Source organism: Nocardia sp. NPDC056611 (assembly GCF_042792755.1).
Taxonomy (GTDB): domain Bacteria; phylum Actinomycetota; class Actinomycetes; order Mycobacteriales; family Mycobacteriaceae; genus Nocardia.
Map to the genome: position 1 here is coordinate 664,335 of NZ_JBHTVV010000001.1, position 54,301 is coordinate 718,635.

A 54,301-nucleotide genomic window follows, 5' to 3' on the forward strand; every position below is an offset into this window, starting at 1 on the left:
AAGATGATCCCGAACCGCGCCTCCGACAGGCAGCCCAGTGGCGCCGCCAGGCCCCGCGCCTCGGGCAGCTGGGCGTCGGCGGGCAGCCGGACGCCGTCGAGAGCGAGTTCCGCGGTGATCGAAGCCCGCAGGGACAGTTTGTGTTTCATCTCCCGGGCGCTGAATCCCGGTGTGTCCGTGGGCACCACGAAGCCGCGGATCACATCCCGCTCGCCCTCGCGCGACTGCGCCCACACGATGGCGATATCGGCCACCGACCCGTTGGTGATCCACATCTTCGAGCCGTCGAGGATCCAGTCGTCCCCGTCGCGTCGCGCCCGCGTCCGCATGCCGCCCGGATTGGATCCGAAGTCGGGTTCGGTGAGCCCGAAGCAGCCGATCACCCGCCCGGCCGCCATCTCCGGCAGCCACCGCAGCTTCTGCTCCTCGGACCCGTACTTGTGGATGGCGGTCATGGCCAGCGACCCCTGCACCGACACCATGCTGCGCACCCCGGAGTCGACGGCCTCCAACTCCAGGCAGGCCAGCCCGTACGCCGTCGCCGAGGTGCCGGCGCACCCGTACCCCTCCAGATGCATCCCCAGCAGCCCCAGCTTGCCGAGTTCCGGAGCCAGCTCCCGCGCCGGGAAGGTCCCCTCCTCGAACCATTCGGTCACCCGTGGCCGCAACCGTTCCGCCGCGAACGCGCGCACCGTCTCGCGGATGGCGCGTTCCTCGTCACTGAGCAGGGAGTCGATGGCGAACAGCTCGTCTACGGTGACCATGCGCCCACGATAGGACCGCCCGCGCGACGCCCACAACGCCGCGCCGATACCGACCCGGGGGCGGGGCGGACCGGCCGCGTCCTTAGGCTGTTCGCATGAGCGATCAGCTGGGTTTCTCCACACGGGCGGTGCACGCCGGGTTCGATCCGGACCCTCAGACCGGTGCGGTGAACGTGCCGATCTACGCGAGTTCGACCTTCGCCCAGGACGGGGTCGGCGGCATGCGCGGCGGCTACGAGTACGCGCGCACCGGCAACCCGACCCGGACCGCGCTGGAGGCCAACCTGGCCGCGCTCGAATCCGGCTCCTACGGGCGGGCTTTCGCCTCCGGTATGGCGGCCACCGACTGCGCGATCCGGGCCAACCTGCGCCCCGGCGACCACATGGTGATCCCGAACGACGCCTACGGCGGCACCTTCCGGCTCATCGACAAGGTGTTCACCCAGTGGGGCATCGAGTACTCGGTCGCGCCGATCTCGGACGTGGACGCGGTGGCCGCGGCCATGCGCCCCAACACCAAGCTGGTGTGGGTGGAGACCCCCACCAACCCGCTGCTGAACGTCGGTGACATCGCGGCGCTGGCCGAGGTCGCCCACACGGGCGGCGCGAAACTGGTCGTGGACAACACCTTCGCCTCCCCGTACCTGCAGCAGCCGCTGCTGCTGGGCGCGGACATCGTGCTGCACTCGACCACCAAGTACCTCGGCGGTCACTCCGACGTGGTCGGCGGCGCGCTCATCACCAACGACCAGGAGCTGGACACCAAGTTCGCGTTCCTGCAGAACGGCGCGGGCGCGGTCCCCGGCCCGATGGACGCCTTCCTCACCCTGCGCGGCATCAAGACCCTGGCCCTGCGCATGGACCGGCACTGCGACAACGCCGAGACCATCGCCGAGTTCCTGGCCAACCACCCCAAGATCGCCCAGGTCATCTACCCCGGCCTGCCCGAGCACCCGGGCCACACGGTGGCGCAGAAGCAGATGCGCCGCTTCGGCGGCATGATCTCGGTGCGCGTGCACGGCGGCAAGGAAGCGGCGCTGGACTTCTGCTCCAAGACCAAGATCTTCACGCTGGCCGAGTCCCTCGGCGGCGTGGAATCGCTGATCGAGCACCCGGGGGCGATGACCCACGCCTCGACCGAGGGCTCCGCCCTCGAGGTCCCCGCCGACCTGGTCCGCCTCTCGGTCGGCATCGAGGACATCAGCGACCTCCTCTCCGACATCGAGCAGGCGCTGGCCTGACTCTCGGGGGCTCTCAGGGGCTTCGCCCCCGAACTCCCACCAGCACAAAGAAGCGCCGCACCGGATTCCGGTGCGGCGCTTCTCGTGCATTTCGGCCGATACAGCGTTCGTCAGCTGTGGTACGGCTCCGCGGAGACCAGGGTCACCTTCATGGTCTTGCCGTTGGGCAGGGTGTATTCGCGGGTGTCGCCGACCTTGGCGTCGATGAGGGCGCCGCCCAACGGGGAGTTGGGGGAGTAGGTCTCGAGGTCGGCGCTGCCGAGGCCCTCTTCGCGGGTGGCGATGAGGAAGGTCTCGGTGTCGGACTCGTCGCCGTCGTAGTAGACCTTGACGACCGAGCCGGGCAGGGCGACGCCGGACTTGGTGGGCGCGACGCCGACCTTGGCGTTGTTCAGCAGTTCCTGCAGCTGGCGGATACGCGCCTCCTGCTGGCCCTGCTCTTCACGCGCCGCGTGGTAACCGCCGTTCTCCTTGAGGTCGCCCTCTTCACGGCGCTCGTTGATTTCGGCCGCGATGACGGGACGGTTGGCGATGAGCGCGCCGAGTTCGCTCGTGAGCCTCTCGTGCGACTCCGGGGTCAGCCAAGTCACGGTCTCAGTCATCTCGATCACTCCCTAGTAGTTGTCCCCGGCAAGCCGGGATTCCCTGATGCCCGCTGCTGAAACCCATCCGGAGATGGGCACACAGCAGCCCTGGACAGCCAGAGCGATCCCTGGGGAGAGTCCCGACAGCGCCGGCCGTCAATGCAGCAAACACGGCTCCGAACGCCGGAACCGTGTATCGCGTCATTTTAGCACGATTTGAAAATGCGCAGGTAGAAGCGTCAATGCGGGTCGCATACCCGACTTTTCACCCGGCGCGCAGGTAGGCCGGCACATGCTCGGTGCAGCCGTACACATTGGCCGCGCCGGCCCGGCGGGCGGTCTTGATCGTGGTGTCCATGCGGACGGTGCCGGCGTCGGAGCCGGGAACCAGGATCTCGCGGCGGCCGACCTCGTCGGTGTCGCCGTCCATGGCGCGCACGATGCAGGCGACCGCGGTGCCGGGATCCTTGCGAGTCACCTTGAAGTCGATGGTGACGGTGGAGTCGTCGACGACGGTGTAGCCGAGGCGTTCCGGTTCGATGTCCTGCGGCCCGTAGGTGCGGAAGCCCAGGTAGGCGACCACGAGTCCGCCGACGAGGACGATCGGTCCGAGGGCCCAGGGCAGCCAGCGGCGGTTCTTCCGCGGCTTTATCCCGTACCTGTCGGCCGGTCTTTCGCTCATGTCGGGGACGCTCCCGGGGGGTAGGTCGGAACAAACAACGATCGGATGGAACTATAGGGAATGGATATCCGATGCCTGTGTCCGGACTCGGCACGTGCCAGTTGACGCAGCGCGACGCTACGAGGTGAAAACGTGATCGGTGAGGTGAACGAGAAGTGAGTGGTCTTCGCCTCATGGCGGTGCACGCCCATCCCGACGACGAATCCAGCAAGGGCGCGGCCACCACCGCGCGCTATGCCGCCGAAGGCAACGAGGTGCTGGTCGTCACCCTCACCGGCGGGGAGCGCGGCGACATTCTGAACCCCGCCATGGACACCCCCGGCATCAAGGACCGCATCACCGAGGTCCGCCGCGAGGAGATGGCCGCCGCCGCCGAGGCGCTGGGCGTCCGCCAGACCTGGCTGGGTTTCGTGGATTCTGGTCTGCCGGAAGGTGATCCGCTGCCGCCGCTGCCCGAGGGCTGCTTCGCGCTGGTGCCGCTGGCGGAGGCCGCCGAGGCGCTGGTGCGGGTGGTGCGCGAGTTCCGGCCGCACGTCATCACCACCTATGACGAGATGGGCGGCTACCCGCACCCGGACCACATCATGTGCCACCAGGTGTCGGTCGCGGCCTTCGAGGCCGCCGGCGATCCGGAGCGGTTCCCCGACGCGGGTGAGCCCTGGACGCCGCTGAAGCTGTACTACGACCACGGCTTCAGCCTGGCCCGGCTCGAGGTCTTCGCCGCCGAGTACGAGCGCATCGGCGAACCGTTCCCCATGCAGGAGTGGATGGACCGGATGCGCAAGTACGCCGCCGAGCGCGGCGACATCATGGCCCGGGTGACCACCCAGGTCGAGTGCGCCAAGTACTTCCCGGCGCGGGACGACGCGCTGCGCGCCCACGCCACCCAGATCGACCCCAATGGCGCCTTCTTCGCGGTGCCGACGGAGATGCAGCAGCGGCTGTGGCCGACCGAGGAGTTCGAGCTGGCCAAGACCCGCGTCAAGACCGCGATCCCGGAGACCGACCTGTTCGCGGGCATCGACGACGCCGACACCGAGGACGCCGCCCGATGATGCTCACCCTGCTCGCCCAGACCAACAATTCGCCCACCGGCCCGGAGTTCGGCAAGGCGTCTCCGCTGGGTCTGGTGATCGTGCTGGTGTTGCTGGCGGGCACCATCCTGCTCATCCGGAACATGAACAAGCACATCAAGAATCTGCCCGCCGAGTTCTCCCCGGAGCACCCGGAGGCGGATCAGGAAGCCGACGAGGGCACCGAGCACGGGATCGCCGCGCAGGAGGACGACGACGCGTCGCCGCGCAGCGAGTCCAAGCCGGAAGCCACCAACGGCACGGCCTGATCCGACGATGTGCAGCGCCCCCGGTCGATGGACCGGGGGCGTTGTCGTTTCCCGGCGCCCGGAACAATTCCGGTCACGCTGCCGTTTCCGCTCCGGAGAGCGAAAAAGCCGGAGTGGAAAGGGAAATCGCGATGCCGAGCCCGGAGATGCACGAGTTCATCGAACAGTTCGAGCAGCGCCGGGCAGCCCGGCCCGACACCCCGCCGTCCCTGGCGGAACTCCGGGCCGGTTTCCTGCCCGCGGGCCGGAAGTACGCGGTTCCCGATGATGTTCGGGTGAGCGCGGTGTCGGCGGCGGGCGTCCCCGCGTACTGGCTGGACGCGCCGGGCACCTCGCCGGACCGGGTGCTGGTGTACGTGCACGGTGGCGGTTTCACGCTGGGCTCGCTCGACAGTCACGGCGAGCTGGCGGCGCGGCTGGGCCGGGCGGCCGGGGCGCGGGTGCTGTTCCCGGAATACCGGTTGACGCCCGAGCACCCGTATCCGGCGCCGGTCGAGGACATTCGCGCGCTGTGGCGCTGGTTGCGGGAGGACCAGGGCGTCGCCGCGAGTTCCATTGCGCTGGCGGGTGATTCGTCGGGTGGCAATCTGGTGGCGGCGCTGCTGCTGGAGTTGCGCGATGCCGGGGCGGAGCTGCCCGCGGCGGCGGTGCTGCTCTCGCCCGCGTTGGATATGAGCGGGTCCGGGGTCTCCATGACCGAGCGTGACGGGCAGGACGCGATCTTCACGCCGGGCATGCTGCGCGGGATCTTCGCGACCTATCTGGACGGCGCGGATCCGCGGATTCCTTCGGCCTCACCGCTTTTCGGGGATCTGACCGGGTTGCCTCCGTTGCTGATCCAGGCGGGGACGGCCGAACTGCTGCTCAGTGATGCCGAGGGCATCGCGGCCGCCGCGCGTGAGGCGGGGGTGGAGGTGGCGTTGACGTTGGGGGAGGGTCTCCCGCACGTCTACGTGATCATGCGGGACACCCCGGAAGCGGCCGCGGCCACCGAGGAGATCGCGGCCTTCGTGCGCAAGCGCCTGGGCTGAGCCGGTCCCGGTCCGGAGTCGCCGGGTTTTACTCCAGGGTCGGCTGGTCGTAGCGGGTGAATCCGCCCTTGCCGTCGGTGTCCACGCCGAGGAATCGCCCGGCGTGGAAGGGATTGTTGGCGAGCAGTCGGACCACCGTGTTGTCGGGGTCGAAGAGGTCGAGGACCGCGCCGTAATCGCCGCGGTCGAAGACCTCGCCGCGGGTGTAGTCGAGTTCGTCGGCGCGGGCGGCGAACGCGTGCAGGTCGTCGACGGAGTCGACTTCCAGCGCGAAGGCGTCGAAGCCGCCGAGATCCGGTTGCCCGGCGCAGTATTCGCGTTCACGCAGCGCGATGCCGAATCCGCTGGGGTGCATGAGCTGCGCGCCGCGCAGTTCGCCCTCTTCGCGTAATTCCCCGGCCAGGCGCAGGTCGAGTAGGTCGGTGTACCAGGCGACGCTGCGCGCCAGATCGCTGACCGGCAGCTTGACGTGGCGGATGCGGACGAGTCCGGCCATGGGTGGCTCCTGATTCGGTGCGCGCGGTGTCGTCGGGCGGGAACCCCGCAAGGATGCCACTTCCCGGCCGCCGTGGCGTGTAATGGCGCCGGACCGGCGGAATGATGGCCGTTACGCCGCCGGGTCAGACCGCCGGGTCGGCGGTGAGGTGGAGGTAGGCGGTGTCGAGGGGGATGTCGACGGCGAACCAGGCGGCCGGGCGGTCGTCGTCGCGCGGGCACCAGGCGGTCGCCACGCACAGGCGGGCGGCCTCGTCGGTGGCCAGGCCGGGCAGGTGCCATTCGATCCGGGCCGGATCCCGGTAGCGGACACCGTATTCGGTGTCGTGGTCGTCGGCGTGGATCTGGTGCGCCCAGCTGCCGGGCATGAGGCGCGCGTCCTCGGCCTGCAGGGCCAGCAGTTCCGAGTCCGGGCCGCCGATGCACACCATGAAGTGGTCGTTCTCGATGCTCACCGCCGCGAGGCACTCACCGGTGTCCGGGCCGCTGGTGGTCCCGGCGGGCAGATCGGTCAATTCGGCCGTGAACACTAGTCCCGGCACCGCGCTGTGCGCCTTCACCTGCCAGATCCCGGCCCACAGCGCGACCGGTGCGCCCCCGTCCCAGGCGGGCATCTCGATACTCCCGACCAACAGGTCGACGGTGGCGTCCCGATGCCGCCACCGGTGCAGATGCGACCCGTTCGGCAAGCGCCACAGCGTGTTCGGGCCGGCGGGCAGCAGCTCCGACCCGACGGTGACGCCGAACCCCACGATTCCGAGCGGGGTATCGATCACGGCGGGACGGCGGTCTACCTGAGCGAGGCGGTCGGTGGGGAGCATGAACCCATCATGCAGGGTGCGTATCGGAGCCCGCTGACCGGTTGCACCCGTTAGTTTTTCGTAAAGGAAATTTCCGGGTGCCCGGCGCGGGATTAGCGTTTGTGCTGTCGAACAGCTGCGGTTCCGGGGGGTGGGGTTGATGGCGGCGGATGTGATCGGCAAGTTCGCGCGGGTGACGGCCGCGATCACCCCAGGCCACCTCGGGGAGGTGTTGATCGAGGTGCGGGCCGGGTCCGAACGGTTCCTGGCGCGCGCCGCCGACAGCGAGTCGACGATTCCCAAGCACGCTCAGGTGCTCGTGGTCGGCAGTCTGGGTGGCCGGACCGTCGAAGTCGTTCCCGTGAAATGAAGGTGCATCGTGGACATCCTGGTCATTGGTGTGGTCGGGTTGGTGTTCGTTGTTCTGCTGGCCGGAATCGGGGTGCTGCGGCTCGCGTGGCGCGTCGCCGAACCCGATGAGGCGCTGATCATCTCGGGCTTCCGGGCCGGATCGGGGCCGGGCGGGTCGGGGGAGAGCATGGGGTTCCGGATCGTCACCGGGCGTGGGTGCCTGGTCGCTCCGGGATTGACCAAGGTGCGGCGAATCTCGCTGGAGGCGCACGAATCCCAGATCGTGGTGCCGTGCGTGAGCCGGCAGAAGATCGGTCTGCATCTCACCGGTGTGGTCATGTACAAGGTCGGCGACGACTACACCTCGATCGCCAACGCGGCGCGGCGGTTCCTGGACCGGCCCACCGACGAGCTCGAGACCAAGGTGCAGAACGTGTTCATCGGTCATCTGCGCGCCATCGCGGGCTCGATGACCGTGCAGGACATGATCAGCGATCAGGACAAGTTCTCCGAGCAGGTGCGGGACCGCTGCTCGCACGAGATGGAGTCCTTCGGCCTGGTGATCGACTCGTTCCAGATCCAGTCCATCGCCAGCGAGTCGAATTACATCGCGAACCTGGCCGTTCCGCATCAGGCGGAGGTGGAGCAGTACGCGCGCATCGCGCGCGCCAATGCCGAACGCGAGGCGATCGCGCAGGAGCAGGCCGCGCAGGCGCAGGTCGCGCTGTCGGTGCGTGACACCCAGATCAAGAAGGCCGGATATCAGGCCGAGGTGGACCGGGCCACGAAGGACGCGCAGCAGCAGGGTCCGCTGGCCGAGGCGACCGCCCGTCAGGCGGTCGTGGAGGTCGAGACCAAGGTGGCGCAGCTGGAGGCGCAGCAGAAGGAGCAGCAGCTCCAGGTGGAGATCCGCAAGCCGGCCGACGCCGAGGCGTACCGGCAGACCACTCTCGCCACCGCGGCCCGTGACGCCCGCATCAGTCAGGCCGAGGCCGACGCCCAGGAAACCCGGTTGCGCGCGGAAGCCGCTGCGGCGCAGACGAAGTTGCAGGCCCTCGCCGAAGCCGAATCGATCAAGGCGCGGGCGGCCGCGCAGGCCGAGGCGACCCGGCTCAACGGTCAGGCGGAGGCGGATGCGATCAAGGCGCGCGGTCTCGCCGAAGCCGACGCGGTGCGCGCCCGGATGGCGGCCGAGGCGGCGGGCATTCAGCAGCGCGCCGAGGCGATGAGCCAGAACCAGGAGGCGGTGATCGCCCAGCAGATCGCCGAGCACCTGCCGGAGATCGTGGCCGCCGCGGCGAAGCCGTTCGAACACGTCGGGCAGTTCACGGTGCTCAACGGAGCCCAGGGCGTGACCTCCGCATTGGCCGAGATCATCCAGCAGGCAGGGACTCTCACCTCCATGGCGCGGGAATCGCTGATGCCGGTCCTCGAGCCGGACACCACGCCCAACGGCGAGGTCACCCTCAGCGCCAACGGTCACTGATCAGCCGGGCCGGTGGTCCGCGCGGATCACCGGCCCGTCGGCCTCAGCCGTGCGCCATGGAGTCGACGAGCGGGCTCACGATCAGGCCGTACATCAGCCCCAGGAAGATCGTGTGGGTCACGCAGAAGAACGCGAAGCGGCCGCGGGCGGCGTTCGAATCGAAATGCTCACGCAGCTTGGCCCGGAGCTGTGCGGGGGAACGTACGTCCCAGCTGTCCAATCGCAGGTACCGGCCGAGATAGATGCCTATCGAGGCGGTGAGGCGGAAGTTCCAGGCCATCGGCCGGTAAACCGGTACTCGATAGATCCGCGAGCGCATGTAGATGAGTAGCAGCGCATATGTGTTGAGTCCCAGGACGCAGAGCAGAAGTAGTACGCCAGGCCTCATATCGGCAACCTATCGCTAAAGGGGCAAATAGTTGGCAATGGCCCGGTGGGAAGAATTCCCACCGGGCCGTTCGCGGTTCGTGCGCTGGTATTCCGCGATCATGCGCCAGCCGGGACCTCCGCGCCGCGCCGGGCCGGAGACCGGAAGGTCACCAGGGCGAGCGCCGCCGCGCCGACGGCGATGATCCCGGCCGTCACGAACGCGGCCGAGAAGCCATCGGTGAGCGCGCCGGCGTCACCGAGCTGGTCGGCCCCCGCGTTCGCGGCGATGGCGGTGACCGCGGCCAGGCCCAGCGCCGAGCCGATCTGGTAGCCGGTGTTCACGATGCCCGAGGCGAGGCCGCCCTCCTGCGGCGGCGCGGCCGAAATCGCCGTCTGCAGAGTGGGAATGAAGGCCAGCGACATGCCCAGCGCCGCCACCAGTGAACCGGGCAGCACGTCGATCCAGAAGTTGCCGTCGGGACGGATGAACGACAGCCACGCCAGTCCGGCGGCCAGGATGACCAGGCCCGCGACCGTCATGGTGCGAGCGCCGAAGCGCGCGAACAGTTTCGGCGAGATCGCGATCATGCCGATCATGATGAGCGCGGTCATGGGCAGCAGCGCCGCACCCGACGGGAACGCCGAATAGCCGAGGACCTGCTGCAGATACAGGTTCAGGAAGAACCACATCGGCACCCATGCCGCGCCCAGCAGCACCTGGGCGAGGTTGGCCGCGCCGAGGTCGGGTGCGCGGAAGATGCTCAGCGGCATGAGCGGTTCGCGGCGGCGAGCCTGGATCGCGATGAACGCGCCGAGCAGGGCGACGGCCGCCGCCAGCACCACCCAGGTGGAGGTGGCGGACCAGTCCCCGCGCACCACGGCGAAGACCGCCGCGCCGAGGCCGAGGGTGGCGGTCGCCGCGCCGAGCAGATCGACGGACGCGTGCGGGGCCATCGCGCCATCGGGCACCAGAGCCGGAGCGGCCAGCAGCGCTACCAGCGCGATCGGGATATTGATGTAGAAAACCCAAGGCCACGAGGCATATTGGGTGATCAGGCCGCCGAGGAACACCCCGGCCGTGCCGCCTGCCGGTGCGGCCGCTCCGTACACGGCGAACGCCTTGGTCAGTTCGCCGGGATTGCCGCCGAACAGCATCATCAGCAAGGTCAGAGCCGAGGGTGCGATGAGGGCCGCGCCCGCGCCCTGGACGCCGCGTCCGATCAGTTCGACCGCGGCGTTTCCGGCGAGCCCGGCGACCAGCGAGCCGACCGCGAGGACGCCCCATCCGGTCTGGAAGATCCGCCGTGCGCCGACGATGTCGGACAGTTTGCCGCCGAGCAGCAGCAGGCCGCCGAACACGACCACGTAGGCATTGAAGACCCAGGACAGGTTCTCCTGCGAGAACCCCAGCGCGTCCTGCATTTCCGGCAGTGCGACGCCGATGATCGAGGTGTCCATGATGACGATGAACTGGGCGAGGGCGATGAGCCCCAAGGCGATCCAGCGCCGCGACGGGGGCGGCGCGGAGGTGTGGGTGGACATAGGAATCACTCCCTGGCAGAGGTTTCGGGGCCGGGGTGGCCACGGGCAGTTCCAACCCGTCCATTGGTACCCCCATGGGGTATTAGAAAACAGCCCGGAGCACTGTGACACTTCTCATACCTATTGGGGGTATAGGTATCCGCAGGGGTTCTGTCCTGCGCGAAAACGTCCTTGGCTCCGAAACTTTCGCGAGATTCGAACGGGGACACGCCCCGGACATGGTTGACATCGACCCGGTGTCGGCTGTGAGGATTGGCCGATGATGAAACGAACGATCAATAGCTTGACCGCCGTTGCCATCCTCGGAGCGGGCGTCGCCGTCGCCGCACCGGCCGGCGCCGAACCCAACGGCAGCCCCTGTCAGCTGGGCTGGTCGAACACCGAACCGCGCTCCTGCGCGCAGAGCAGCTTCAATATGAGCCCGGTCTTCACCCTCGGCAACGGGGTGTGCGCGGGCATGTTCTCCACCGGCGGTACGGCTTTCGACGGACCGCTCTACCAGTACTCCGAAGCGCCCGGCGCCTCGCACTCGGTGATCCTGCGCATCAGCCAGGGCTTCTCACCGCTGGGTAACTGGGCCGCGCAGCTGCTGGCCTGCGATGTCAACGCCATCATCGACTGGAACAACGCCGACACCGGCCAGCAGGGCAGCGTCACCCGCTTCATCGCCGCGGGGCAGAGCAGCACCTATCCGGCCATCTTCCCGGTCGAAACAGGCGCCGGCCGGGTGCACCTGACCATCCGCACCGACCGCGCCAACATCCCGGCGAATATCGACGTCGTCGTGCCGTAGGACCCTCCGGGCTCACGAACAGGCTCCCATCCGAATATCGGATTCGGATGGGAGCCTTCGTCATCGGGGCCGTCGGGCGGCCGAATATCCGCTCAGCGAGTCGGGGCCGGGGCGGGTGCGGACAGGAACTGGCGCAGGCCCTCGGCGACGGCGGCGTCGCCCCGCACGGTCGGGTGGCCGGGCTGTCCGTACCAGTCGGGGCCCGGGGTGAAGATCCCGTTCAGCCAGGGGTCGGGGGAGCACAGGCCGTGGCCCGCGGTGACCGCGGCGGCGTCGAAGTACTCCACGCCGAGCGCGGCCGCGGCGTCGCGCGGGGCCTCGCGGAGGCTGTCGAAGACATCGGTGACCGCACCCGCGTGCGGCAAGCCGACCGGGACGCCCAGCACGCCCATGCAGATCGCGTCGCTGCCGGGGGTGTGCAGTTCCTGGTAGCCGACCAGGACGATGCGCGCGTTCGGCGCGTAGTAGCGGATGTAGGTGATGATGTCGCGCAGGTGGTCGACGTAGTCCTGACCGGTGAGCAGCGCGGGCGGATTCGCGTTGGTGGCCGCGTCGGCCGTGCTGCACCCGCGCAGCACGTCGAGCAGGCAGGGCACCAGCTCGTTCTGGGCCACGTGGTCGGAACCCCAGGCGTCGTTCAAACCGAACTGGAGCAGCACCGCCTTGGTCCGCGGCCCGAACGCACCGTTCGTGGCCGCCTGCCGCGCCTCGGTCAGCGCCGTCCAGAACCGGTCTTCACCGTGCCGCCACATGTACGCGCCGACGCAGGAGACGTCCTCGACATCCTTGGTCGCCGACAACCCCATCCGGTCCGCCAGCTGGGTCGGCCAGGAGGTGGGCAGATGCGGGCACGCCACCCCGGTGGGCTGGGGCTGCATCGTGGACCAGGTGGCATTGGCGGTGTTCGAATCGCCCATGACCACCAGCGACTTGCCTTGCGCCTGAGCCGGATCGGCGTCCGCCCCGGCGACCGGCGCGGTGAGGCCGCTCAATAACGCCGCCCCTCCGAAGACCATTGCGACGGCGGAAAGGAAGCGGCTCATGGTCCTCGGCATTTCGTACGGTCAGGGTGCTATGTCCGGTATGGGGTCGCCAGATCCTAGCGTGTCGGTCGCGGGGGTCACGGTCAAACCGAGCATCCGGAGTAGATACGCGCAGTCCTCGGCGTCGAGCGAGTGGCCCGCGACGGTGTGGGCGGCCAGGGCGTTCCGCTCCTCTTCGGCGGCCCGCTCCGCCTCCCGCGCGGCGCTGAAGCCGCTCTGCTCATGCTGGAGGGTGGTCTGTCGTGCAGGGCCCATCGGAATACATCCCGCCATTGGCGCCGGGTCACCGAATCCGACTGACCCGGGCCGACAACTACTCACCCCACCCTACGGGCTACCGCTGCTCGCCCGGTCCGCTCGCGCCGAAATGCTCGATGAGCAGCCGGGTCACCGATTCGGGCGCTTCGTCGGGGATCCAATGCGATACGTGCGGCAGCACTTCGACTCGGAACGGGCCGTCGGCGAATCGATCCGTCAGTTTGATGCCGCTGTCGAGCACCGCGGTGTCGCCGTCGCTCCACACCTGGAGCGTCGGGACGTCGACCCGGCCGCGCAGGAAGCGTGGCGAGGAGAACGGCGCGCCGCGGTACCAGTGCAGCCCGCCGCGGGCGATCGCGCGGTCGCGCAGCCGCGCGGCGTCGCGCTCGCTGACCTGCGCGGTCTGGCCTGTTCGCCGCAGCAACGTCCGGAAGAGCCCGGTACGAAGCAGTATTTCGGGAATCACCGGCAACTGGAAGAAGTACATGTACCAGGACGCCGGCCCTTGGCGGGTGGTGAGGATGGCGCGGGCGAACGCGCCCGGATGCGGTACCGACAACGCGGTCAGCGACCGCAGCCGCTCGGACCCCGAGATCGCCGCGGCCCAGGCCGCGGCTGCTCCCCAATCGTGCCCGACGACGTGCACCGGACGCCCGATCTGGTCGATCATCGACAGCACGTCCGCGGCCAGCTCGTCGAGCCGATACTGCCAGCGCCAGCGCGGGGCCGCGGTGCGGCTCGCGCCGCGCAGGTCCGGCGCGAAGGTCCGGAAGCCGGCCTGATTGAGCAGCTCCGCCACCTCATGCCAGCTGCGCGAGTCCTGCGGCCAGCCGTGCAGCAGCAGGACCGGGTCGCCGGTGATCGGCCCGGAATCGATCACCGGGAACACCAGGCCGTCACGTCGAAAAGCGGTGAATCGCCCCGCGGATCCATCGGTCGCCATTGACCTGCACCTTTCGTCGTCGCTGCGTTGCAGAACAGCGTGTCACAGCTCCAATGTTTACGCTACTGGCAGTTACATATAAATGCGGTCGCATCCCGGGGAGAGCGATGCTCGCCCCGGGATGGGAAATGCCCGCTAGTCGGGGGTGACGATGGCGAAATCGGGGTTGGGCTCGTCGAACAGGGCCGTCAGCTTGACGAAGCTCTGGGCATCGCCGTCGATGGTGATGGCGCCGGACTGCAGCGCGGCGTTCAGATCCTGACCCGCGAGCAGGACGCCGATCAGGGTGGCGCGGGTGAGGGTGAAGGTGACATCGGCGGGCGGCAGCTTATCGCCGTCGCGGCGGTCGAAGTGGATGAGGACCCCATTGCGCAGTTCGAGGCGGTGGGTGCGCTTCTCATCGGTGAAAACCCAATCGCTGATCGCCTTTTCGTGCCAGGCCTTCGGACCGTCCAGGCGCAGCGACAGGGCGTCGAAGACCTGGTCGATGGTGAGGGCCGACATCATGGACGGGGAGTTCGCCTGGGTGGGCGTGCCGACATTCCCGTTGCGCAGCTCGTAGGCGCCCATCAGGAAGAAGTTGCGCCAGGTGGCGTTCTCCGCGCCGTAGCCGAGCTGCTCGTAGGTGCCGGCCAGCAGCGTCTTCGCCGCCTCGTTGGACGGGTCGGCGAAGATGACGTAGTTGACCACCTGCGCGACCCAGCGGTAGTCGCCGTTGTCGAAGGCCACCCGCGCCTTGCGCAGCGCCTCGTCCGCGCCGCCCATGAATTCCACGTGCCGGGTGGCGGATTCGACCGGCGGGTACTCCCACAGGTGTGCCGGATTGCCGTCGAACCAGCCCATGTAGCGCTGGTAGATGGCCTTCACATTGTGGCTGACCGAGCCGTAGTAGCCGTGCGAGTGCCAGGCCCCGGCGATGGCGGGCGGCAGTTCGATGGTCTCGGCGATCTCACTGCCCACGTAGCCCTGGTTCAACCGGCGCAGGGTCTGGTCGTGCAGGTAGGCGTACAGGTCCCGTTGCTGCGCAAGGTATTCCACCAGGCGCTCGGTGCCCCAGGTCGGCCAGTGGTGGGAGGCGAACACGACGTCGGAGTCGTAGCCGAACAGGTTGATCGACTCGGTCAGGTACTGCGACCACACGTGCGGGTCGCGCACCAGCGCGCCGCGCAGGGTCAGCAGGTTGTGCAGCGTGTGGGTCGCGTTCTCCGCCATGCACAGCGCGCGGTGGTCGGGGAAGTAGAAGTTCATCTCCGACGGCGCCTCGGTGCCGGGCGTGATCTGGAAGACGATGCGCACCCCGTCGACGGTCATTTCCTGACCGGTCTCGGTGATGTCGTGGGTCGGCGCGATGAGGGTGACGGTGCCGGTCGAGGTCGTCTGCCCGAGACCCGCGCCCACCTGGCCCTTCGGGCCGCGGGGCAGGGCCGCGCCGTACATGTAGGCGGCTCGGCGGGCCATGGCGGTTCCGGCGTAGACGTTCTCGGCGACGGCGTGTTCGAGGAATCCGGCGGGCGCGATGACCGGGCAGCGGCCCTTGTCCACATCTTCCTGGGTGGTCACGCCCATCGCGCCGCCGAAGTGGTCGACGTGGGAGTGGGTGTAGATCAGCCCGGTCACCGGCTTGTCGCCGCGGTGGGCGCGGTACAGCTCGAGGCCGGCCTTCGCGGTCTCGGCGGAGATGAGCGGGTCGATCACGATCACGCCCGTCTTGCCTTCGATCAGGGTCATATTGGACAGGTCGAGGCCCCGGATCTGATAGATCCCCTCGGTCACCTCGTACAGACCCTGCCGGATGTTCAGCCCGGACTGCCGCCACAGGCTGGGGTGCACCGACGCTGGGCATGCCCCGTTCAGGAACCCGTAGGAGTCGTTGTCCCAGACCACATTTCCGTCGGCGTCCTTGACCACACCGGGTTCGAGCGCGGTGATGAACCCGCGGTCCGCGTCCTGCTGGTCGGTGGTGTCACCGAAGGGCAGCTCGGCGGCGGCCCGCTGTTGCTGATCGAGAACGTACTGACTGGGGTCGGACTGCGTGCTCACTCCATGCCTCCTGTTCCACCGGGGGTTCCGGCGATCGACATTTCTCCGCTGGGAGACCGGGTCGGTCGGACCCATAGCCAGGTGACGGCGAGCATGACCACCAGCGCCGGTTTGCCCAGCACCAGCGCCACCGTGCCCAGCAGCACCACCTTGTTCGCGAGATACAGCGGCACCATGATCAGCAGGTGCGCCGCCCAGAAGCCGAACCAGGCCAGTGACACCTTGTGGTGCAAGCGAATCCGCGCTTCGGGATCGGCCGCGTACGTGCGTTCCAGGCCGAGTTTGCGGCAGGCCCAATGGCTGAGCGGGCGGCCGCTGAGCAAGGTGATCCCGAAAGCCGCCGTGCACACCGCGCAGATGATGAGGTCCGGCAGATAGAACCCGCGTCCCTCACCGGTGATGCCCACGAACAGCGAGAACACCACGACCGCGGCCAGTGAAGCCGACACCACCTTCACCGAATCGCCCTTCATCAAGCGATACAGCGAGATCAGTCCGGCGACCCCGAGCGCGACCAGCACCCCGATCTTGGCGTTCACCACGGTGTACCCGGCGAGGAACCCGATCGCGGGGGCCGCTCCGTCGAGCAGATGTTGCGGTCCGCCCAGCGCCCGGAACTTTGCCCACATCTCGGCCGCGGTGGACCGGCTATTGGCGGGATCCCGCACGTCCACTCCCGTCACCAGTGTCATGGCTATCTCCCAGCTACTAGAGGCTTTCATGGATCGAGCCGCGGATGTGGACGGCTCGCGATATCGATTCGGCTTACATCGAGCCCCAGGACTGCAGGAGGTAGGTGGCGTTCGCCGCCAGCTGGGTGACCTCGGTGGCGAGATCCAGCGTCGCGGAGCCGAGGTTGATGATCGGGAAATTCATGGTCAGAGCCTTCCGTCGGATGCTTATTGCAGTCTGACTGTAATAAGCGCGACCGGTGGCGGGCAATGCTTCTATGACCAGGCAGATCGGCCGCCGCGATTGCGACCCGCGTCACTTTCCCGCGGGCCGAGCCCATCCACCGGGGTTAAGGCACACTGGGACCGCTGTGAATGCCCTTGCGGCCGAGACCAGGAGGACTCGCGATGCAACCCGGACTCGATGCATGGATCGCCGGTGGAATCAGCGGTCACGACATCTTCCACCGGCAGGACGGACCCGTTGACGGCCGTCCGGTGACCCTGCTGCACGGCTTCCCGACCTCGTCACACGACTGGGCCCCGATCGTGCCCCGGCTGGTCGAATCCGGTTGCCGGGTCACCACACTCGACCTGCTCGGGTTCGGGGCCAGCGCGAAACCGGCGCGGCACGATTACCGGATCACCGAGCAGGCGTCGATCGTGGAGGCGCTGTGGCAGCGGCTCGGGATCGGGTCGACCGCGCTGGTGGCGCACGATTACGGGGTATCGGTCGCGCAGGAACTGCTGCACCGCGACGCGAGCCGGATCACCGCGGCCGCCTTCCTCAACGGAGGGCTGTATCCGGATCTGCACCGGCCCACCCGGGTGCAGAAGCTGCTGCACGGTCCGCTCGGCGCCGTGGTCCAGCACCTGGCCAGCGAGCGGATGTACCGGAGGTCCCTGCGGGAAATCCTCGGTCGTCCGGTGAGTGATGAACTGCTGCACGACATGTGGCTGGCCACGACCATGGGCGAGGGCAAACGCGTCCAGCATCGACTGCTGCGCTACATCGACGAGCGCCGCGAGCACGCGGACCGCTGGCGCACGGCGCTCGAGCAGTATCCCGGCCCGATGCTGTTCGTCTGGGGTCCCGCCGACCCGGTCAGCGGAGGCCACGTCCTGCCCCGGCTGCGCGAGCGGCTGCCGCACGCGACGATCACCGTGCTCGACGAACCACCGGCCACCGGGCACTACCCGCAACTGGAGAATCCCGACGCCGTCGCGGCGGCCCTGACCGAATTCCTGAGTCCGGGAGAGACCGGGCCTTAGTTCTTCGCCACCGACGACATCGACTACACGACCTGATCCGGGGTCTCGTCGAGGATTTCGCCAGTGAGGACGGAGGCGTCCAGCATGAGCGCTTCCGTGGCGTCCACCAGCGGAACGCCTTGGGCGGCGGCGACGGCGGCCAGCATGTGCTCTGCGCGGTCCCAGCGCCAGGTGTCGAGGTAGGTGCCGTCCTCGAGCCTGGTGAGACGGGTTTCGGTGAGGCCCGGGTGGACCAGGCGGATGGCGTCGATGAGGGTTCTGCGTTGGGCCAGCAGCCGGTCCAGATCGGCGCGGGCGACTCGGAACCTGTGCAGTCTGACTACGGCCATTCGACAAGGCTCACAGTGGCGCGGGCCGGGCGGTAGTGTCCGCGGTCATCGGCCGGCCATGCATCCGGCAGGGTCGCGGCGTGCAGAATGCACGGGTCAGCAGGGGAGTGCGGCTTCGAGCCGGAATTCGCCGTCGCGCGCCGAGGTAGTGAAGGAGCCGCCCGCGTCCAGTACGCGTGCGCGCATGTTCTCCAGGCCCTGTCCCGACCCGCCGGATTTCGCCGCGGCGCGGACACCGTCGTTGTGGATGTTCAGTTCTACCTTCCGATTTCGGCTGCGGCAGGAGATGTCGACGCAGGTCGCCGTGCTGTGGCGCAGCACATTGGTGACCGCCTCCCGGACCACCGGGGCGAGTACGGTGTCGGCTCGTTCCGGCAGGTCGTCGTCGTAGCCGATGCGGACGGTCGCGATGGCGGCGCTGAGTATCGTGCGGGCCGAGTCGAATTCGTTGCGCAGGGAACGGGCGGCCTGATCGTCGGTGAGGGCGAGAGCCTCGAACCGCGCGTCGGCCGCGATGCGGATCGCCTGGTCGATCTCGGATTCCGCGCGGAGCGGGTCCCGGGTGATCAGTTCGCCGATGAGGTCGCATTTCAGGGCCAGCACCGACAGCGTCAAGCCGAGCAGGTCGTGGATGTCGCGGGCCAGCCGCAGGCGTTCGAGTTGCGCTGTCCGGGCGGCCAATTCGGATCGGGATCGGTTCAGCTGCACCGACAGCTGATGGAATTTCGACAGACCGAACAGGGACAGGGTCGCCTGCAGCGCGAGCAGCACCCAGCTGGTCCGATCATCCAGTGCGCCGGTCGGTTCGGTGAAGACCGCGCGCAGCGCGAAGAGGCCGACCGCCGCGATCGCCCAGGGCGCGCGCTCACGCAGCAGCGCGGCCACGGCGAGCAGGCTCAGCCAGGAACACCAGGCCGAGCCCAGCCACAACAGTGGCATCAGGGTGAGCAGCAGCTGGGTCCACAGCAGCGGCACGGCGAAGCGCGGCTGAATCACCTGCGCCAGCAGCAGCGCGCACAGGGTGAGGCCGCCGACCGCGTTCACCGCCTGGTACTGCGGCACCTCGAGGATCTGATTCGCGATGATCGCCAGCATGCTCGCCACCAGGGCGGCCAGTGTCAACCGCGGGGCCAATCGCGCCACCGGTGCCGGGTCTTTCGAGGGCCGGTCGTGCTCGCGCTGGTCCGAAGCCGTGCGGCGCATCATCGCGACGATCGTGCGTGTCCGGTCGGCCACGTCGTCGGCCGTGCTGACCGCCCGATCCGGCGATTTCGCCAGTTCGCGCCGCACCAGCTGTAGTCGCTCCGTCACGGCGACCAGCTGTTCGCCGAGCCCGGCGCGCAGATCCCTGGCGACGCGAAGTCGTTCCTCGGCCCGGACGACGTCCGCCAGATCCTCTCGGGTCGAGCCCAGCTGATCGACCAGGTTCGGCAATCTCAGCAGGCTGTAGACCACCAGGCCGACGGCCGCGGTCGCGACATACGCGTGCAGGTACGCCTCGCCCGACGCGGGCAATCCATGATGGACGGGGCCGGAAACCAGGGTGACGACGCAGAATCCGAACCACCGCAACCACTGTCCGGGCATGAGGAGGACGGTGGCGGCCAGCAACGAGTCGAGATCGACCGCGGTGGACCCGAAGAACACGATCGGCAGATAGGTCAGCAGGGCCTGCGCGGCCAGGACCGGCCAGGCCGGGCCGCGCCGATGCGCCACCACCAGTAAGGCCGCCTGCCCGATCGCGCAGCAGGCGATGGCGATGCCGCTGCCGCCGAGGACGACCGAGCCGGCGTACGCGACCAGGAACAGGTACCCGGTCGACCTCGAGAGCAATGACACGCGATGATTGCATACCGGTCGGCCGGTCCTGGGCAAGTCGAACAGCTCCAGCGATCCGGACGTGGTGAGGAGTTGGGTAACAGATGATCAGAGTGCTGATCGCCGAGGATATGCGGCTGCTGCGCGAAACCCTGGTGGCGTCACTGGAATTGGAGGACGACCTCGAGGTCGCCGCCGTCCTGGAGGAGGGCGGAGCCATCGTGTCGACCGTGGCCGCCGAGCGCATCGATCTCGCCATCCTCGACATCGATCTGCCCGGCAAGGACGGACTCACCGCCGCCGCCGAGATCCGCCGCGACCATCCGGACTGCAAAGTGCTGGTGCTGACTTCGCTCGCCAGCCCCGGTCATGTCAAGCGCGCCATCGACATCGGCGTCTCCGGCTTCGTGCTCAAGGACAGCTCACGCAAGGATCTGCTGAACGCGGTCCGCACGGTCGCGGCCGGCGGCAGCGTGCTGGATCCGAGCCTCGCCTTCACCGCGCTGCGCGGCCCGGCCAACCCGCTGACCGACCGCGAGGCCGATGTACTGCGCTGCCTGGCCAGCGGTGCCGACCCGAAACAGATTGCCGCGCAACTGCATCTGTCCTACGGCACGGTGCGCAACTATCTCGCCGCGGCGTCGGACAAGCTGCAGGCGCGTACCCGGGTCGACGCCGTCCGCATCGCCCAGCAGGCCGGCTGGCTCTGACGACGCCGATTGTGCACCAACGGACTGTGCGTTTTGCACGGCCCGCCGCTGTCGAATGCAGCTCGAAGCGATGACTCGCGCACTACAGGCCGCGATCCGCGAATGTGACGCTGTTCCAGTACGAAAACAAGATCGAAGCGTGCAAGGAATGGACTCATGAACATCGCGTACCACGTCGTCGGAATCGTCGCGGCCCTGTGGATCGGCTTCTCCGGCTTCTCCCTGTTCACCCGCAAGGAGTTCGTCGTCGAACCGCTCCAGCAGTACGGTGTTCCCACCTCGTGGTGGAACTGGCTGGCGCTGGCCAAATCCGCGGGCGCGCTGGGCCTGATCGTCGGGTTCTTCATCCCCGCGATCGGCATCGCGGCGGCGGTGTGCCTGATCCTCTACTTCCTGGGCGCCTCGGCCACCTCCATCCGCGCCGGCCACGCCTCCTCGGCGATCTTCCCGGTCCTCTACCTCGTCCCCGCGGCGGCCACCATGGCCCTGCAGCTCGCCCGGTGATGAAGGCGGTCATCGTCGGCGGCGGCATCGGCGGTCTCGCGACCGCCATCGCCTTCGCCCGCCACGGCTGGGACGTGGAAGTGCTGGAGCGGTCCACCCGGATCGCGGAGGTCGGGGCCGGATTGTCGCTGTGGCCCAATGCCCTTCGGGCGCTGGATGCGCTGGGACTCGGCGACCAGATCCGCAGCCGGGCCCGCGAGGAGAACTCGGCCGGAATCCGGGACAGCAAGGGCCGCTGGCTGTCCCGCACCGACGTGGACACCATCCGCGCCCGCTACGGCAGCCCGATCCTCATGCACCGCCACGACCTGCTGGACATCCTGCGCGCCGCGGTCCCGGAATCCGCCGTGCGCACCGGGATCTCGGCCACCGAAGCCCGCCCCGACGGCACCGTCGCGCACTCGGCTGGTACCTCGACCGGCGACGTGGTTGTGGGCGCGGACGGCATCCACAGCATGGTGCGCCGCACCGTCTGCGGTGCCGTCGAACCCCGCTACAGCGGATACACCGCCTGGCGCGTGGTGGTGACCCCGGCCGAGCCCATCGGCGACATGGGTGAAAGCTGGGGCAGGGGAGAACGTTTCGGATACGGCACGCTCCCCGACGGTCGCGTCTACTGCTTCGCCACCGCCAACCTGCCCGCGGGTACCGAGGGTGGCGGTCTATCCGAATTGCGTGCCAGGTTCGGTTCCTGGCACGAGCCGATCCCCATGCTGCTGGCGGCAGCCGACGACACCGCCCTCCTCGAACACGACCTCTACGACCTCCCGCCCCTGAAGGCTTTCACCGCCGGGCGCATCGCCCTGGTCGGTGACGCGGCCCACGCCATGACCCCCAACCTGGGCCAAGGTGCCTGCCAGGCACTCGAGGATGCTGTGGTGCTCGCCCGGGTCGCCGCCGAGGGCGGCGACCTCACCCCCTACGACACCCTGCGTCGCCCCCGGACCCAGATGATCGTCCAACGCTCCCGCTCCATCGGCGCGATCGGCCAGCTGTCCTCCCCGCTGGCCGTCCTGGCCCGCAACGCCATCCTGCGCCTCATCCCACCCTCCGCGCAGTTCAAATCCCTCGCCCCGATCCTCGACTGGGAGGGCTGAACCAACTCTGCCTCGGTCGGCCGCGGCCGCCGAGGACTAGTTGTTCTCGTTCGCCGGCGGTACGACTCAGGGATCAAGGATTCGCGAACCTACGCCGACATCTACCAGGAGTTCGTAGGCAAGGAAGCCGCCAATTGAGGGTCCTCCGGCGATACGCTTCGCATCCGTACGGACGTGGCCGTCAGCATCCCGTAAAGAGGTGTTCCGGTCGGGGATTCGGCGCGGATCATGGATCTTCGGAAGCGAAGTCGGCCGAGGAACGAGGTGATCGGAGTGTCGTTCGGCAGCGTGGCGGCCGTCATGGCATCGGAGACGGTTCCGACCTACTCCGGCCCCGCCGTGGCGATCGGGACCGCGATCTTGCTGTTCGCTCTTGTCGGACTGGCGACCTGGGTGTTGTTCGCCGAGCATCGCCACCGGTGAGCCCGGTGCGGCAAATGGCTGTGGGGCCGGTCTGACCAGATGAGCGGAAAAGATGGGCGATAACGAAACGGACAAGTCGATAGCTAAGAGATGGCAAACCTATGCCCCGGTGGCCTAGCGTCTGTCCTCGTCGTACTTCTGTCCCGAGCTCGTCATCATCGTTCTCGATTCGTAGGAGCAGATGAGATGCTTGCAGGAATCGCCCGCTCTGTGGTGGTCGCCGCGGTAGCCGCCCCGCTGGTCGCCCTTGCGGCCGTGGCGCCCGCGTCGGCGAGTGAAGCCACGGAATCGACCGTGGACCGCCCCGTCGCGCTGCAGAATGTGGACGCCCCCTACATCTGGGTGAACATCTGCGTCCACATCCCGACGCCGGGATCGGCCACCCTGAACTGGTGCTTCCCGTAGCCGATCGGACTGTCCCCGAACGAGATTCGACACCGCCGCGCCGTGCGGTCGTTCCGTCGTGCGGTGCGGTCGTTCACTGGAGAGGAGTAGCTATGCAGGCCGGCATCCGTGTCGCCGCGTTCGGCGTCACCGCTCTCGCGTGGATGCTGCCCGCTACCGGTCCGCTACACGCGGATCCCGGTGCGTGCACCGTCCCCGCCGACACCACGAACCAGTACCTGATCCTGTACGGGGGCTCACGTTCCGTCCCCGCCGCCGCCAACGGCGAATCCATGGCCATCGTGCGGTTCCCCAGTCAGGGCTCCCTGCAATACATGGTGGCCGGCACCGGGGTCTGGCATGACAGCACCTACACCTACACCTCACCGGAGCCCGGCGTCGCGGTCATCGACGCCACCGAGTCGGCCGCCGCGGGTCCCGTCACCTACTCGGTCACGCTGCGGTGCCGCACCAACGAATCCGGCTCCTTCTCGTACACCGGCCCGGGCGCGGACGCTCCGAGCACCGACAACGCCGCTCCCGGCGCAAGCAACGCCACCTACCGGTTCAGCCGCAGCGCGATCTGACGACTGTCGCACCGCATCACGGCATCCGGGCGCGGCTCATTCGCAACGGAACCCCGTGTCGGTGCGGTGGATGCGGGAGAAGAAATCCCACGCCGCCTGTGAGGCGTTCGGGCCACGGGCGTCGGTGAACTCGGCGGCGTCGGGATCGGCCGAACCGCCCGACCAGTAATGCGCCATACCGTGGATCGTCCACAATTGGAGTGTGGGACAGTCCGATTCGTGCTGTCGCCAGGACTCGACGGTGTAGGAAAGACCCTCGGGCCTGTCGGCGACACCCTCGGCGCTGCCGGTCGGCCGCACAGGAATCCCTTGCGGGGCTTCCTGTGCGGCGAGCACCAGATTGTCTGTCTGTCGCCACTGCTCGATGACCTCGCGCCCGCATTCGTACGGCACTGCCAGATCGGCATCGCCGTGGAATCCGATGACCGGGAGCACCCTGCGGTAGCCGCCCTCGGCGAAGAATGCCTGTGCGGCAAGCTGTTCGGTTGAGGCGGTAGGCAGGTACGGGCCCACACAGCCGAGCGCGCCATGATCGAACGCCGCCCCCGAATGCACGCCGATGGCGGCGAACAGGTCCGCGAAATACGCGCCCACCAGTGTGGTCTCGTAGGCCCCGGAGGACATGCCCAACGCGTAGACCCGATCGGGATCGACGTGGTAGCGCTCGATGGCGAGCCGGGTCATCGCCGCGATCGCGGCGGCGTCCCCGGAAGTCCGGCTTTCGGACGCGGGCGCGAGCAGCCCCGACCAGCATCGCTGTTGCAGCAGATGGAACGGGCTGCCGTCGACATAGAGGACCACGAATCCGGCGCGGCGAGCGATCGGATCCAGGAGATTGGCGCGACGCTGCTGTTCGGCGGTGGTCTTGCACCCGTGGATCATCACCACCAATGCGGGGTTCGCGGGCAAATCACCGGGCACGAAAGCCTCGTAGCCGTACGTCAGCACACCCGAGGTGTAGGTGCCGGTATCGATCCGGCCGGTGTCGTCGGGCCCGGCGTTCGATGGGGCCGCGGTGGCGATCAGCAGGCCGGTCAGGAGAATGATCACGGACAGTCGGACGGTGCCGCAACGGTCGAATACGCGCATGGTTCCCCGGCTTTCACCGATCTGGTCGCACACGGTCTCGATCGCGATTCCGCGGGCGCGGCGTCCCGAGAATTGTCCCGCAGGATCCGCGCGAACTTGCGGGGATTGCGGTAGGCGACCGGCTGGGCGGTTCAGATGAGATCGATGGCGTCGAGTACGCGGGTACCGAGCTCGGTGTCGCCGGTGATCGAGACCTCGCAGTCGCGCCACGCGGCGCGGGTCGTTCCCCACCGGGGGAATTCGTCGGCGCGAGCGGTGATTTGGGCAGCGGTGTTCTCCGTGCCGCCGCGTCGCACCCGGATGGGGCCGCCCTGGTCGGTGTCGACGCGCCAGGTGCCGCCGCCGGGGCCGGTGAAGGTCATGGCGACGGAGGCGTCCAGCCAGGCCAGGCGGTCGCGGTGCGATTGCTCCAGCAGGCTGGTCAACCAGGCCAGGATCGAGGCCACCCGCCGCTCGTCGGTCGGCGGGTGCGGGCGGTCCAACGCCGCGGCGATGTCGTGGCGCAGGTGGGTGTGCCAGTCGAAGAGGAACATCGCCGGGAAGAGGCGCGTCGGATAGCGGCCGAGCTCGCCGACGGGCAGCCGGACGCCGCTGAGACCGGGTGCGGTCAGGACGGCCAGGGCGGCCGTGCCGACTCGGGTCCAGGTCGCGAAGCCTTCGAGGACTTGCGCCGGTGAACGCCGGCGCGAGGCGGCCACGGCCCGCTCGTTGAGGCACTCCACGTCCTTGGTGGCCATGAACGCGAGCGCGGCCGGGGTGACGACGGTTCGCAGGTCGGCGGCCATATGCGCGACAACGTCTTTCACGCTCCAGCCCGCGGCCAGGCTGTCGGCGCGCCATTCGGCGTCGGTGAGATCGGCGCAGTAATCCAGCACGGTTTGTCGCTCGATGCGCAGCGCCGAGAGATGGTCAGCGGTCGCCCTCACCCTTGGATCGTATCGGGTGCGAGCATCACCATCCGGATTACCGGCGGCGCCGTCCCGGCCCGGCCGCCCCTGGCCTCCAGGGGTGGATCGCGGTCGCCTCTTGCCGGGTGTGGGAGGCTGGGGATATGAACCGATTGGGCAGTGCCACCTCGCCTTATCTGCGTCAACATGCCGGGAATCCGGTGCATTGGCGGGAGTGGGACGCGGCGGCGCTGGCCGAGGCGGCCGAGCGGGACGTGCCGATCCTGCTGTCCATCGGGTACGCCAGCTGCCACTGGTGCCATGTGATGGCGCACGAGTCGTTCGAGGACGAGGCCACCGCCGAGCTCATGAACGAGAACTTCGTGTGCATCAAGGTGGATCGGGAGGAACGGCCCGATCTGGACGCGGTGTACATGAACGCGACCGTGGCCATGACCGGGCAGGGCGGGTGGCCGATGACGTGCTTCCTGACGCCGGAGGGGGAGCCGTTCTACTGCGGGACCTACTACCCGAAGACGCCGCGGCACGCGATGCCGTCGTTCGCGCAGGTGCTGACCGCGGTGGGGGAGACGTGGCGGAATCGGCGCGACGAGGTGAACACTGCGGCGGCACAGGTGGGAGAGGCGCTGCGGCAGCAGACGGCGGGGTTGCCGGACGCCGGGGTCGGGATCAGCGCCGACCTGGTGCAGCACGCGGTCTCGGCCGTGTCGAAGGATGTGGACGCGCAGCACGGCGGGTTCGGGGGTGCGCCCAAGTTCCCGCCGTCGGCGTTGCTGGAAGGGCTGCTGCGGCATTATGAGCTGACCGGGGATCTCGGTGTGCTGCAGACTGTTTCGTTCACCTGTGAATCGATGGCCCGGGGCGGGATCTACGACCAGCTGCGGGGTGGGTTCGCGCGGTACTCGGTAGACGCGGCGTGGGTGGTGCCGCACTTCGAGAAGATGCTGTACGACAACGCCCAGTTGGTGCGGGTGTACGCGCACCTGGCCCGGCGCGGGCTCGACGCGCCCGGGAGTGAGCGCGGCGGAGAATCCTTGGCGCTACGGGTGACTCGCGAGACCGTCCAGTTCCTGATGACCGATCTGGGCACCGAGCAGGGGGCCTTCGCGTCCGCCCTGGACGCCGACACCCACCTCGAACCGGGGCAGCCCGGGGTCGAGGGAGCCACCTATGTCTGGACGCCCGCGGAACTCAACGGCGTGCTCGGGGCGCTCGACGGAGCCTGGGCCGCGGAGATCTTCGGTGTCACGACGGCGGGGACGTTCGAGCACGGCACCTCGGTGCTGACGCGCTACACCGACCCGAAGCCGGTGGACCACGAGCGGTTCGAGGCCATCCGGGCGGCCATGTCGGCGGCGCGGGAACTGCGGCCGCAACCCGAGCGGGACGACAAGGTGGTCACCGCCTGGAACGGGATGGCCATCGTCGCGCTCGCGGAAGCCGGTGCCGCACACGGGCATCCGGAGTGGATCGCGGCGGCTGTCCGGTGTGCGCGGTTCCTGCTGGACACCCACGTGACCGACGGCCGCGTCTGCCGCGCCTCGCTGGGCGGCGTGCCCGGCACGGCCGCGGGCGTGCTCGAGGACTACGCCTGGCTGGCGCTGGGACTTCTCGCACTGCACCAGACCGCCGAAGGGGACTGGCTCGCCGATGCGCGCCGCGTACTCGACGCGGCCATCACGCACTTCGCCGACGCGGACACCCCGGGCAGCTGGTTCGACACCGCCGACGACGCCGAAACCCTGCTGACCCGGCCCCGCGACCCCCTGGACGGCGCAACCCCTTCGGGCACTTCGGTTCTCGCCGAGGCCCTGCTCACGGCCTCCGCGCTCACCGACCCGGATCGGGCCGCCCGATACCGGCGGCTCGCCGACGAAACCCTCGCGCGGGGAGCGGTTCTGCTGGCCCGCGCCCCCCGCTCGGCGGGACACTGGCTGGCTGTGGCCGAGGCCGCCCTGCGCGGGCCCATACAGGTGGCGATCTCCGCGGGCCCGGATGGCGAATCCGGCTCGGCCGCAACGCTGGTGGCCGCTGCCCGCGCGGCCGCTCCGGGCGGCTCGGTCATCGTCTCCGGCGGCGTCGACTCCCAGCCCTTGCTGGCCGACCGGCCGCCGGTGCGCGACACCTCCGCCGCCTATATCTGCCGTGGCTCGGTCTGCGACCTCCCGGTCACCACGGTCGAAGACGTCCGCGCCGGTCTGCTTCCGCCGCAATCGGCCTGACGGTCCGCCGGCAGCCCTCCCGCGCCCGCACATTCCGAGTTGAGAGGTGCGGGCCCGGAGTGTCAGGCCACGCGAGATCGCATGGCCCGGACCCGGTTTCCCGCCAGTACGGCGGCTGGAACGGCGACCAGGACCGCGAGGATATGCGCGGCGCGAAAAAGCCCGATCAGCACGGATGCCGGGGTCCAGCCGGTGAACAGCGCACCCGTGGAATCAGCCTCGAGCAGCGCGCTCAGCGGCTCCGCCACCAGCGAAGCCACCCCGACGGTGCCCAGCCCCACCACGAGAATCACTCGCGCCCAGCGGCTTCCGAACAACATGCGGGCCGCGAGCCAGAACACCGTCAGATAGATCGCCGCCCGAATCCCCAACCCGACCGCGACGCCCGGCAGCCCGACCCCGGGGTCCTCGAGCACCCGCGCCGCCCGCAACAGCGTCTCCGCCACTCCGGCGACCAGGGCCACCACCACCGCCCGGTACGCGAGCACCGCCCGCTCGGGCCGCTCCCACCCCGCTGCCGACTTCCGCTCGAACGCGCCGATCTCCTCCATACACTCACTGTCGGGCCCTCGCTCTCGCTGGGAATCACCCTCGAGTACGAGCCCGAGCCGATCCGGTAGTACGACAGTGGGATCGAAGGGTCCGATGGGTGGCCTGACATAGCCAACGCGCATATTCCGTTGCCTGGAGGGACTGGGCGGTCTTACAGTCCGGGGCGTGTTGAGGTCATGTGTTTCAGCGATGTACTTCCAGGTCCCGCCGAGTTCGCACACCACGTTCGCGCGGATTGAATGATCAGCGATCGGCGGGTTTCGGGGGTTGGGGTGCGGCCGGTCGGGGGGCGTCCTGCGGGACGGTGCCGTTGCGGTGGATCGACGCGGGGGACGCGGGCACGGCGTCCGGTACATCGGTCCAGCCCGGAGTGGGTTCCTTGCGGCCGCGGAGGTGGAGAGTGTCGTGCAGGATCCACTGTGTGCGCTCGGCGTCGGAGGCGGCTTCTATGACCGCCTGAGAGGCGAGAATCCGGCGGGGAACCAGCTTCGCCTCGGTGGTCAGGCGGGCGGCCTCGTTGACTGCGTCGCCGATGACCGTGAATTCCAAACGGGTGTCGGTGCCGACGTCCCCGGCGAAGACGCAGCCGCGGGCGATGCCGATGCCGACGTCGAGTTCGCCGAGCGCGGCCACCTCGTCGCGAATCCGGCGGGCCGCCTTCAAAGCGGGGGTGGCGTTGTCGTCGAGAGCGATGGGCGCGCCGAAGATGCACAGCGCCGCATCGCCTTCGAACTTGTTGACCAGACCGTGGTTGTCCTCGGTCGCCGCCACCACGATGGTCAGCAGTCGGTTGAGCTTGGCCACGAAGTCGTGCGGGGCGAGCTCGGTGGCCAGCGCCACCGAACCGGTCACGTCCACGAACAGGGCCGTCGCCTCCCGCATGTCGCCGGTGAGGCTGGGGCTGCCCGACAGCGCCCGCTCCGCCACCTCGTCGCCCACGTGCCGCCCGAAGACGGTCCGCATGCGCTCGCGCTCACTGAGATTGGCGGCCAGCTCGTTCACCGAATGCTCGAGCCGCCCGATCTCGCTGGTGCTGTTGATGGTCACCCGCGCCTCGAGATCGCCGTGCGCGATCCGGTCGAGCGCGTCGCGCAGGGTGTGCATGGGCGTGGCCACCGCGCGCGCCAGCGCCGCCGTCGCGACCACGCCCGCGGACAGGCCGACGATGGCGAGATAGATGCCGGTCCGGATGCGGTCGTCACTGTCGGTCGACGGATCGGCGAGCACGGTGACCAGCATGAGCAGCGGCACCGCGCCCGCCACCGCGAAGGTGACCAGCACCCGCGCCAGCACGGTATTGCTCCAGTGCGCGGTCTCGTCGAGCACCTCGGCCACCACCGGAATGGTCGGCCGGATCAGCCGGTCCACGATCAGATAGGTGAGCGCCGCCGACTCGAGCCCGCCGAGGGTGAACATCGACAGCACCACGGGGAAACTGCGGTCCTCGGTGGCATGGGCGAAGATGGCGGCCGCCACGATCACGCCCGGCAGCCAGATGGCCAGCGCACGGATGGTGATCGCGAGCGGTAGCCGCAGCAGTCGCCGGGCCTCGTGTTCGGTGGGCGGCCGGTGCTGGTCCAGCCAGCCGAAGTAATGCCGCCGGTCGCGCACCGCGAGCACGATGCCCGCGAGGGCGCCGATGGCCGGATAGATGGACACCCCGATGAAGGTGGAGATCCAGTTCGAACCGAGCCGGCTCAGGAAGCCGCTCAGGAACAGTTCGGTGGTGATCACCGCCAGGCCGCCGAGGTTGCACGCCATGACGACAGCAGACAGACCCCCCGGCGCCCGCAGCGCCCACAGGATGAGTCTGCTGGTCACGTCGCAGACTCTAGGGAACTTTCGGCCGAGATTGCACCTTTGTGGGGAATTACTCGATCAGCTCAGCAGTACCAGCCAGACCGCGACATAGTGGCACAGCGCCGCGATCACCGTTGCGGCGTGGAAGAACTCGTGATGTCCGAACACCTCCGGCCACGGATCGGGCCAGCGCGCGGCGTACAGGATCCCGCCGACGCTGTAGGCGATGCCGCCCGCGAGCAGCAGAATCACCGGCGTCCAGCCGACATTGCCGATGAGCGTCCCGGCCACCGGGACTATGGCCCACCCGAGCAACAGATACAGCGGCACCCCGACCCAGCGAGGGGCGGTGGGCCACAGCATCTTCAGCGCCACCCCGGCCAGCGCGCCCGCCCAGACCATGGCCAGCAGCACATTGCCGGCGGTCCCGCGCACCCCGAGCAGCGCGAACGGCGTGTAGCTGCCGGCGATGAACAGGAAGATCATCGAGTGGTCGGCTCGCTTCATCCACATGCGGGCGCGCGCGGTCTTCCAGTTCACCCGGTGATAGGTCGCGCTGATCCCGAACACCCCGCACACGGTGATGCCGTAGACCAGCGTCGACCACGCGGCTTTCCCGGACACCGTGCTCGCCACCGACACCAGCACGACCACCGCGATGGCGGCGACGCCGACGGCCCAGGCATGGATCCAGCCGCGTAGGCGGGGCTTGATGGCCGCCAGCTCGTCGCGGACGGTTTCGACCAGACCCGCGGTGTGATCAACGGGCTGCACGATGTCGGCCATATGTTCCTCCTCGGTAACCTACGGTACCGTAGGTTGTCTTCGGTGCTACGTCCAGAATGGGTTCGGCACCCGGTCATCGGCCGGTACGAAAGTTTCTACGGCTCTTTCGACCGGCAAAATACGCGGGGAGGCGGGTGAGCGTAGGGTTGCGGCCGTGAAGTTTGTGGGTCAGGTGCGTGGACTCCCATATCGCGTATACGAGGCACGGCTGGCCAGGCAGCTGGCGGGTAAACAACATCCGCGACACGTCGCTGTGATGTGTGACGGCAACCGTCGCTGGGCCAGGGAGAACGGGTTCAGCGATATCTCGCACGGCCATCGGGTCGGTGCGCTGAAGATCGCCGAGCTGGTCGGCTGGTGCGGCGAGGCCGGCATCGAGATGGTGACCCTCTACCTGCTCTCCACCGAGAATCTGCGCCGCGATTCCGACGAGCTCGACACGCTTTTCGAGGTCATCACCGACGTCGTCGACGAACTGTCTGCGCCGGAACAGGATTGGAGCGTCCGCATCGTGGGCGCGCTCGATCAGCTGCCCGCCGAGTTCGCGCGCCGGCTCAGCGAGGCGGCCAAGAGCACCGAGGGCCGCACCGGCGTGCACGTCAACGTGGCCATCGGCTACGGCGGCCGCCAGGAGATCGCCGACGCGGTCCGCTCCCTGGTCCGCCAGGAGATGGACGCGGGCGAGACCGGCGAGGATCTGGTGCAGTCGATCACCGTCGACGCCATCGGCCAGCACCTCTACACCTCCGGCCAGCCCGACCCGGATCTGGTCATCCGCACCTCCGGTGAGCAGCGCTTGTCCGGATTCCTGTTGTGGCAGAGCGCCTATTCGGAGATCTGGTTCACCGAGGCGTACTGGCCGGAATTCCGGCGCGTGGATTTCCTGCGGGCCCTGCGGGATTACGCGGCCCGGCACCGCCGCTTCGGCGTCTGACCACCTCTGTCATCTCGTACTCCTGTGACTGTGTCACAGGAGTACGAAGCGAGAATGTTGTGGGTGATCCCGCAACAGTCGGTCAACGGTTCCATTGCAGTGCAACGGCTTCGGCGTTCGCGGGCCGGTCGCTGCCGTACCGTCTGGTGGTATGAGTGAGCTGCGTGAGGACTCGAGCGGCCTAGCGGAATCCCAGGTCGTCGCGGTGCCGTACCTGAGCTACGAGGAATTCGGGCGGAGATTCCTCGAGTACGCCGCCTCACCGGAGCGGATCGCGGGGGCGTTCGGGAAACTCACCGGGGAGGCGTTCGAATTCGGGCCGATCGGCGCGGGACCGGGCAAACTGGCCAAACTCTCGGCGACCGTGCGTCTCGGGCAGCCCCGGCTCACTCGTGACATGGACGACATCATCTCGTTCGACCTGGTGATCCCGCTCAAGGTCGACCTGCTCATCGACCTCGCGGTGGACCGCTACCCGTTCCGGGTGGACGGCACCATCCACCTGCATCTGACGGTGCGCACCGCCGAACCGCTGCGGGTGCTCATCGAGATCGCCGAACCGCAGCCCAGCAATGTGCGGATCAATGTGGCCAGCGCCACCCGCCGTGGCGAACTGCTGCGCATCATCGCCAGCGTGGATCACGAGATCCGCCGATTCGTGGCGCGCTACATCGCCACCGAGATCGACAAACCGCACATCCGGGCCGCCACCGATATCGACGTCGGCGCACGGCTGGACGCCGCCTGGACGCTCTGACTCACCGGCTGGACGCTCGACTCACCTCGCTCGCACGCGATTCAGAGTTTCCTGAGCCGCAGCCGGTTGATGGTGTGGTCGGAGTCCTTGCGCAGCACCAGGGTCGCGCGCGGCCGGGTCGGCAGGATGTTCTCCACCAGGTTCGGCCGGTTGGTGTTGTGCCAGATCTCCTTGGCCTGGTTGGTGGCTTCCTGGTCGTTGAAGTTCGCGTAGTGGTGGAAGTGCGAGTTCGGGTCCTGGAACGCGGTCTTGCGCAGCGACAGGAAGCGCTGCACGTACCACTTCTCGATGTCCTCGATGCGGGCGTCGACGTAGACCGAGAAGTCGAACAGGTCCGACACCATCAGGCGCGGACCGGTCTGCAGCACGTTGAGGCCCTCGACGATGAGGATGTCGGGCTGGCGCACACAGTGGTACTCGCCGGGCACGATGTCGTAGGCGATGTGCGAGTAGACGGGCGCGCACACCTCGGACGCGCCGGATTTCACCTCGGTGACGAAACGCAGCAGCTTGCGCCGGTCGTAGGACTCCGGGAAGCCCTTGCGGTGCATGATGCCGCGCCGGGTGAGTTCGGCTGTCGGGTACAGGAATCCGTCGGTGGTGACCAGATCCACCCGCGGATGGTGGTCCCAGCGCGCCAGCAGCGCCTGCAGCACACGCGCGGTGGTGGACTTGCCGACGGCGACCGAGCCCGCCACGCCGATGACGAACGGCACCTGACGGTCGGGGTGGGTCTCACCGAGGAAGGTGGCGGTGGCGGCGAACAGGCGCTGCCGGGCCGCGACCTGCAGGTGGATGAGTCGGGCCAGTGGGAGGTAGACCTCGGCGACCTCTTCGAGGTCGATCTGCTCCCCGAGACCGCGCAGGCCGACCAGTTCCTCTTCGGTCAGCACCAGGGGAGTCGCCTTGCGCAAGGTACGCCACTGCTTGCGGTCGAATTCGACGTAGGGGCTGGGCTCGCTCATCCGTGCCATTACTCGTGTCCTTGCATTCGACACTCGTGTCCTCGAATCTGACACTCGCCTCGCGTCGCCAACACTCCACGCATAGCCGAATTGTGCTCGGCTCCAACATCGAGGTGAACACCAGGTGTTGCTACTGGCCGGTAACTAGAGTGGGATGGGCCACATCACAGGCATCGGGCGTGTCGGGTGAGGCTGCGCGGCACGGGATCCGGGCCGCTCGAGCGCTGAGAATCACCTAGGGTCGAGCTATGGCAGCGCATCCCCTGGTGACCGAGTATCTGCGGCTGGGACTGGCCTTCGACCGGCTGGAGGAGGGATTCGTCGATGCCTACACCGGCGACCCGGCCCTGCGCCGCGAGGTCGAGAACGCGCCGAAGCCCGAACCACGCGAGCTCGCGCACCAGGCCGCGGGCCTGCGCAAGGAACTGCCCGAGGCGGGCCTGTCCGAGGAGCGCGTCGAATTCCTCGACGTCCACCTGCGGGCGCTGGAATGCTCCGGGCGCAAGTTCGCGGGGGAGGACATCTCCTTCGCCGAGGAGGTGAGCGCCTACTTCGACGTCGACATCGCCCCGGGCGACACCGAGGACTACCGCGAGGCCCACCGGCAGCTCGACGAGGTGCTGGCGGGCGACGGACCGCTGCTGGACCGCATCTCCGCGCACCGCCGCCAGGACGAGATCCCGCCCGAACGCCTGAAGGAATGCGTGGCCGCCTTCTCCGGCGCGCTGCGCGAACTGGTCCGCGACCGCTACCCGCTGCCCGACAACGAGCATGTGGAATACGAAGTGGTGGGCGACAAGCCGTGGTCGGGCTTCAACTACTACCTGGGCAACTACCAGTCCCGGGTGGCCATCAACTCCGATCTCAAGCAGCACCTGTCGCAGCTGCCCGGGCTGATCGCGCACGAGTCCTACCCGGGCCACCACACCGAGCACTGCCGCAAGGAGGCCGGACTGGTCGGCGCCGGCCAGGACGAGCAGACGCTGTTCGTGGTGAACACCCCGCAGTGCTTGATGGCGGAGGGGCTGGCCGATCTGGCCCTGAAGTCGATCGTGGGCCCGGGTTGGGGCCGCTGGGCGCAGGAGATCTACGCGGATCTCGGCCTGCGTTTCGATGGCGAACGCGCCGAGCGGATTTCGACGGCGTCGGCGAACCTGCTGAGTGTGCGCCAGGATGCGGCGCTGTTGCTGCACGACCGCAAGCGTGATTCGACCGAGGTCGCGGAGTATCTGCAGCGCTGGAGTCTGGTCACGCCGGAGCGGGCCACGCAGTCGCTGCGCTTCCTGTCCTCACCGCTGTGGCGGGCCTACATCTCCACCTATGTGGAGGGCTATCGACTGCTGGGCGGCTGGCTGGACCGGGCGGGCGATGCCGCCGAGCGGTCCGAGCGTTTCCGCCGGTTGTTGGACGAACCCCTCACGCCCGGCGCGATCCGCCGCATGTGAGGGGTACTCCCCGAAGGTCCGGAACGGGTCAGGCGCCCCAGGAGGCACAGGACGCGCCACCGGAGGACATGGTGCACAGGGTCTTCAGCAGGGTGAACAGGATGTCGGTCGGGCCACCGGTCGCGATGTTGAACAGCATGTGATGAATCCTCGAAATCTGGGTAGGGGCAAGGACACTGACCTATCTGGGTCAGCCGTGCGTCACCTTACCCAGATTTGTTGCTCCGCCATAGCCTGTATCTGTGATTCTGTCCACTCGAAGGACTGTTAACGCCGTTGGCTAGGATGGGAGGACCGCGACTGGCGCACTCGAGGTGGAAGTAACCACCGGGAAGCACCCCAAGTCCGGCACCGCGCGCCTGGGTGCCTGGCGATCCCCGAATCCCGATTCGGGGTACCCGGACGACGGAGGTGCGCCATGCGCGATTCCCTGAACCCACTGACCGACTCCGCGGCGGCGGCCAATACACTCGGCGACGTGACGACCCAGACGAGCGCCTCTGTGAACAGCCAGTCCCTCGCCGAACTCGACCCCGAGGTCGCGGCCGCGATGGGCGGCGAACTCGCTCGCCAGCGCGACACCCTCGAGATGATCGCCTCGGAGAACTTCGTGCCGCGCGCGGTCCTGCAGGCGCAGGGCAGCGTGCTCACCAACAAGTACGCCGAGGGCTACCCGGGCCGCCGCTACTACGGCGGCTGCGAGAACGTCGACATCGTCGAGGATTTGGCCCGCGCCCGCGTCAAGGAGCTCTTCGGCGCCGACTTCGCCAACGTCCAGCCGCACTCGGGCGCGCAGGCCAACGCCGCCGTCCTGTCCGCGCTGATGAACCCGGGCGAGAAGCTGCTCGGCCTGGACCTGGCCCACGGCGGCCACCTCACCCACGGCATGCGCCTGAACTTCTCGGGCAAGCTGTACGAGGTGCACGCCTACGGCGTGTCCAAGGAAGACCACCGCGTCGACATGGACGAGGTCCGCAAGATCGCCCGCGACACCCGCCCGAAGGTGATCGTCGCCGGCTGGTCGGCGTACCCGCGCCACCTGGACTTCGCCGCTTTCCGTGAGATCGCGGACGAGGTCGGTGCGTACCTGTGGGTCGACATGGCGCACTTCGCCGGTCTGGTCGCCGCCGGGCTGCACCCGTCGCCGGTCCCGCACGCCGACGTCGTGTCCTCCACCGTGCACAAGACCCTGGGCGGCCCCCGGTCCGGCCTGATCCTGGCCAAGCAGGAGTTCGCCAAGAAGCTGAACTCCTCGGTCTTCCCGGGTCAGCAGGGCGGCCCGCTCATGCACGCCATCGCCGCCAAGGCCGTGGCCTTCAAGATCGCCGGCGGCGCGGAGTTCGCGGAGCGTCAGGCCCGCACCATCTCCGGCGCCAAGATCCTCGCCGAGCGCCTGACCGCCACCGACGCCAAGGACAAGGGCATCACCGTCCTGACCGGCGGCACCGACGTGCACCTGGTGCTGGTCGACCTGCGCAACTCGCAGCTCGACGGCCAGCAGGGCGAGGACCTCCTGCACGAGATCGGAATCACCGTGAACCGCAACGCGGTTCCGTTCGACCCGCGCCCGCCGATGGTCACCTCCGGCCTGCGCATCGGCACCCCGGCCCTGGCCACCCGCGGCTTCGGCGACGAGCAGTTCACCGAGGTCGCCGAGATCATCGCCGCCGCGCTGACCGGCTCCGCCGACCTGGACTCCCTGCGTCAGCGCGTCTCCAAGCTGGCCCAGGACTTCCCGCTGTACGACGGCCTCGAGGACTGGCGTCTGCTGGGCTGACAGCTGCCGAACGGTCAAGCGCCCGCCGCGATCTCACGATCGCGGCGGGCGCTCGTCGTTTCAGAAGGTCCAGAACCTGCGCGGGCCGCCGGTGAGCTGGGGAGCGTCGGCGGAGACGGTGGCGATCAACTCCTTGGGATGCGGGTTGACCCAGTTGCGCTCCGTCGAACCGTCGCGGAACACGACCGTGGGCACGGTCTCGTTGCCGTCGGCCACCGAGCGGACGAACGCCGCCGCGTCGGGGTCCTGCCAGATGTCGACCTCACGGTGAACGATGCCGTGCCGGTTGAGGACCCGCCGCATGCGCGAACAATAGGGGCAGCCGGGACGCCGGTAGACGATCAGCTCCGCGGTGGCATCAGCGCTCATTCTCGGAGTGTAGGACCCCGGCGACGGAACGGCCTATGCTGCAAGGGGATCGGAGGCGGGGATGACGACGACCGTTTTGCTGCTGGGATTGACGTCGGCCGTGGTGGACGAGGTGCGCGAGCGCGTCGACCTCCCGGAGGTCGATCTCCACGCGGGCACCGGGCTGGCCGATCTGCGGGACACGTTGGCGCGCACCCCGATCGACCACGTGATCATGGGTGCGGGCCTGGACCTCGAGGACCGGCTGCGCATCGTGCGCGCCGTCTTCGAATCCAGTGACCGCACCACCGTCCACCTGAAGGACTTCGCCTCGGGGCCGCAGGGATTCGCGCCGTTCGTGCGTGCCGTGCTCACGGGTTTGCACGGCACGCCGCTCGGCGATTCCTGACTCGGAGGCCGGGGATTCCCGGCCTCAGGCGTGCTTGGTGAGGTAGTCCACGTACATCGGGCGCAGCACCTCGCCCAGTTTGCCCTCACCGGCGTGGAAGTAGTCGTCGAGCAGGGCCGCGGTGTTCCAGATGTCGACTTCACCCTCGCCCTGTTTGCCCGCGGCGACCTCCGCGCCGGGGATCGCCTTGAGCAGTTGCCACAGGAATTTCACGTCACCGTGGCGGGCGGCCAGCTTCACGGCGCGGTCGTGCAATTCCTTGGTGGACAGGGTCGCCAGATCCGGAGTTTCGGCCATGGTCTCGACTGTAATGGAGGCCATGACACAGCAACCGGGATACCGGGTCAAGCGCGTCTACGACGCCCCCGATGCCGCCGACGGCCGCCGCGTGCTGGTGGACCGGCTGTGGCCGCGCGGCATCAGCAAACAGCAAGCGGCCATTGACGAATGGGCCAAGGACGTGACCCCGTCGAACGAACTTCGCAAGTGGTATCACGCCGCGCCGGAGACACGCCGTGCCGAGTTCGAGCGCAAGTATCGAATCGAGCTCGACGCCGATGCGGCCCGCGAAGGTCTGGCGCACCTCCGGGCGGAGGCCGCGGCCGGTCCGTTGACCCTGGTCACGGCCACGAAAGAGCCGGAGCACAGCCATGTCCCGGTGCTTCTCGCGGAATTGGGCGAAACACCCTAACGGGACTCCCGTTAACCCGATCTTCACGAATGTGCCCGATAGACGGGCGGCCGGATCGCGAATTCGGCGGTAGCGTCGGGGGTGCGGGCCGCGTAGGTGTGGCTCGTACGGGAGGTCCTGATCGTGACTGAGCAACTCAGTACGAGGGGGCCGGCACCCGGCCCTCGGGTCGTACGACCCCAAGGCTGACCGGCCCAGCGAGAACGCTCGCGCGGTGTCGCGCGAGTGGCAAAGGAGCCCACCGTGACTGATGCACGCTCCGTCAACGCTCCCACCAGGGACGCCGGCTCTGACCAGAGCCCGCGGCCCACGACACGGGGAGTTCGCGCCTCGCAGTCGTCCGATTCCGGACCGAAAACCTTCGTAGTCGACACGTCGGTGTTGCTGTCCGACCCCTGGGCCCTGACCCGCTTCGGCGAGCACCACGTGGTGCTGCCGCTGGTGGTGATCAGTGAGCTCGAGGCCAAACGCCACCACCACGAACTCGGCTGGTTCGCTCGCGAGGCGCTGCGCATGCTCGACGATATGCGCTTGGCGCACGGTCGGCTCGATCAGCGGGTGCAGGTCGGCACCCAGGGCGGGACACTCCAGGTGGAGTTGAACCACACCGACCCCGCGGTACTGCCCGTCGGATTCCGCACCGACAGCAACGATTCCCGCATCCTGGCGTGCGCGCTCAACCTGGCCGCCGAGGGCCAGCGGGTCGCGCTGGTATCCAAGGACATACCCCTGCGGGTCAAGGCCGGCGCGGTCGGCCTGCAGGCCGAGGAGTACCACGCCCAGGATGTCGTCATCTCCGGATGGACCGGCATGGTGGAGCTCGAGGTGGCCACCGCCACCGTCGACAAGCTCTACGCCGATTCGGTCCTCGATCTCGACGAGGCGCGGGACATGCCCTGCCACACCGGGATTCGCATGGTCAGCCCGCGCGGCAGCGCCCTGGCCCGGGTCACCCCGGACAAGCGGGTGCAGCTGGTGCGCGGCGACCGGGAGGCGTTCGGACTGCACGGGCGCTCGGCCGAACAGCGGATCGCACTGGATCTGCTGCTGGACGAGAGCGTCGGCATCATCTCGCTCGGCGGGCGGGCCGGTACCGGTAAATCCGCGCTGGCGCTGACCGCCGGACTGGAGGCGGTGCTGGAGCGCCGCACGCATCGGAAGGTGGTGGTGTTCCGCCCGCTCTACGCGGTGGGCGGGCAGGAGCTCGGTTACCTACCGGGCTCGGAGGCCGACAAGATGGGGCCGTGGGCGCAGGCCGTCTTCGACACCCTGGAGGGGCTGGCCAGCCCCGAGGTGATGGAGGAGGTGCAGGCGCGCGGCATGCTGGAGGTGTTGCCGCTCACCCATATTCGCGGACGCTCGCTGCACGACTCCTTCGTGATCGTGGACGAGGCGCAGTCGCTGGAACGCAATGTGCTGCTCACCGTGCTGAGCCGGTTGGGCAGCGGATCGCGGGTGGTGCTCACCCACGATGTGGCCCAGCGCGACAACCTGCGGGTGGGCCGGCACGACGGCGTGGCCGCGGTGATCGAGAAGCTCAAGGGGCACCCGCTGTTCGCGCACGTCACCCTCACCCGCAGTGAGCGGTCGCCGATCGCGGCGCTGGTCACCGAGATGCTGGAGGAGTTCGGACCGAATTCCTGAGATTCGGTAGGTAGTTCACCCGCCCGGCCGGAGAGCCACGCGCCCCCCGGCCGGGCGGCGGCATCACCTGGGTCGACAACAAGACCACGGTCACCGAGAAGTAGCCCGGCCGATCCGGGGCGTCCCGCGCGGGCGTACCGGACCCGGGAACTGCCATAGCGAAGACGAATTACCGCGAAGATCCCCGCGGTAGCCGATCTGCCGCTAGGTTGTTCGCGTGCACAACGTTTTGGCCGATCGGGACCTGCTGGATTCACTCGCGGCGGAGGTGGAGACCAACCTCACACGGCATATCGACGCCAGCCCGGAGTGGCAGCCCCACGATTACGTGCCGTGGTCCGACGGCCGCAACTTCCAGGCCATGGGCGGAACCGATTGGGACCCGGCGCAATCCGAGCTGAGCGAGGTCGCCAAGACCGCCCTCACGGTGAGCGTGCTGATCGCCGACAACCTGCCCTCCTACCACCGTGAGCTGGGCAAGCACCTGCGCACCGGCCCGTGGTGGCGGTGGGTCGGCCGTTGGACCGCCGAGGAGAACCGGCACGAGATCCTCATCCGCAACTTCCTCATGGTCACCCGCGCCGTCGACCCCATCGCGCTGGAGCGCATGCGCATGGCGGCCATGACCGCCAGCTTCAACCGTCCCGGCATGCACCTGCTCGAGGTGCTCGCCGTGTCCGCCCTCGAAGAGGCCGCCGCCGCCGTCCGGCACCGCAACACCGCCCGCCTCGCCGGCGACGTCATGGTCGCGTCGATCGCCGACCGCCTGGCCGCCGACGACGAGCTGCAGGCCGTCTTCTTCGCCAACCTGATCTCCGCCGCCCTGGACCTGGCCCCCGACCAGACCCTGCGCGCCATCGCCGACCGCGTCGCCGACTTCCAGGTGCCGGTGATCGAACTGTCCGACGGCCGCTCCAGCGACGAGGTGCTGGCCGCGGCCGGGATCTACGACCGCGCCCGGGAGCCCGAGCTGGTGTTCGGACCGCTGCTCGAGCAGTGGAAGGTCTTCACCCGCACCGACCTCGGCGAGGACGGGGAGAAGGCGCGCGCCGAACTGGCCCACCTGCGCCCCTGAACCAGCCGACGCAGCCGGCTCGGTCGAGGCGCCTGGACGGCCGCCGCGACCGAACCGCCTGCCGCGCCCCGGAATCGCCGGGGTACCCGACCTGACGCCGCGCCTCGTGCGCGGTTTCGATGCCGACGCCCGCCGCGAGAATCGTGGCGGGCGTTGTGCTTTCACGGGTCGGCGCCGTGCCTGCGCGGTTCAGTGCGGGAGTATCGCGCGCACCACGCCGGTCGCCGTGCCGCGCAGGACGTTCTCCCACGAGAAATGGTCGTGCCAGAGCGTGATGCGGCCATTGCGGAACTCGAAGGTGCCGCACACCCAGAACGCGATCTCGATCGGGCCCACCCGCAGGTAGTCGGTGCGCTCGGTGAGCACCACCCCGTCGTCGGTCGCGGCGATGTGGTGCATATCGGCCCGGAAGCCGAAGCGCGGGTTGTTGAACAGGCCCAGCACCCAGCGCACCCGGTCGATACCGCGCACGTCGGGCAGCGAGGTGTTCTTCCAGACGATGCCCGGGTCGGCCAGTTCGAGGGCCTCGGGCACGATGTTCATCTCCAGCGCCGCGAAGAATTCGCGCACGGTGGTGACCGGATCCTGCTTCAGCTCGGGTAGCTCCGCCATCTGCCGAGCGTAAGCCGAATCCGGGCCGCGGCACAGACATTCCCGGCAACTACCGCCGTGTCGCGATGAGCGCCGCCACCCCGTCCAGGATGCGCTCGATGCCGTAGTCGAGGGCGTTGTCGCGGCCCGCCGCGGCCGCGCTCCCGGTACCGGGGACGGCCTCGGCGAGCGCCACCGCCGCGTGCGGGAAGCGGTCGGCCTGGGTGAGGAACACCGCGGTCATCTCCCGCGCCAGTTCGCCCTCGAGGTCCGCGCCCGCGGTCCCGGTCTGCAGGCCCATCCCGCGTACGTGGTTGAGCAGCAGGACGACGGTGTCGAGGCGTTCCGCGTGGGTCAGGCCGCTGCGGTCCAGCACGGCGAGAGCGGTCTCCAGCCAGGCCAGCTCGTTGGGGCCCATCACGCGGACGCCGGTGGCCAGTTCATTGAGCCACGGGTGGGCGACGGCATTGCCGAAGAAGGTCCCGGACCACTCCCGCAGGTAGGCCCGCCACGATTCGGGATCGGCGGGGTCGGTGTGGTTCTCCGGCGGCGAGCTCAGGGCGGCGTCCAGCATGAGCGCGGTGAGCTCGGTCTTGCCGGGGACGTAGCGGTACAGGGCCATCTTGGCGCAGCCGAGCCGTTCGGCGAGCCGGGCCATGGACAGGCTGGCCAGGCCTTCGGCGTCGGCGAGGTCGACGGCCTCGGCGACGATGCGCTCGAGGGTGAGCGAGGGTTTGGGCCCGCGCCGGGGGCGGTCGGGGGTGCCCCAGAGCAGTTCGCGGGTGGTGGGTGCCGGCATGGTCGCCATCCTTCCGGATTTCCGAGTTGACACCTAACTGCGTCCACCATACTCTATTAATCATCAACAGCGTCCGAGGGACGCAGTTACTGAAGGGTCACCATCATGCGCAACACCACCGTCCTCGTCTCCGGCGCCAGCGTCGCCGGTCCCGCTCTCGCCTACTGGCTGCACCGCTACGGCTTCCAGGTGACCGTCGTCGAGAAGGCCCCCGCCCTGCGCACCGGCGGACAGGCCATCGACTTCACCGGCGAGACCCACATGACCGTGCTCGAGCGGATGGGCGTGCTCGCCGACATCGAACGCCGCCAGACCGGCAAGACCGACATGGTCATGCTCGACGAGTCCGGGCAGCAGCGGGCCCTCATCTCCGGCGACTTCACCGGCGGCGACATCGAGATCCTGCGCGGCGACCTGGCCGCGATCATGTACGAGCACACCGCCGACACCTGCGAATACCTGTTCGGCGACACCGTCACCGCGCTCACCGAGACCGCCGACGGCGTGGACGTCGAATTCGCGCACGCCCCGGCCCGGCGCTTCGACCTGGTCTTCGGCTGCGACGGAATCCACTCGCGGATACGGAAACTGGCCTTCGGACCCGAATCCGAATTCCTCGCCTACCGCGGCTACTACTACGCGCTCGCGGGCGCGTCGCCGTGGGAGGACGCCGACGGATCGCGCGAGCGGGCGGTGTCCCACGGCTGGACCGCGCCCGGGCGGCTCGCCGTCGACGGCGGGGCGAAGGCCGCGCAGATGTACATGTTCGCCTCACCCGAACTCGAGTACTCCCGAGACGATTTCGACGAGCAGCGCCGGATCGTCGCCGAGAAGTTCACCGGCATGGGCGGCGAGGTGCCCGCCATGCTGGCCGACCTCCCGCACCTGGACGGGTTCTACCTGGACTCGCTGAGCAAGGTGACGATGAAGAACTTCGTCTCCGGACGCGTGGCCCTGGTCGGCGACGCCGGTTACGGCAACACCCTCGCCGGATTCGGCACCGGGCTCGCCGTCGTCGGCGCGTACGTCCTGGCCGGTGAACTGGCCGTCGCCGACGGCGACCACACCGTCGCCTTCGCCCGCTACGAGGACATCATGAAGCGCTACCTGCGCAAGGCCGACGACGCCCGCCCCGGCCCGTTCCTGGCCCCGAAAACCGCCCTGGGCCTGCGCTTCCGCAACTGGTTCCTGGGATCCTGGGCCTTCGACATGATGCTGAAGTACGCCGATTCGGCGAAGAACGACATCGAGTTGCGGGACTACCCGGCGCTGGTCTCCCACTGAGCCGGGCGCCGTGGGGTCAACGCCAGGGCCCGAACAGCCCGTTCGCGTAATCGGTCAGCGCGTTCTGCAGGAACGGCCCGAAACTCACCCGGGCCACACCCAATTCGGCGAAGTACTCCCGCCCGCCCTGGGTGGGGATGCCGATGGAATTGATCGGCAACGGCAGTTCCCCGGTGAGCCGCCGCAATACCTCGGGCTCGTGCCGGCCGACCGGATAGAGCACGTCGGCGCCGGCGGCCGCGGCGAGACGCAACCGCTCGAGCGCGCTGTCCAACCGCTCCGCCGGAGTCCCGGTATCGGGACGCAGGAACACATCGGTGCGCGCGTTCACCACCACATGCACCCCGGTCGCGTCGGCGGCCCGCCGCAACTCACCGACCAGATCCGCATGCTCCCGCGGCTCCCGCAGCCGGCCACCCTCGCTGTGCACGGTGTCCTCGATATTGAGACCAACCGCCCCGGCCTCCAGCAGACCCTCGATCAGAGTCGCCGGCTTCTGCGCGTACCCGGACTCGATATCCACCGAGACGGGAATGTCCACCGCGGCCGTGATCTCCCGAATCCGCGAGGTCACCTCGGAGAACGTCATCCCCTCCCGGTCCGCCTTCCCCAGCGAATTCGCGAGCGGATGGCTCCCGACGGTGATCGCCGAGAACCCGGCCTCCCGTACGAGAGTCGCGGACCAGGCATCCCACACGGTCGGCAGGATGACGGGATCACCGGGCTGGTGAAGAGCGAGAAAGTCGGCGGCTTGCTGCTCGAGGCTCATGATTCGATCCTGCCTGACGGTGTCAGTGGGTGAAAGGTGGACTGCGCCACCGGCACCGGTCGTACGCCGGTGCCGGGCGGTGCCGAGGTCAGTTGCCGTCGACCTTGGCCATCGAGAGCACGTTCAGGCGGCGGTCGAGTTCCTCGAGGGAGAGGTTGTCGCCGATCAGGCCGCGGTCGATGACCGTTTGGCGGATTGTCTTGTGCTCCTTCAGGGCCTGCTTGGCGACGGCGGCGGCTTCCTCGTAGCCGATGGCCGAGTTCAGTGGGGTCACGATGGACGGGGAGGATTCCGCGAGGTGCCGGAGGCGGTCCACGTCGGCTACCAGGCCGGACACGCACTTGTCGGCGAACAGGCGGGAGACGTTGGCCAGCAGGCGGATCGACTCGAGGACGTTGCGGGCCATCACGGGGATGTAGACGTTCAGCTCGAACGCGCCGTTGCCGCCGCCCCAGGCGATGGCGGCGTCGTTGCCGATGACCTGCGCCGCCACCTGCGTAACCGCTTCGGGGAGGACCGGATTCACCTTGCCGGGCATGATCGAGGAGCCGGGCTGGAGGTCCGGGAGCTGGAGTTCGGCCAGGCCGGTGAGCGGGCCCGAACCCATCCAGCGGATGTCGTTGGCGATCTTGGTGAGGCTGATCGCGACCGTGCGCAGCGCGCCGGACAGCTCCACCAGGGCGTCGCGGGCGGCCTGGGCCTCGAAGTGGTCGCGAGCCTCGGACAGGTGGTCGAGGTCGGTCGCCTTCGTCAGCTCCGCAACGACTTTCGCGCCGAAACCGGCGGGCGCGTTGAGGCCGGTGCCGACCGCGGTGCCGCCGATGGCCAGCTCACCGACGCGGGGCAGAGTGGCGAGCAGGCGTTCGACGCCCGCGCCGACCTGGCGGGTGTAGCCGCCGAACTCCTGGCCCAGGGTGACCGGGACCGCGTCCATCAGGTGCGTGCGGCCGGACTTGACCACCGACTTCCACTCCCGCGACTTGTCCTGCAAGGCCAGCCGCAGATGGTCCAGGGCGGGGATCAGCTCCTTGACCACTGCCTCGGTGGCCGCGAGATGCGTTGCGGTGGGGAAGGTGTCGTTGGAGGACTGCGACATGTTGACGTCGTCGTTGGGGTGCACGGTGACGCCGTCGCGGGCGGCGATGCTCGCGATCACCTCGTTGGCGTTCATGTTCGAACTGGTGCCGGACCCGGTCTGGAACACGTCGATCGGGAACTGGTCGTCGTGGCGGCCGTCGGCGACCTCGTTGGCGGCCGCGATGATGGCGTCGGCCTTGGCCTTGTCCAGCAAGCCCAGATCGCGGTTCACGGCGGCGCAGGCCGCCTTCAGCAGGCCGAGCGCGCGAATCTGCGCGCGCTCCAGGCCACGTCCGCTGATCGGGAAGTTCTCCACCGCGCGCTGCGTCTGCGCGCGCCACAGGGCGTCGACGGGGACACGAACCTCACCCATCGTGTCGTGCTCGATCCGGTATGAGGCATGTTCGCTGGTCACAGGCGGTTTTCCTCTCTCAAATTGCTACTGGGGAGCAGCCAGTTCCAACTTTGCTCCAGCTTTGGTTGTTCCACGCCTTCGTCGGTCGATACATGCCCGATGCCGGCGGTACCTCACGGCTGACCATTCCAAGGCTAGAGTCTCGAGCACCTCAGCATTGTCAACGGGCTCGATGGGTCGGCCCTCCGGGTCGATATAGTGCCGCTGCACGATCGTCAGCTTCGGCAACGCCGAAGTGCTTACAGACCCGCTGATTCGGTATCTGTAAGTGAGCTGTTCCGCGCAGATGGTCGCCATCAGCCGGTCCGCCGGGGGTGGCAGTGCCTGCCCAACCCTGCACTGGCGTGCCGCTTCGCTTGTGGGCTGTTGGGACAACATTTACCGCCGTGACCGCCAGCCCGAGGACAAGCTGGGAAGTGCACGTCCGGACCTCCGTTCACCGCACGCTGCCCTGGCACTTGGCGAGAACCTGATGTACCAACCGAGTGTTCTTCTGTGACTTGTTGGGGCGAATCATGACGAGGCTCAGAAGGGCCGGGTTGCGACACGACCGAACTCGTCAACCCAGATCTGAACTCGCGTGTACCTGGGTTTCATCGTCTCCAGAATCCAGATGAAGGCCCAGAATCCGCAGGTGATCAATGTGAGAATCAGGTGCAATAGGTGGCACCGCGTCACGGTAGCAAATCTCTAGCTCACGGAACCGGCAGTATTCCAGACATTCTCTACCTAATCGACTCCGCTACAGGGGCTTTCGGAACGGGGGAGCCTCGCAGGGGTGATATCGCGCCGCCACCCCGCGGAGTGCTTGCTGGGTGGCTGGGAGTGCCACGCCTGGCAGCGTGTCTGAAAACCGTGATCGGTCATCAGCCACCGCCCTTCTCGGGCGTCGTCGGTTCACGCCATGTGTGCGGTGTGAACGTCGGTTCTCGCGTCGTCCGGGCCGGTTGCACCCGTACCCATGGGATGCAGGTCAGTGCCTTCCCGTCGGCGAGCGTTGGTAACCCGGCCCCCTGCTTGGGGGTCCGGGGATCGGAGAAAGACTTGATTTCCGGTTGTCGGCCACACCGCGAGGTTGACCGCCGCATTGTGGTCGCGGTCGGCGCGAAACCCGCACTCGCAGGCGAATACCCGGTCCGACAAGGTCAGGGTGGTGTTCACTCTGGCACACGCCGAGCATCGCTTACTCGACGGGTACCAGCGGTTCGCGGTCGCCACGGTGCCGCTGCGCCACTGCTGTTTGTAGGTCAGCAGTCGGGCGAAGTCGGCCCATCCGGCGTCACTGATCGCACGCGCCAAACGGTGATTGCGCAACATACCCGCCACATTCAGGTCCTCGACGACGAGCCGGTCGTGGGTTTTGACCAACCTATTGGTGACCTGATGCAGAAAATGGCGGCGTATGTTGGCGATCCGGTGATGATGGCGTGCCAGCCGGGCGGCCACGACGGCGCGGTTGCGGGATCCTTTCTGCTTGCGGGACAAGGATTTTGCCAGTCGCCGCTCATGTCGTAGCCCGGTGGCGAGGGGTCTCGGTGTGGTGTCGATGCGGGCGACTTCGGTGCCGTGGGCGGTGGCGGCGACCAGGAACGCCGCCAATCCACGATCGACACCGACCCAGCCGGTGTCATCGGAGGCGGGGCGTGGTCGGTGGTGGAGTGCGGGGTGTAGATCGGCGGCCTCGACTGTGACGCTGAGCTGCCAACGACCCGCCCGGAACACGATAGTGGTGTAGAGGATTCTGGCACGCTGGTGCGTGAGTAGACGCCGTAGGCGGCGGGTGTCTTCCCGCACCCGCAGGGCTCCGAGACCGGGCAGGGTCACTGATCGTGGAATCCCGTTGTCCCCGAAACGGATCCCCGCGCGACCGGATTTGGAGATCTTGTTGCGCAGCCGGAACGCCGGGGTGGTTGCGCTCTTCGTCTTGAATCGGGGAAACCCGACCCTGCTGCCTTTGCGTTTGCCGGTCCGGGAGTCGGTGAACGCGCCCAAGGCGCGTCCGCAGTCGACAGCGCCTTCCTCGAATACCTGCTGACATACCTCGTTACGCCAGCCCAGCCCGATGACCTGGATCTCAGCGACCCCGGCCGGGTCGACGGTGATCACGCGCCCCGCGGCTTCGGTCTTCTTCCAGGTGTTGAAGGCGTTGATCAGACTGAAACCGGACCACGGCACGGGGTGACCAGGATCGGTTCTGCGGTGGTTGAGCGCGGTTTTCACCAATCCCAGCGAGGTGTTGTACGCGAACCGGGCCGCACCGGCGTGGCGGGCCAGCGCCTGCTGCTGCTCGACGGTGGGGTCGAGGCAGTAGCGGAAGGTGGTGTGGCGGCTCATCATCGGCGAGTTTGGCACAGGCCACCGACAGCAACCGGTGCTGAAGCCAGGCACTTCGCCTACCAGCGGGACCGAGCATTCTGATGACCGTACTGAAGGATCGGCACACCGTACCCAGGGAATAGAACTGTGGCCGGGCAATCGTCCGACTGCCCGGCCACACAACGGGTTTCGCCGATCAGGGCAGCGGCGGGGTGGCGTGCTCGTCGCCGACGAAGTCCACCGACGCGTACTCGCGCAGCTTGGTCAGGCGGTGGAAGCCGTCGATCATGCGGATGGTGCCGGACTTGGCGCGCATCACGATGGACTGGGTGTAGGCGCCGCCACCGTAGTAGCGCACGCCCTTGAGCAGGTCACCGTCGGTGACGCCGGTGGCGCTGAAGAACACGTCGTCACCGGAGACCAGGTCGGTGGTGTTCAGGATGCGGTCCAGGTCGTGGCCGGCGTCGATGGCCTTCTGGCGCTCGGCGTCGTCCTTCGGGGCCAGCTTGGCCTGCAGCGCGCCGCCCATGCAGCGCATGGCGGCCGCGGCGATGATGCCCTCGGGGGTGCCGCCGATGCCGATCAGCATGTCGACGCCGGACTCCGGGCGGGCGGTGGCGATCGCGCCGGCCACGTCACCGTCGGAGATGAGGCGGATGCGGGCGCCCGCGTCGCGCACGGCCTTCATGTGCTCGGCGTGGCGGGGGCGGTCCAGGATGCAGACCGTGAGGTCGGAGACCGAGGAGTTCTTGGCCTTGGCGACCCGGCGCAGGTTCTCCGCGATCGGCGCGCCCAGGTCGATCACATCGGCGGCGTCGGGGCCGACGGCGATCTTCTCCATGTAGAACACGGCCGACGGGTCGAACATGGCGCCGCGCTCGGCGACCGCCAGCACGGAGATGGCGCCGGGGGAGCCCTTCGACATCAGGGTGGTGCCGTCGATCGGGTCGACCGCGAAGTCCAGTTCGGCGCCGGTGCCGTCGCCGACCAGCTCGCCGTTGTACAGCATGGGCGCTTCGTCCTTCTCGCCCTCACCGATCACCACGATGCCGCGCATGGAGACGGTCGCGACCAGCTGACGCATGGCGTCCACGGCAGCGCCGTCGCCGCCTTCCTTGTCACCCCGGCCTACCCAGCGGCCCGCGGCCATGGCGCCGGCCTCGGTGACCCGGACCAACTCGAGTGCGAGGTTGCGGTCCGGTGCCTCGCGGCGGCTGGATGCGGTCATGAGAGGAGCCTCCTTGTTGTCAACTGCTGCGTAAATTGTCGCATTGCGGTTTTGGGCTCCACGCAAGTACTGACGTTTCACTTTCGCGCTGGTCGTGGACGTTTACGGGAAACGCCCGACACGAACGGGTTCGTCGACGGCACCGCGGGGATTCGTTGATGGCAGTGTGAGCCGGGTCGCATCCGGGTGCCGTGGATACTGTGTGCGTGTCGTACCAAAAGCCGCGCAGCCAGAACGACTACCGGGACCTCATCTGGTCCTTGCTCCCGCTGGTGCTGATCTGCCTGGTCATCGCGGGCATCGCGAGCCAGTGCTCCTTCACCACGAAGGGGCCGACACAGGGCCAGATTCCGGCCTTCGACGTGAAGACCGCCCTCACCGACGACGCGCGGCACCTGTCGTTCCCGATCCGGCTGCCCGTCCTCCCCGACAGCGGCCCGGACAAGTGGACCCCCAACTCCGGCAGCCACGACACCATCACCGGCACCGGCGGCGGCGACCTCAGCACGGTCGGGTTCATCAGCCCCGAGGGCACCTACATGCAGCTGACGCAGTCCAACGCCGGTGTGGACGCGCTCGCCAAGAAGTACGCGCCCGTGAAGGTCGCCACCGGCAGCGAGCAGCGCGGCGACCACAAGTGGAGCGTGTTCGCCGAACCCGGCTCCGAGCCCGCCTGGATCTCCGACTTCGGCGACGTCCGGATCCTGATCAAGGGCGCGGGCAATGGGGCGGCCTTCAACACGCTGTCGACCGCCATCGGCCAGGCCCAGCCGCTGCCGCGCAGTTGATCCCGGCGGCGCCGGGCCCGCTGTCCGGGCCCGTCCCGCGCAGTGCCGTCTACTCCGCCGAAGTGCGGTGCGCCAGGGCGTCTTCCACGCGCTTGCGCGCACCGGCGAGATGCTGTTCACAGCGGGTGGCCAGCGCCTCGCCGCGCTCCCACAGCGCCAGCGACTCGTCCAGATCCATGCCGCCCTGCTCCAGCATCTTGACCACGTTCACGAGCTCGTCGCGAGCGCGCTCGTAGCCGAGCCCGGCGATCTCGGTGCGTTCGTCGTCGGTCATCAGGAGTCCTTCCGGGTCGGGCGGGGAGCCAGGGATTGGGAGCCGAGGGCCGCGGCGGAGATCGCGCCGTCGGCCACCCGGATACGGAGCTGAGTGCCGGGCGGCGAGTCCTCGATGGCCCGGACCACCTCGCGGTCCTTGCCGTTCACCCGCTGCACCACGGCGTAACCGCGGGCCAGCGTGGCGGCCGGACCGACGGCCGCGAGTTTCTCGCGCAGGTGCCGGGTGGTGGTGGACTCGCCCGAGAGCCGATGATCCACCGCGCGCTGGGCGGCGGTGCGCAAACGCTCCACCTCGTCGTGACGCTGGTCGAGCAGGCGCAGCGGGTCGGCCAGCACCGGGCGCGAACGCAATTGGGTCAGGGCGCGCGCCTCCCGGTCCACCCAGCCGCGCAGGGCCGCGTTGGCGCGCGACCGAAGCTCCTGCAGCAGCGCGGTTTCCGCGGCCGCGTCGGGGACGATCCGCTTGGCTGCGTCGGTGGGGGTGGCGGCGCGCAGGTCCGCCACATAATCCGAGATCGGATTGTCCGGTTCGTGGCCGATGGCGCTGACGATCGGGGTCTTCGCGGAAACGATGGCGCGGCACAGGGTCTCGTCGGAGAACGGCAGCAGATCCTCCACGCTGCCGCCGCCGCGCGCCAGCACGATCACATCCACGTCGGGATTCGCGTCCAGCGCCGTGATGGCCTCCAGGATCTGCGGCACCGCGGTCGGGCCCTGCACGGCGGTATTGCGGATCTCGAAGCGCACGGCGGGCCAGCGCTGCGTCGCCACCGTCACCACATCGTGCTCGGCGGCGCTGGCGCGGCCGGTGATCAGGCCGATCCGATTGGGCAGGAACGGGATCGGACGCTTGAGCCGCGGATCGAACAGGCCCTCCGCCGCCAGCAACGCCTTCAACCGCTCGATGCGGGCCAGCAGCTCGCCGATGCCCACCGGGCGAATCTCGGTGACCCGCAACGACACCGTGCCGCGACCGGTGAAGAACGACAACTTGCCGTACACGACGACCCGGCTGCCCTCCTGCAACGGCACCGCGGAACCGCGCAGCAGCTCCGGATCGCAGGTCACCGACAGCGACATATCCGCGGCCGTGTCCCGCAGCACCAGAAACGCGGTGCGAGTCCCCGGGCGCAGATTCATCTGGGTGATCTGGCCCTCCACCCACACCGCGCCCAGCCGGTCGATCCACTGCGCCACCTTGACGGCGATGGTCCGCACCGGCATCGGGTTCTCGGCGGACGAGCTCGGCGGCTTCGCGGCGCCCGGCGTCGTTTCGGTGCTCACGCCGACGATTCTGTCAGTGCCCACCGACGCGACAGCGCCGACCGTCCGGGTCGTGTCCCGGACGGTCGGCGCCGATCGAGTGATTACTGCGCGGAGACCGTCGCGATGCGGTTGGTCAGCATGGTGACGAAGGGGGCGCGGTCGCGCGTCTGCTTCTCGTAGTCGAGGAGGGTTGCCAGATCCTCCACGGACAGCTGACGCAGTCGCGCGCGCAGCTGGGCGATGGTCATGTCCGCGTACGCGAGGCGGGTCGCCACTTCGGGCTCGGTGACGGAGGTCTCGGGCTCGGCGGCGACCTCCGGCTCCGCCGGGGCGGGCTCGGCCGGGGCGGGCTCGGCGTCGGCCACGAGTTCCAGCTTGGCCGCGGCGCTGCCGTTGTGGCCGTTGGTGGCGGCCTTGGAAGCCATTGCGGGCGCGACGGTCTCGGTGGCCTCCGGTTCGGCAGCCTCCTGCGCGGCCGATTCGGCGGGCACCGGAGCGGGTTCGGGCTCGGTGAAGAGGTCGAAACGGCTCCGGTAAGCCGATTCGGCGCCGAAGCTAGGAGTTTGCTCGTCGTCATCGTCCTCGTCGAAGGTGGCCCAGGCGGGCTGCTCCTCGGACTGGGTCAGCAAACGGTCGAAGACGGCGTCGCCTTTGAGGGCGAGGCTGGTCACGAACTGCTGGAGGTGCATGGTGGTCTGCAGCATCTGGCTGATCGCGGTGATCGGGAAGTTGATCGCGGTCGCCGGTAGCCGACGAGTTTCCTCGAGGGCGTAGACGGCGGCCCCGGCGGCGACCCGGGCCAGGAACGGAGGTCGGAACATGCCCCTAGCCTGCCCGAAACGCCGTGTGATGCAAAGGTGACAGCACACGAAAAGTGATTGTGATGCCAACCTCCGCGCGAATGCGCACCGGGCCGCACACGTATTCTGTGGGGCATGTCCTCGGGTATCCCTTTGAACGTCGGAATCGTCCGGTCCGCGGCGGGTGATGCCGGCGCGCCGCTGAGTCCTTCGCACAAGCGCGTACTGCTCGCCGAACCCCGCGGTTATTGCGCCGGTGTGGACCGGGCGGTCGAAACTGTGGAGAAGGCGCTCGAAAAGCACGGCGCCCCCCTCTATGTCCGCAAAGAAATCGTGCACAACCGGCATGTGGTGGAAACACTGCGGGACCGCGGTGTGATCTTCGTCGACGACACCGAGGAGGTGCCGGAGGGCGCGCTGGTGGTGTTCTCCGCGCACGGCGTCTCCCCGGCCGTGCACGAATCCGCCGCCGCCCGCAAGCTGCACACCATCGACGCCACCTGCCCGCTGGTCACCAAGGTGCACCAGGAGGCCAAGCGCTTCGCCCGCGACGACTTCGACATCCTGCTCATCGGCCACGAGGGCCACGAGGAGGTCGAGGGCACCGCCGGTGAGGCGCCCGAGCACGTGCAGCTGGTGGACGGCCCGGACGCCGTCGACGCCGTCACCGTGCGCGACGAGAACAAGGTGATCTGGCTCTCCCAGACCACGCTGTCGGTCGACGAGACCATGGAGACGGTCAACCGGTTGCGGCAGAAGTTCCCCAAGCTGCAGGATCCGCCCAGCGACGACATCTGCTACGCCACCTCCAACCGTCAGACCGCGGTGAAGGCGATGGCCCCCGAATGCGATCTGGTGATCGTGGTCGGCTCGCGCAACTCGTCCAATTCGGTGCGGCTGGTGGAGGTCGCGCTCAGCGCGGGCGCCCGCGCCGCGCACCTGGTGGACTACGCCCGCGAGGTGGACACCGCCTGGCTGGAGGGCATCGGCACGGTCGGCGTCACCTCGGGCGCCTCGGTTCCGGAGATCCTGGTCGAGGGCGTGCTGGAGCTGCTGGCCGAGCACGGTTTCGGTGAGGTGCTGCCGGTCACCACCGCGAACGAGACGCTGGTCTTCTCGCTGCCGCGCGAACTGCGCGCCGCGCGCGGGTAGCCCCGCGGCCGGGTTTATCCGGCTACGAAAACACATTCGCGCCTGCCACATTCGTTGTGGCGGGCGCGAATTGCTATCCGGATGATCTTATTTCGTCCCGAATTTCGTGATTGCCGGAAATCTACGGCGCTCGTCGCTCGGGTGTCGCGGTCAGCGTTCGATGCGGCCGGAATCGCGTTCGCGATAGCGCACATTCGGACGCGGATGCGGGGGCACCTCGCCCGGCTGCGGGCGGCGACGGCGGCCGCCCTCGGCCGCGGGGGCCGGATTGGCGCCGGGGCCCGCGGCCTGTTCGGGACTCTGGGCGCGCCGGCGGCGGCCGTCGCCCGCGGCGGGCTCCGGCGCGGGCTGCGCGGCCCGGCGTTCCCCGGTGCGGGTGCGGTCGGCCGGGGCGGCGCGACGCTCGCCGCCGCGGGGCGGCTCGGCGGGGACCGCGCGGCGTTCCCCGGTGCGCGGTGGCTGCTGCTCGCCGTACTGGCCGCGGCGGCGGCCTTCGGCGGGGGCGGCGGACTGGTCCGGGCGCGCCGGGCGGCGGCGGCCCTCGGCGGCGGGCGGAGTGCGATCGGCGGCGGCCGGATC

The 54,301-nt window shown here is 68.6% G+C and carries 58 protein-coding genes (2 of these 58 only partly in view); 26 read left to right on the plus strand and 32 right to left on the minus strand.

Annotated elements, in window-relative coordinates:
• A protein-coding gene (locus tag ACFRAQ_RS02955) for an acyl-CoA dehydrogenase family protein (RefSeq protein WP_379093315.1) crosses the window boundary here: on the minus strand, positions 1-764 show its 5' portion. The gene continues 412 nt to the left of window position 1, outside the view; 764 of the gene's 1,176 nt are visible here — the first part of the coding sequence; the start codon lies at positions 762-764; the stop codon falls past the left edge of the window.
• Positions 765-859: 95 nt separating this feature from the next.
• On the opposite strand from ACFRAQ_RS02955, the gene ACFRAQ_RS02960 reads away from it, so the two are divergent.
• Positions 860-2,005, plus strand: coding sequence for a cystathionine gamma-synthase (locus ACFRAQ_RS02960; RefSeq protein ID WP_379093318.1), 1,146 nt, complete (start codon positions 860-862; stop codon positions 2,003-2,005).
• A gap of 110 nt (positions 2,006-2,115) precedes the next feature.
• Here ACFRAQ_RS02960 and greA read toward each other — a convergent pair whose 3' ends face one another.
• Both greA and ACFRAQ_RS02970 read right to left on the minus strand, forming a co-directional pair.
• Positions 2,116-2,607 (minus strand): transcription elongation factor GreA, encoded by a 492-nt coding sequence (gene greA, locus ACFRAQ_RS02965; protein WP_357280179.1) that lies wholly within the window; start codon positions 2,605-2,607, stop codon positions 2,116-2,118.
• A 247-nt stretch (positions 2,608-2,854) separates the two neighbouring features.
• Positions 2,855-3,271, minus strand: coding sequence for a DUF4307 domain-containing protein (locus tag ACFRAQ_RS02970; protein WP_379093321.1), 417 nt, complete (start codon positions 3,269-3,271; stop codon positions 2,855-2,857).
• Positions 3,272-3,444: 173 nt separating this feature from the next.
• On the opposite strand from ACFRAQ_RS02970, the gene mca reads away from it, so the two are divergent.
• The 3 genes from mca to ACFRAQ_RS02985 all read left to right on the plus strand — a co-directional run bounded on the left by mca (position 3,445) and on the right by ACFRAQ_RS02985 (position 5,644).
• Positions 3,445-4,326: a mycothiol conjugate amidase Mca gene (gene mca / locus ACFRAQ_RS02975; protein ID WP_379095762.1), complete on the plus strand. Its 882-nt coding sequence runs from the start codon at positions 3,445-3,447 to the stop codon at positions 4,324-4,326.
• Positions 4,326-4,613 carry a hypothetical protein gene (locus ACFRAQ_RS02980; RefSeq protein WP_379095766.1) on the plus strand — a complete coding sequence of 96 codons (288 nt, stop codon included), beginning with the start codon at positions 4,326-4,328 and terminating at the stop codon, positions 4,611-4,613. Before mca ends, ACFRAQ_RS02980 begins: the two co-directional genes overlap by 1 nt.
• Before the next feature lie 131 nt (positions 4,614-4,744).
• A complete protein-coding gene (locus tag ACFRAQ_RS02985) occupies positions 4,745-5,644 on the plus strand; it encodes an alpha/beta hydrolase (RefSeq protein WP_379093324.1) in 900 nt (299 codons plus the stop codon).
• Positions 5,645-5,672: 28 nt separating this feature from the next.
• Here ACFRAQ_RS02985 and ACFRAQ_RS02990 read toward each other — a convergent pair whose 3' ends face one another.
• Together ACFRAQ_RS02990 and ACFRAQ_RS02995 are read right to left on the minus strand one after the other, a co-directional pair.
• Complete coding sequence (locus ACFRAQ_RS02990) at positions 5,673-6,140, minus strand: VOC family protein (RefSeq protein WP_379093327.1); 468 nt, start codon at positions 6,138-6,140, stop codon at positions 5,673-5,675.
• A 124-nt stretch (positions 6,141-6,264) separates the two neighbouring features.
• On the minus strand, positions 6,265-6,960 hold the full coding sequence (locus tag ACFRAQ_RS02995) for a hypothetical protein (protein WP_357280171.1): 696 nt from the start codon (positions 6,958-6,960) through the stop codon (positions 6,265-6,267).
• 139 nt (positions 6,961-7,099) lie between these two features.
• Between ACFRAQ_RS02995 and ACFRAQ_RS03000 the strand changes: the two genes are divergently transcribed.
• Positions 7,100-7,309, plus strand: a complete 210-nt coding sequence (locus ACFRAQ_RS03000; RefSeq protein ID WP_213559533.1) for a hypothetical protein — start codon at positions 7,100-7,102, stop codon at positions 7,307-7,309.
• Between the two features lie 9 nt (positions 7,310-7,318).
• Positions 7,319-8,776, plus strand: coding sequence for an SPFH domain-containing protein (locus ACFRAQ_RS03005; protein WP_379093331.1), 1,458 nt, complete (start codon positions 7,319-7,321; stop codon positions 8,774-8,776).
• A 43-nt stretch (positions 8,777-8,819) separates the two neighbouring features.
• Here the strand turns inward: ACFRAQ_RS03005 and ACFRAQ_RS03010 are convergent, their stop codons facing one another.
• Together ACFRAQ_RS03010 and ACFRAQ_RS03015 are read right to left on the minus strand one after the other, a co-directional pair.
• Complete coding sequence (locus ACFRAQ_RS03010) at positions 8,820-9,164, minus strand: DUF1361 domain-containing protein (protein ID WP_379093335.1); 345 nt, start codon at positions 9,162-9,164, stop codon at positions 8,820-8,822.
• A 98-nt stretch (positions 9,165-9,262) separates the two neighbouring features.
• Positions 9,263-10,687 carry an MFS transporter gene (locus ACFRAQ_RS03015; protein WP_379093338.1) on the minus strand — a complete coding sequence of 475 codons (1,425 nt, stop codon included), beginning with the start codon at positions 10,685-10,687 and terminating at the stop codon, positions 9,263-9,265.
• Positions 10,688-10,970: 283 nt separating this feature from the next.
• Here ACFRAQ_RS03015 and ACFRAQ_RS03020 point away from each other — a divergent pair, with 283 nt between their 5' ends.
• Positions 10,971-11,480: a hypothetical protein gene (locus tag ACFRAQ_RS03020; protein ID WP_379093341.1), complete on the plus strand. Its 510-nt coding sequence runs from the start codon at positions 10,971-10,973 to the stop codon at positions 11,478-11,480.
• A gap of 92 nt (positions 11,481-11,572) precedes the next feature.
• On the opposite strand, the gene ACFRAQ_RS03025 is transcribed toward ACFRAQ_RS03020, so the two are convergent.
• The 5 genes from ACFRAQ_RS03025 to ACFRAQ_RS03045 form a co-directional block, all read right to left on the minus strand.
• Positions 11,573-12,523, minus strand: a complete 951-nt coding sequence (locus tag ACFRAQ_RS03025) for an SGNH/GDSL hydrolase family protein (RefSeq protein ID WP_379093344.1) — start codon at positions 12,521-12,523, stop codon at positions 11,573-11,575.
• A 21-nt stretch (positions 12,524-12,544) separates the two neighbouring features.
• Positions 12,545-12,778, minus strand: coding sequence for a hypothetical protein (locus ACFRAQ_RS03030; protein WP_379093347.1), 234 nt, complete (start codon positions 12,776-12,778; stop codon positions 12,545-12,547).
• A gap of 79 nt (positions 12,779-12,857) precedes the next feature.
• Positions 12,858-13,724 (minus strand): alpha/beta fold hydrolase, encoded by an 867-nt coding sequence (locus tag ACFRAQ_RS03035; RefSeq protein WP_379093350.1) that lies wholly within the window; start codon positions 13,722-13,724, stop codon positions 12,858-12,860.
• Between the two features lie 135 nt (positions 13,725-13,859).
• Positions 13,860-15,764, minus strand: a complete 1,905-nt coding sequence (locus tag ACFRAQ_RS03040; protein ID WP_379093353.1) for an alkyl/aryl-sulfatase — start codon at positions 15,762-15,764, stop codon at positions 13,860-13,862.
• Entirely contained in the window at positions 15,761-16,456 is a 696-nt protein-coding gene (locus ACFRAQ_RS03045; RefSeq protein ID WP_379093356.1) for a DUF3159 domain-containing protein, read from the minus strand. Before ACFRAQ_RS03045 ends, ACFRAQ_RS03040 begins: the two co-directional genes overlap by 4 nt.
• 387 nt (positions 16,457-16,843) lie before the next feature.
• Between ACFRAQ_RS03045 and ACFRAQ_RS03050 the strand changes: the two genes are divergently transcribed.
• Complete coding sequence (locus ACFRAQ_RS03050; RefSeq protein ID WP_379093359.1) at positions 16,844-17,707, plus strand: alpha/beta fold hydrolase; 864 nt, start codon at positions 16,844-16,846, stop codon at positions 17,705-17,707.
• Between the two features lie 23 nt (positions 17,708-17,730).
• On the opposite strand, the gene ACFRAQ_RS03055 is transcribed toward ACFRAQ_RS03050, so the two are convergent.
• Together ACFRAQ_RS03055 and ACFRAQ_RS03060 are read right to left on the minus strand one after the other, a co-directional pair.
• On the minus strand, positions 17,731-18,036 hold the full coding sequence (locus ACFRAQ_RS03055; protein ID WP_379093362.1) for a hypothetical protein: 306 nt from the start codon (positions 18,034-18,036) through the stop codon (positions 17,731-17,733).
• Between the two features lie 96 nt (positions 18,037-18,132).
• A complete protein-coding gene (locus tag ACFRAQ_RS03060; protein WP_379093365.1) occupies positions 18,133-19,875 on the minus strand; it encodes a histidine kinase in 1,743 nt (580 codons plus the stop codon).
• Positions 19,876-19,958: 83 nt separating this feature from the next.
• Here ACFRAQ_RS03060 and ACFRAQ_RS03065 point away from each other — a divergent pair, with 83 nt between their 5' ends.
• The 6 genes from ACFRAQ_RS03065 to ACFRAQ_RS03090 all read left to right on the plus strand — a co-directional run bounded on the left by ACFRAQ_RS03065 (position 19,959) and on the right by ACFRAQ_RS03090 (position 23,559).
• The gene (locus ACFRAQ_RS03065; RefSeq protein WP_379093368.1) at positions 19,959-20,564 is read left to right on the plus strand and encodes a DNA-binding response regulator; all 606 of its coding nucleotides are present in this window, start codon (positions 19,959-19,961) and stop codon (positions 20,562-20,564) included.
• Between the two features lie 156 nt (positions 20,565-20,720).
• Positions 20,721-21,068, plus strand: coding sequence for a DoxX family protein (locus ACFRAQ_RS03070; RefSeq protein WP_379093371.1), 348 nt, complete (start codon positions 20,721-20,723; stop codon positions 21,066-21,068).
• Positions 21,068-22,165 carry an FAD-dependent monooxygenase gene (locus tag ACFRAQ_RS03075; protein WP_379093374.1) on the plus strand — a complete coding sequence of 366 codons (1,098 nt, stop codon included), beginning with the start codon at positions 21,068-21,070 and terminating at the stop codon, positions 22,163-22,165. Before ACFRAQ_RS03070 ends, ACFRAQ_RS03075 begins: the two co-directional genes overlap by 1 nt.
• Positions 22,166-22,438: 273 nt before the next feature.
• The gene (locus tag ACFRAQ_RS03080; RefSeq protein ID WP_379093377.1) at positions 22,439-22,588 is read left to right on the plus strand and encodes a hypothetical protein; all 150 of its coding nucleotides are present in this window, start codon (positions 22,439-22,441) and stop codon (positions 22,586-22,588) included.
• Between the two features lie 186 nt (positions 22,589-22,774).
• The gene (locus ACFRAQ_RS03085; protein ID WP_379093380.1) at positions 22,775-22,993 is read left to right on the plus strand and encodes a hypothetical protein; all 219 of its coding nucleotides are present in this window, start codon (positions 22,775-22,777) and stop codon (positions 22,991-22,993) included.
• A gap of 92 nt (positions 22,994-23,085) precedes the next feature.
• Positions 23,086-23,559 (plus strand): hypothetical protein, encoded by a 474-nt coding sequence (locus ACFRAQ_RS03090; protein WP_379093383.1) that lies wholly within the window; start codon positions 23,086-23,088, stop codon positions 23,557-23,559.
• 36 nt (positions 23,560-23,595) lie between these two features.
• Here ACFRAQ_RS03090 and ACFRAQ_RS03095 read toward each other — a convergent pair whose 3' ends face one another.
• The gene (locus ACFRAQ_RS03095) at positions 23,596-24,609 is read right to left on the minus strand and encodes an alpha/beta hydrolase family esterase (protein ID WP_379093386.1); all 1,014 of its coding nucleotides are present in this window, start codon (positions 24,607-24,609) and stop codon (positions 23,596-23,598) included.
• Positions 24,610-24,779: 170 nt separating this feature from the next.
• On the minus strand, positions 24,780-25,574 hold the full coding sequence (locus tag ACFRAQ_RS03100; RefSeq protein WP_379093389.1) for a maleylpyruvate isomerase family mycothiol-dependent enzyme: 795 nt from the start codon (positions 25,572-25,574) through the stop codon (positions 24,780-24,782).
• Between the two features lie 125 nt (positions 25,575-25,699).
• Between ACFRAQ_RS03100 and ACFRAQ_RS03105 the strand changes: the two genes are divergently transcribed.
• Positions 25,700-27,778: a thioredoxin domain-containing protein gene (locus tag ACFRAQ_RS03105; RefSeq protein WP_379093392.1), complete on the plus strand. Its 2,079-nt coding sequence runs from the start codon at positions 25,700-25,702 to the stop codon at positions 27,776-27,778.
• Positions 27,779-27,840: 62 nt separating this feature from the next.
• On the opposite strand, the gene ACFRAQ_RS03110 is transcribed toward ACFRAQ_RS03105, so the two are convergent.
• From ACFRAQ_RS03110 to ACFRAQ_RS03120, 3 genes are all read right to left on the minus strand, one after another.
• Positions 27,841-28,329, minus strand: a complete 489-nt coding sequence (locus tag ACFRAQ_RS03110; RefSeq protein WP_379093395.1) for a hypothetical protein — start codon at positions 28,327-28,329, stop codon at positions 27,841-27,843.
• A gap of 244 nt (positions 28,330-28,573) precedes the next feature.
• A complete protein-coding gene (locus tag ACFRAQ_RS03115) occupies positions 28,574-30,151 on the minus strand; it encodes an adenylate/guanylate cyclase domain-containing protein (protein ID WP_379093398.1) in 1,578 nt (525 codons plus the stop codon).
• A 57-nt stretch (positions 30,152-30,208) separates the two neighbouring features.
• Positions 30,209-30,916, minus strand: coding sequence for a hemolysin III family protein (locus ACFRAQ_RS03120; protein WP_379093401.1), 708 nt, complete (start codon positions 30,914-30,916; stop codon positions 30,209-30,211).
• A gap of 163 nt (positions 30,917-31,079) precedes the next feature.
• On the opposite strand from ACFRAQ_RS03120, the gene ACFRAQ_RS03125 reads away from it, so the two are divergent.
• Together ACFRAQ_RS03125 and ACFRAQ_RS03130 are read left to right on the plus strand one after the other, a co-directional pair.
• Complete coding sequence (locus ACFRAQ_RS03125) at positions 31,080-31,850, plus strand: isoprenyl transferase (protein WP_379095769.1); 771 nt, start codon at positions 31,080-31,082, stop codon at positions 31,848-31,850.
• A 151-nt stretch (positions 31,851-32,001) separates the two neighbouring features.
• On the plus strand, positions 32,002-32,607 hold the full coding sequence (locus tag ACFRAQ_RS03130) for a hypothetical protein (protein WP_379093405.1): 606 nt from the start codon (positions 32,002-32,004) through the stop codon (positions 32,605-32,607).
• A gap of 41 nt (positions 32,608-32,648) precedes the next feature.
• Here the strand turns inward: ACFRAQ_RS03130 and coaA are convergent, their stop codons facing one another.
• Entirely contained in the window at positions 32,649-33,581 is a 933-nt protein-coding gene (coaA, locus tag ACFRAQ_RS03135) for a type I pantothenate kinase (RefSeq protein WP_357091711.1), read from the minus strand.
• A 239-nt stretch (positions 33,582-33,820) separates the two neighbouring features.
• Between coaA and ACFRAQ_RS03140 the strand changes: the two genes are divergently transcribed.
• Together ACFRAQ_RS03140 and glyA are read left to right on the plus strand one after the other, a co-directional pair.
• Positions 33,821-35,017 (plus strand): DUF885 domain-containing protein, encoded by a 1,197-nt coding sequence (locus ACFRAQ_RS03140; protein ID WP_379093408.1) that lies wholly within the window; start codon positions 33,821-33,823, stop codon positions 35,015-35,017.
• Between the two features lie 418 nt (positions 35,018-35,435).
• Positions 35,436-36,794, plus strand: coding sequence for a serine hydroxymethyltransferase (gene glyA, locus ACFRAQ_RS03145; protein ID WP_379093411.1), 1,359 nt, complete (start codon positions 35,436-35,438; stop codon positions 36,792-36,794).
• A 60-nt stretch (positions 36,795-36,854) separates the two neighbouring features.
• Here the strand turns inward: glyA and ACFRAQ_RS03150 are convergent, their stop codons facing one another.
• Positions 36,855-37,163: a glutaredoxin domain-containing protein gene (locus ACFRAQ_RS03150; protein WP_379093414.1), complete on the minus strand. Its 309-nt coding sequence runs from the start codon at positions 37,161-37,163 to the stop codon at positions 36,855-36,857.
• Between the two features lie 61 nt (positions 37,164-37,224).
• Here ACFRAQ_RS03150 and ACFRAQ_RS03155 point away from each other — a divergent pair, with 61 nt between their 5' ends.
• Complete coding sequence (locus ACFRAQ_RS03155) at positions 37,225-37,551, plus strand: hypothetical protein (RefSeq protein ID WP_379093416.1); 327 nt, start codon at positions 37,225-37,227, stop codon at positions 37,549-37,551.
• Between the two features lie 24 nt (positions 37,552-37,575).
• On the opposite strand, the gene ACFRAQ_RS03160 is transcribed toward ACFRAQ_RS03155, so the two are convergent.
• Complete coding sequence (locus ACFRAQ_RS03160; protein WP_379093418.1) at positions 37,576-37,848, minus strand: hypothetical protein; 273 nt, start codon at positions 37,846-37,848, stop codon at positions 37,576-37,578.
• A gap of 22 nt (positions 37,849-37,870) precedes the next feature.
• Here ACFRAQ_RS03160 and ACFRAQ_RS03165 point away from each other — a divergent pair, with 22 nt between their 5' ends.
• The 3 genes from ACFRAQ_RS03165 to ACFRAQ_RS03175 all read left to right on the plus strand — a co-directional run bounded on the left by ACFRAQ_RS03165 (position 37,871) and on the right by ACFRAQ_RS03175 (position 40,961).
• Positions 37,871-38,242: a DUF488 domain-containing protein gene (locus ACFRAQ_RS03165; protein ID WP_379093420.1), complete on the plus strand. Its 372-nt coding sequence runs from the start codon at positions 37,871-37,873 to the stop codon at positions 38,240-38,242.
• A 243-nt stretch (positions 38,243-38,485) separates the two neighbouring features.
• Entirely contained in the window at positions 38,486-39,886 is a 1,401-nt protein-coding gene (locus ACFRAQ_RS03170) for a PhoH family protein (protein WP_379093423.1), read from the plus strand.
• Between the two features lie 217 nt (positions 39,887-40,103).
• Entirely contained in the window at positions 40,104-40,961 is an 858-nt protein-coding gene (locus ACFRAQ_RS03175; RefSeq protein ID WP_379093426.1) for an acyl-ACP desaturase, read from the plus strand.
• 189 nt (positions 40,962-41,150) lie between these two features.
• On the opposite strand, the gene ACFRAQ_RS03180 is transcribed toward ACFRAQ_RS03175, so the two are convergent.
• Both ACFRAQ_RS03180 and ACFRAQ_RS03185 read right to left on the minus strand, forming a co-directional pair.
• Positions 41,151-41,573: a limonene-1,2-epoxide hydrolase family protein gene (locus ACFRAQ_RS03180; RefSeq protein WP_357091684.1), complete on the minus strand. Its 423-nt coding sequence runs from the start codon at positions 41,571-41,573 to the stop codon at positions 41,151-41,153.
• Between the two features lie 49 nt (positions 41,574-41,622).
• Positions 41,623-42,351: a TetR/AcrR family transcriptional regulator gene (locus ACFRAQ_RS03185; protein ID WP_379093430.1), complete on the minus strand. Its 729-nt coding sequence runs from the start codon at positions 42,349-42,351 to the stop codon at positions 41,623-41,625.
• 105 nt (positions 42,352-42,456) lie between these two features.
• Between ACFRAQ_RS03185 and ACFRAQ_RS03190 the strand changes: the two genes are divergently transcribed.
• The gene (locus ACFRAQ_RS03190; RefSeq protein WP_379093433.1) at positions 42,457-43,635 is read left to right on the plus strand and encodes an FAD-dependent monooxygenase; all 1,179 of its coding nucleotides are present in this window, start codon (positions 42,457-42,459) and stop codon (positions 43,633-43,635) included.
• Between the two features lie 16 nt (positions 43,636-43,651).
• On the opposite strand, the gene ACFRAQ_RS03195 is transcribed toward ACFRAQ_RS03190, so the two are convergent.
• From ACFRAQ_RS03195 to glpX, 4 genes are all read right to left on the minus strand, one after another.
• Positions 43,652-44,404 (minus strand): isocitrate lyase/phosphoenolpyruvate mutase family protein, encoded by a 753-nt coding sequence (locus tag ACFRAQ_RS03195; protein WP_379093437.1) that lies wholly within the window; start codon positions 44,402-44,404, stop codon positions 43,652-43,654.
• An 88-nt stretch (positions 44,405-44,492) separates the two neighbouring features.
• Positions 44,493-45,896, minus strand: coding sequence for a class II fumarate hydratase (locus ACFRAQ_RS03200; protein WP_379093440.1), 1,404 nt, complete (start codon positions 45,894-45,896; stop codon positions 44,493-44,495).
• Positions 45,897-46,793: 897 nt separating this feature from the next.
• Positions 46,794-48,371: an RNA-guided endonuclease TnpB family protein gene (locus tag ACFRAQ_RS03205; protein WP_379093443.1), complete on the minus strand. Its 1,578-nt coding sequence runs from the start codon at positions 48,369-48,371 to the stop codon at positions 46,794-46,796.
• Positions 48,372-48,408: 37 nt separating this feature from the next.
• A complete protein-coding gene (glpX, locus tag ACFRAQ_RS03210; protein ID WP_357280095.1) occupies positions 48,409-49,440 on the minus strand; it encodes a class II fructose-bisphosphatase in 1,032 nt (343 codons plus the stop codon).
• 206 nt (positions 49,441-49,646) lie between these two features.
• Between glpX and ACFRAQ_RS03215 the strand changes: the two genes are divergently transcribed.
• Entirely contained in the window at positions 49,647-50,228 is a 582-nt protein-coding gene (locus ACFRAQ_RS03215; protein ID WP_379093446.1) for a DUF4245 domain-containing protein, read from the plus strand.
• A gap of 49 nt (positions 50,229-50,277) precedes the next feature.
• Here the strand turns inward: ACFRAQ_RS03215 and ACFRAQ_RS03220 are convergent, their stop codons facing one another.
• The 3 genes from ACFRAQ_RS03220 to ACFRAQ_RS03230 form a co-directional block, all read right to left on the minus strand.
• The gene (locus ACFRAQ_RS03220) at positions 50,278-50,502 is read right to left on the minus strand and encodes an exodeoxyribonuclease VII small subunit (protein WP_357280090.1); all 225 of its coding nucleotides are present in this window, start codon (positions 50,500-50,502) and stop codon (positions 50,278-50,280) included.
• The gene (gene xseA / locus ACFRAQ_RS03225) at positions 50,502-51,728 is read right to left on the minus strand and encodes an exodeoxyribonuclease VII large subunit (RefSeq protein WP_379095772.1); all 1,227 of its coding nucleotides are present in this window, start codon (positions 51,726-51,728) and stop codon (positions 50,502-50,504) included. The genes ACFRAQ_RS03220 and xseA overlap by 1 nt, the downstream gene beginning before the upstream one ends.
• A 143-nt stretch (positions 51,729-51,871) precedes the next feature.
• Entirely contained in the window at positions 51,872-52,591 is a 720-nt protein-coding gene (locus tag ACFRAQ_RS03230; protein ID WP_379093449.1) for a lipid droplet-associated protein, read from the minus strand.
• 114 nt (positions 52,592-52,705) lie between these two features.
• Between ACFRAQ_RS03230 and ACFRAQ_RS03235 the strand changes: the two genes are divergently transcribed.
• A complete protein-coding gene (locus ACFRAQ_RS03235; RefSeq protein ID WP_379093452.1) occupies positions 52,706-53,722 on the plus strand; it encodes a 4-hydroxy-3-methylbut-2-enyl diphosphate reductase in 1,017 nt (338 codons plus the stop codon).
• Positions 53,723-53,872: 150 nt separating this feature from the next.
• Here ACFRAQ_RS03235 and ACFRAQ_RS03240 read toward each other — a convergent pair whose 3' ends face one another.
• Positions 53,873-54,301, minus strand: the final stretch of a protein-coding gene (locus ACFRAQ_RS03240) for a DUF6542 domain-containing protein (protein ID WP_379093455.1). It continues 717 nt past the right edge of the window; only the last 429 of its 1,146 coding nucleotides appear in the window; the start codon falls outside the window, past its right edge; it ends in the stop codon at positions 53,873-53,875.

What these genes read in the sequence shown, in the direction of transcription:
- ACFRAQ_RS02970 (WP_379093321.1), bottom strand. Translation starts at nt 3,271, where the DNA reads ATGAGCGAAAGACCGGCCGACAGGTACGGGATAAAGCCGCGGAAGAAC.
- ACFRAQ_RS03065 (WP_379093368.1), top strand. Translation starts at nt 19,959, where the DNA reads ATGATCAGAGTGCTGATCGCCGAGGATATGCGGCTGCTGCGCGAAACC.
- ACFRAQ_RS03000 (WP_213559533.1), top strand. Translation starts at nt 7,100, where the DNA reads ATGGCGGCGGATGTGATCGGCAAGTTCGCGCGGGTGACGGCCGCGATC.
- ACFRAQ_RS02960 (WP_379093318.1), top strand. Translation starts at nt 860, where the DNA reads ATGAGCGATCAGCTGGGTTTCTCCACACGGGCGGTGCACGCCGGGTTC.
- ACFRAQ_RS03220 (WP_357280090.1), bottom strand. Translation starts at nt 50,502, where the DNA reads ATGACCGACGACGAACGCACCGAGATCGCCGGGCTCGGCTACGAGCGC.
- ACFRAQ_RS03110 (WP_379093395.1), bottom strand. Translation starts at nt 28,329, where the DNA reads ATGGAGGAGATCGGCGCGTTCGAGCGGAAGTCGGCAGCGGGGTGGGAG.
- ACFRAQ_RS03165 (WP_379093420.1), top strand. Translation starts at nt 37,871, where the DNA reads ATGACACAGCAACCGGGATACCGGGTCAAGCGCGTCTACGACGCCCCC.
- glyA (WP_379093411.1), top strand. Translation starts at nt 35,436, where the DNA reads ATGCGCGATTCCCTGAACCCACTGACCGACTCCGCGGCGGCGGCCAAT.
- ACFRAQ_RS03235 (WP_379093452.1), top strand. Translation starts at nt 52,706, where the DNA reads ATGTCCTCGGGTATCCCTTTGAACGTCGGAATCGTCCGGTCCGCGGCG.
- ACFRAQ_RS03050 (WP_379093359.1), top strand. Translation starts at nt 16,844, where the DNA reads ATGCAACCCGGACTCGATGCATGGATCGCCGGTGGAATCAGCGGTCAC.
- ACFRAQ_RS03055 (WP_379093362.1), bottom strand. Translation starts at nt 18,036, where the DNA reads ATGGCCGTAGTCAGACTGCACAGGTTCCGAGTCGCCCGCGCCGATCTG.
- ACFRAQ_RS03230 (WP_379093449.1), bottom strand. Translation starts at nt 52,591, where the DNA reads ATGTTCCGACCTCCGTTCCTGGCCCGGGTCGCCGCCGGGGCCGCCGTC.
- ACFRAQ_RS03195 (WP_379093437.1), bottom strand. Translation starts at nt 44,404, where the DNA reads ATGAGCCTCGAGCAGCAAGCCGCCGACTTTCTCGCTCTTCACCAGCCC.
- ACFRAQ_RS03155 (WP_379093416.1), top strand. Translation starts at nt 37,225, where the DNA reads ATGACGACGACCGTTTTGCTGCTGGGATTGACGTCGGCCGTGGTGGAC.
- xseA (WP_379095772.1), bottom strand. Translation starts at nt 51,728, where the DNA reads ATGCCGGTGCGGACCATCGCCGTCAAGGTGGCGCAGTGGATCGACCGG.
- ACFRAQ_RS03090 (WP_379093383.1), top strand. Translation starts at nt 23,086, where the DNA reads ATGCAGGCCGGCATCCGTGTCGCCGCGTTCGGCGTCACCGCTCTCGCG.
- ACFRAQ_RS03025 (WP_379093344.1), bottom strand. Translation starts at nt 12,523, where the DNA reads ATGAGCCGCTTCCTTTCCGCCGTCGCAATGGTCTTCGGAGGGGCGGCG.
- ACFRAQ_RS03075 (WP_379093374.1), top strand. Translation starts at nt 21,068, where the DNA reads ATGAAGGCGGTCATCGTCGGCGGCGGCATCGGCGGTCTCGCGACCGCC.
- glpX (WP_357280095.1), bottom strand. Translation starts at nt 49,440, where the DNA reads ATGACCGCATCCAGCCGCCGCGAGGCACCGGACCGCAACCTCGCACTC.
- ACFRAQ_RS03190 (WP_379093433.1), top strand. Translation starts at nt 42,457, where the DNA reads ATGCGCAACACCACCGTCCTCGTCTCCGGCGCCAGCGTCGCCGGTCCC.
- ACFRAQ_RS03185 (WP_379093430.1), bottom strand. Translation starts at nt 42,351, where the DNA reads ATGCCGGCACCCACCACCCGCGAACTGCTCTGGGGCACCCCCGACCGC.
- ACFRAQ_RS02990 (WP_379093327.1), bottom strand. Translation starts at nt 6,140, where the DNA reads ATGGCCGGACTCGTCCGCATCCGCCACGTCAAGCTGCCGGTCAGCGAT.
- ACFRAQ_RS03120 (WP_379093401.1), bottom strand. Translation starts at nt 30,916, where the DNA reads ATGGCCGACATCGTGCAGCCCGTTGATCACACCGCGGGTCTGGTCGAA.
- ACFRAQ_RS03015 (WP_379093338.1), bottom strand. Translation starts at nt 10,687, where the DNA reads ATGTCCACCCACACCTCCGCGCCGCCCCCGTCGCGGCGCTGGATCGCC.
- ACFRAQ_RS03070 (WP_379093371.1), top strand. Translation starts at nt 20,721, where the DNA reads ATGAACATCGCGTACCACGTCGTCGGAATCGTCGCGGCCCTGTGGATC.
- ACFRAQ_RS03035 (WP_379093350.1), bottom strand. Translation starts at nt 13,724, where the DNA reads ATGGCGACCGATGGATCCGCGGGGCGATTCACCGCTTTTCGACGTGAC.
- ACFRAQ_RS02985 (WP_379093324.1), top strand. Translation starts at nt 4,745, where the DNA reads ATGCCGAGCCCGGAGATGCACGAGTTCATCGAACAGTTCGAGCAGCGC.
- ACFRAQ_RS03030 (WP_379093347.1), bottom strand. Translation starts at nt 12,778, where the DNA reads ATGGGCCCTGCACGACAGACCACCCTCCAGCATGAGCAGAGCGGCTTC.
- ACFRAQ_RS03085 (WP_379093380.1), top strand. Translation starts at nt 22,775, where the DNA reads ATGCTTGCAGGAATCGCCCGCTCTGTGGTGGTCGCCGCGGTAGCCGCC.
- ACFRAQ_RS03105 (WP_379093392.1), top strand. Translation starts at nt 25,700, where the DNA reads ATGAACCGATTGGGCAGTGCCACCTCGCCTTATCTGCGTCAACATGCC.
- ACFRAQ_RS03130 (WP_379093405.1), top strand. Translation starts at nt 32,002, where the DNA reads ATGAGTGAGCTGCGTGAGGACTCGAGCGGCCTAGCGGAATCCCAGGTC.
- ACFRAQ_RS03140 (WP_379093408.1), top strand. Translation starts at nt 33,821, where the DNA reads ATGGCAGCGCATCCCCTGGTGACCGAGTATCTGCGGCTGGGACTGGCC.
- ACFRAQ_RS02980 (WP_379095766.1), top strand. Translation starts at nt 4,326, where the DNA reads ATGCTCACCCTGCTCGCCCAGACCAACAATTCGCCCACCGGCCCGGAG.
- coaA (WP_357091711.1), bottom strand. Translation starts at nt 33,581, where the DNA reads ATGGCACGGATGAGCGAGCCCAGCCCCTACGTCGAATTCGACCGCAAG.
- ACFRAQ_RS03160 (WP_379093418.1), bottom strand. Translation starts at nt 37,848, where the DNA reads ATGGCCGAAACTCCGGATCTGGCGACCCTGTCCACCAAGGAATTGCAC.
- mca (WP_379095762.1), top strand. Translation starts at nt 3,445, where the DNA reads ATGGCGGTGCACGCCCATCCCGACGACGAATCCAGCAAGGGCGCGGCC.
- ACFRAQ_RS03150 (WP_379093414.1), bottom strand. Translation starts at nt 37,163, where the DNA reads ATGAGCGCTGATGCCACCGCGGAGCTGATCGTCTACCGGCGTCCCGGC.
- ACFRAQ_RS03045 (WP_379093356.1), bottom strand. Translation starts at nt 16,456, where the DNA reads ATGACACTGGTGACGGGAGTGGACGTGCGGGATCCCGCCAATAGCCGG.
- ACFRAQ_RS03180 (WP_357091684.1), bottom strand. Translation starts at nt 41,573, where the DNA reads ATGGCGGAGCTACCCGAGCTGAAGCAGGATCCGGTCACCACCGTGCGC.
- greA (WP_357280179.1), bottom strand. Translation starts at nt 2,607, where the DNA reads ATGACTGAGACCGTGACTTGGCTGACCCCGGAGTCGCACGAGAGGCTC.
- ACFRAQ_RS02995 (WP_357280171.1), bottom strand. Translation starts at nt 6,960, where the DNA reads ATGCTCCCCACCGACCGCCTCGCTCAGGTAGACCGCCGTCCCGCCGTG.
- ACFRAQ_RS03010 (WP_379093335.1), bottom strand. Translation starts at nt 9,164, where the DNA reads ATGAGGCCTGGCGTACTACTTCTGCTCTGCGTCCTGGGACTCAACACA.